We start from the raw sequence: 45808 nt of genomic DNA on the forward strand, positions 1-45808 counted from the left end.
TGGTTTTAATGTCAACCCCGCGAGACAGGGGTTCCTCGCGCCAGACGCGATTTCGGGCCACCGCGAGACTTTTTCACAGCTCACTTTCGATCGTGTACGGACCTGCGTCAGCACTTTATCCGTAGGTGTCCCCTGGCCCCTTGCTCCCGTGAACGCGCAGGCCACCGGGACGGACGCCGGTGTTGGGCCCGTGCACCTTGACCCGGCGGACCGTGCCGTCGCCTAACTCCTCGTTCAGTCGTCTGACCAGGGACGCCGCCAGCAGACGCACCTGGGTGGCCCAGGCGGTGGAGTCGGCGGCGACCAGCAGCTCGCCGTCCTCGAAAGTCTCCGGCTTGGTGTGCGAGGCGAGTTCGGGGCCGACGATCTCCCGCCAGCGGCCGAACACCCCGCCGACGGCGACCGACTGCTCCCAGCCGCGCTCGGCCAGCAGGTCGCGGATCGCGCCGCCGAACAGCTGGGGATCGGCGGAGTCGCGCCGCGCGCCGTTCTTGCGGCGCCGCGGTTCGCTGCGCGGCAGCTGGCCGCGGCGCAGCGCGTCGGCCTTGGCCTGAGCAAGTTTCTCCCTGGCCAGGGCGGCGCCCTTGGCCGCCGAGTTCTGCGGGGACTGGCCACCCGAGCCGAGGGGTTCAGACACGGGTCACGCTCCCTTCTGTCACGTCGAAACGCACGCCGATGAGCTCGCCGGGCACGTCGGCGGGGACGGCGGCGGTGATCAGGACCTGCTCCGCCGGGGCGACCATCTCGGCCAGCCGGCGGCGGCGCTGGGTGTCGAGTTCGGCGAACACGTCGTCCAGGATCAGCACGGGGTCGCCGCCGTCGGCGCGGAGCAGGTCGTAGGCGGCCAGGCGGAGGGCCAGCGCGAACGACCAGGATTCGCCGTGGCTGGCGTAGCCGCGAGCGGGCAGCTCGCCGAGGCGGAGCTGGAGGTCGTCGCGGTGCGGGCCGACGAGGGTGATGCCGCGCTCGAGCTCGGATTTGCGGGCTTCGGCGAGGGCGGCGAGCAGCTGGCCCGCCAGGTCGTCGCGGGTTGTCCCCAGGGCTGTGGACGAATATTCGAGCTGGGCGGCGTCGGAGGCCGGGGCGAGGGTGGCGTAGGCCTTCGCGGCGAGCGGGCGCAGCTCGTCCACAAGTTCGAGGCGGGCCGCCAGCAGCTCCGCGCCGTGGCGGACGAGATGGCTGTCCCAGACCTCCAGCGTGCTCTGGACGTCACCGGCGCCCGCTTCCGCGAATCCGCTCTCCTCGTCCTGCCTGCGGGCGCTACGACGCCTTCCAGGGCGCGCCAGAACCCCCGTGCGGAGCAGGGCGTTGCGCTGCTTGAGCACGCGGTCGTAGTCGGCCCTGACCCCGGCGAACCGGGGATGGCGGGCGACCAGCAGATCGTCCATGAACCTGCGCCGCTCGGCGGGGTCGCCCTTCACCAGGGCGAGGTCCTCGGGGGCGAACAGGACCGTTCTGAGGAGCCCCAGGGCATCCCGGGCGCGGGAGAGGGGGGAGCGGTTGATCCGGGCCCGGTTGGCCTTGCCGGGGTTGAGCTCCAGCTCGATCAGCGCGCGGCGGTCGTCCTTGACGATCATCGAGCGGATCACCGCCCGGGCGGCGCCGTGCCGGACCAGGGGGGCGTCGGTGGCCACCCGGTGGCTGGCGTGGCTGGCCACGTAGCCGAGCGCTTCGACGAGGTTCGTCTTGCCCTGCCCGTTCGGGCCGACGAACGCGGTCACGCCTGGGTCGAGCGCGAGCTCCACCCCGGGATAGGACCGGAAGTCGGTGAGCGAGAGATGGGCGACGTGCATGCCGCAACGCTAGCGGTCCCCACCGACATCTTGAGCGCGCTTGCCGCCGCCGCTCAGTTCTCGGCTTCCACCGGGGGCACGGTGTCCGCGCCGGGGGCGTCGGCGCCCAGTCCGGTCTGGCCTTCCACCGCGTTCACCGCGTGCCCGCCGAACTGGTTGCGCAGCGCCGCGATCATCTTCATCGCGGGCGAATCCTCCTGCCGGGAGGCGAACCTGGCGAACAGCGCCGCGGTGATCACCGGAAGCGGGACCGCGTGATCCACAGCCGCCTGCACCGTCCACCGGCCCTCGCCCGAGTCCTGTGCATAACCTTTCAGCTCCGACAGTTCCGGGTCTTCCTTGAGCGCCCGTACGAGCAGGTCCAGCAGCCAGGATCGGATCACCGTGCCGTGCCGCCAGCTGGCGAAGGCGCCCGGCACGTCGGTGACGATGTCGGTGGCCTCCAGCAGCTCCCAGCCTTCGGCGAAGGCCTGCATCATGCCGTACTCGATGCCGTTGTGGACCATCTTGGCGAAGTGGCCCGCGCCGATCCCGCCCGCGTGGACGAAGCCGTCCGCGCCCACCGGCTTGAGCGTCTCGAAGATCGGCCGCAACCGCTGGATGTCCTCGGCCGTGCCGCCCGCCATCAGCGCGTAGCCGTTCTCCAGGCCCCAGACGCCCCCGCTGACGCCGACGTCCACGAAGCCGATGTTCCGCGCGGCCAGTTCGGCGCCGTGCTTCTGGTCGTCCACATAGTGGGAGTTGCCGCCGTCGATGATGATGTCCCCGGGGGCGAGTAGCTCGCTCAGGTGGTTGATCGTCGCCTGGGTGGGGTCACCGGCCGGGACCATGATCCAGACCGCCCGGGGCGCCGCCAGCCGCTCCACGAGCTCCTTCAGGCTCCCGACGTCGCTGATCTTCGGATCGCGGTCGTATCCGACCACGTCATGGCCGCCGCGGCGGAGCCGCTCGGCCATGTTGCCGCCCATTTTCCCGAGCCCGATCAGGCCGATCTGCATCGAGGCCACCCCCCTCTTGGTTCATCGTGAGCGCCCTACCCGGCACGGGGGTAGATCATACGGTCCTGCCGCGAACGTCTGGGGGTTCGGGAGCGTCAGCTGCTCAAGCGGATGGGCATGATCAGGTAGCGGTAGTCCGCGATGGCTTTTTCATCCACAGGTTTTCCACCGGTGAGGATGGCGGGCTTCGTGGAGGTCGTGAAGTTCAGCCGGGCCACGTCCGAGTCGATCGCGCCCAGGCCCTCCAGCAGGAACTGGTGGTTGAAGGCGATGTTGATGTCGTCGCCCTCGAACTCCACCGGCAGGACCTCCACCGCCTGGGCCTCGTCGCCGCTGCCGGCTTCCAGGACGACCTCGGTGCCGCGGAAGGCGAGCCGTACCGGTGTGTTGCGCTCGGCGACCAGGGCCACCCGCTTGACCGCCTCCACGAAGGAGCTGGTCGCGATGTCGGCGTGGGCGGAGAACTCGGTGGGCAGTAGCGAGCGGTACTTGGGGAATTCGGGGTCGAGCAGGCGGGTGGTGGTGCGGCGGCCGGAACTGGAGAAGCCGATCATACCCTCGCCGGTGCCGCCGACCGAGCTGAGCGCGATCTCCACCTCGGCGCCGGTGATCAACGATTTGGCGGTGTCGGCCAGGGTGCGCCCGGGGATCATGGCGATCGCCTGGAAGTCCGGCTGGTCGGGCTGCCACTTCAGCTCGCGCACGGCCAGCCGGTAGCGGTCGGTGGCGGCCAGCGTGACCGTGTCGCCCTCGATCTCCATCCGGACGCCGGTGAGCATGGGCAGGGTGTCGTCCTTGCCCGCCGCGGTGGCCACCTGGGCGACGGCGGCCGCGAACACGTCGCTGCCGACCCGCCCGGCCGCGGGCGGCATGGCCGGCAGGGACGGGTAGTCCTCCACCGGCATGGTCAGCAGGGTGAAGCGCGCGCTTCCACAGGTGACGACCGCCTTGGCGCCCTCGACGACCAGGTCGACGGGTTGCGCGGGCAGCGCGCGGGTGATCTCGGCGAGCAGCTTGCCGGAGACCAGGACCACGCCCGGTTCGCCGGTCTGCAAATCGAGGGTTACCTCGGCGGAGACCTCGTAGTCGAAGCCGGAGAGCTTCAGCTGGTGGTCTTCCGTAACTTCCAATCGCATACCCGCGAGCACGGGCACGGAGGGGCGAGCGGGCAGGCTACGTGCCGTCCACGCGACCGCCTCGGCGAGCACGTCTCGGTCGACCCGGAACATCACGTGGATCAGCCTCCTGTGAATTTCATGGCTTGTTGCTGTCTGTGCGGTCGCATGTCCGGCGAACGCGGTTATCCCTCGCGGGAGTGGGCAGTACTCCCGTTGCGGATGTGCGGTCTGCTCGGCGGACGTAGCAGCGAACGCCCATCCTCGTCGCTCGCCCACAGGTGTCAACTCTCCCGCACCTTGGCGCTCCGCGAAGCCCTTCTGTTGCTCTTGATTTCCCTAGTGAGAGAGAACGTAGTCACATTCATAGGGGCTGTGGATATGTGGATGAACCCCTGTTTTCGCAGCTCAGCATGGCTGCCGTTGTCCACCGCACCTGTGGGTAAACGGTGGATGACGAAGCGTGGCCTGTGGGGAACTTTCGGTCGTCCACAGGCCATCCCCAGGAAAACGGTCCGTCATCCACTGGTTACTGGTGGTTGCCCACAGGTTTTCCCCAGGTTATCCACGGGAGACACGCCCATCCCGGTTGGTGATTTTTCCACTGTGCACAGAGCGTCCACAGACCATGCACAGGTTGTCCCCAAGTTATCCCCAACTTGTCCCCAGAGTTATCCACAGGGTGTGGGAAAAACGTCTCGCGAAAAGATCTTCAGAGGGTCGCTAACACGGCTCTGAGGTGTAGTGGCGGTGATCCACAGGAGATATCCACAGCCTGTGAATCAAGCTTGGCGACCGCGTTGCTTGATGCGGGTGGTGAGCTCGTTCACCTGGTTGTACATCGAGCGCCGTTCGGCCATCAGCGACCGGATCTTCCGCTCCGCGTGCATGACCGTGGTGTGATCCCGGCCGCCGAACTGCTGGCCGATCTTCGGCAGCGACAGGTCGGTCAGCTCCCTGGCCAGATACATGGCGATCTGCCGGGCCGTCACGAGCGCCCGCGACCGCGAGCCGCCGCACAGGTCCTCCAGCGAGACCCCGAAGTACTCGGCCGTCGTCGACATGATCAGCGCGATGGTGATCTCGGTGTCCGCGTCCTCGCTGATCAGATCCTTGAGCACGACCTCGGTCAGCTGGATGTCCACCGACTGCCGGTTCAGGCTGGCGAACGCGGTCACCCGGATCAGCGCGCCCTCCAGCTCGCGGATGTTGGTGGCGATCCGGCTGGCGATGTATTCGAGCACGTCCGGCGGCGCGGCCAGCCCTTCCTGGATGGCCTTCTTCCGCAGGATCGCGATCCGGGTCTCCAGCTCGGGCGGCTGCACGTCGGTGATCAGGCCCCACTCGAACCGGTTGCGCAGCCGATCCTCCAGCGTGACCAGCTGCTTGGGCGCGCGGTCACTGGAGATGACGATCTGCTTGGAGGAGTTGTGCAGGGTGTTGAAGGTGTGGAAAAACTCCTCCTGCGTCTGCTCCTTGCCCTCCAGGAACTGGATGTCGTCCACGAGCAGGATGTCCACCGCGCGGTAGCGGGCCCGGAAGCCGTCGGCCTTGTGGTCGCGGATGGAGTTGATGAAGTCATTGGTGAACTCCTCCGAGCTCACATACCGGACCCGGGCGCCGTCGTACAGGCTCTGCGCGTAGTGGCCGATCGCGTGCAGAAGGTGCGTCTTCCCCAGCCCCGAGTCACCGTAGATGAACAGCGGGTTGTACGCCTTCGCCGGCGCCTCCGCCACCGCCACCGCGGCCGCGTGCGCGAACCGGTTGCTGGCCCCAATGACAAAGGTGTCGAAGGTGTACTTGGCGTTCAACCGCGCCGGTTCCCCGCTGGTACGGCTCCCGCCGCGACTCTCCCACCGGTTCTGCACCGGCTCCGGCGTGGGCGGCTCCGTTACGAACTTGGGCGGCTCTGTCGGAATACCCCCGCCTTGCCCTCCCGGCGATGGGTACGGCTCCGCCGACGGCTGCGCGTGCGGCTGCTGGGCCTCCTGTGGACCATCCTGAGCGAACGAGAAACCCGGCTTGGCCTGTGGACCACCCTGTGGATAATCGGGGGACAACGCCGAACCGCCCGGCCGAAAGTCCTGGCCAAAGGCTGGTTGTGCCCCTCCCTGCTGGGGAAAACCGTTGTCCACCTGCTGGGGATATCCGGAGGGACGGGGGTAGTTCTGCCCAGGAGCCTGGGGATAACTTTCGCGCTGCTGCTGCCCGCCCTGCTGCTGGTTGGTCGAGTCGACCATGACCGCGATCCGGACCGGGCGGCCCAGCTCCTGCGAGAGCGCGTGCGCGATCAGCGGGCGAAGCCGTACTTCCAGGACTTCCTTCGCGAAATCATTGGGGGCGGCCAGCAGGATCGTGTCGTTGATCAGGCCCGATGGCGTGGTCATCTGCAGGAAGGCGCGCTGCTGCCCGGAAACACCCTCCTCGGTGAGGGTGGCAAGTGCGCGGGCCCATACCGCGTTGAGGTCGACACCGTCCACGGCTCGGCCCTCCTCCCTACGCGGCCCCCGCTCGCACGCCGCGATCCGTTATCCACACCCGCTTATGGCCGGGGTCGTTCCGGCGGCACCAGTCCCCGCTACTTGATCCACAGAGATCCACAGAGGATCCACAAGTTGTGCACAGGTCGTGCACAGCCTTCGGGATGGGGAGGAAGGTCTGAACGCCTGACAGTAGCGGTGTGCCCACCCGCGTTCAAGACATTGTCCACAGCCTAGTGGTTGCCGCGACCACAGGGTGTGGACGGCCGGACCACCGGTGGAAAACCAGGTCACGAGCCTGGGGAAAACTCCGCTGCACACTGGTATGGTCACGCTCTGCGCTGATGATCAGACTAATGAGGAATGCCCGCCGGTTTGACCATCGGGCGGATCCCCCGTAACGTGTTGCGGTCGGCTTATCCGTGACGGCTATTTCGCATGCCCTGCGATCGGTGAGCCGGAAATCGTGCACAGTACACGCCCGAGGACCGTCCCGGGTGTCACTCAAGCCTGGAGCCCACTCGTGAGCAAGCGTACTTACCAGCCGAACAACCGTCGCCGCGCGAAGACCCACGGCTTCCGGCTGCGCATGCGCACCCGGGCCGGCCGCGCCATCCTGGCCGCCCGTCGCCGCAAGGGCCGCGCCGAGCTGACCGTCTGATCCACCCGTCTGATCCACAACCTGATTCGCAGCCGAACTGAGGAAAGCCCGCCGCCCCGTGGCGGCGGGTCACCTTATATAAGGAAGTAGCCGGTGCTGCCGTCCGCTTACCGCATGCGGCGGGGTGACGAGTTCGCCGAGGCGATCCGTCGCGGGCGCCGCGCCGGACGTCCATCGCTGGTCGCCCATTTCCGCGCCGGTGAAGGGGATTCTCCCCCACTTGTCGGATTCGTCGTCAGCAAGGGCGTCGGCGGGGCAGTTGTGCGCAATCAGGTCAAGCGGCGGCTCAGACACCTGATGCGGGCACGTATACACCTACTTCCGAGAGGTAGCCTGCTGGTGGTACGCGCCAATCCTCCGGCCGCGTCCGCGCGCAGCGAACACTTGGCCGCCGATCTCGATGTCGCGCTCGAACGACTTCTCCGGCGGCCCTGAGATGGACGGTCATGACAGCCGAGCAGCCCGCACCAGCGACCTCGGGAACACCGGGCACCACGCCCGTCCCGATGTCGCCCGCTGCCCGGATTCTGGTGGCTCCGATAAGATTTTACCGGGCTTTCATCAGTCCCCTTTTCGGGCCACGCTGCCGATTCTTCCCCTCCTGCAGCGCATATGGTGTGGAGGCGATCGCCGTTCACGGGGCGTTGCGCGGGGTGTGGTTGACCATCAGGCGTATCGGCCGATGCCATCCCTTCCACCCCGGCGGGTTCGATCCCGTGCCCCCTCGACCCCACAACACGCAAGGGAGCTAGCTCGGTGGAGCTGTCCTGGCTGAATTGGCTGTATACGGCCATCGCTCAAGTGATCACGTGGATCCACACGGGCTACAGCACTGTCATTAGTCCCGACAGCGGCCTGAACTGGGCGCTGACCGTCATCACGCTCACCGTGCTGATGCGTATCCTGATCTTCCCGCTCTTCCTCAAGCAGATGCGCTCGTCGAAGAAGATGCAGGAACTGGCTCCCAAGATCCAGGACCTGCGCAAGCGGTACAAGAACGACAAGCAGCGCATGAACCAAGAGGTCATGCGCGTCTACCAGGAGGGCGGCGCCAACCCGCTCGGCGGCTGCCTGCCCATCGTGGCCCAGTTCCCGATCTTCATCTCGATGTTCACCGTGCTGAACGCGATGGCGCATGGGCAGCCCAAGTTCGGCATGTCGCAGGAACTGGTGAACAACGCCCGCGACGCGCACATCTTCGGCGCCCCCTTCCCGGCGACCTTCTTCACCAGCGCGGCCGACATCGCGAAGTACAACGCCGACCCGGTCGTCGCCAAGATCGTCCTGGTGGTCTTCGTCGCGATCAGCTCGCTGACGACCTTCCTGACGGTGCGGCAGAGCGTCACCCGCTCGATGGCGCAGATGCCGGACAATCCGATGGCGCAGCAGCAGAAGATCTTGATGTACATCTCTCCGCTGTTTGCCGTCTTTTCCCTCAACTTCCCGCTTGGGCTGATTCTTTACTGGGTTACCACCAACGTGTGGACGCTGGGTCAGCAACACTGGTTCTACAGCCGTAACCCGATGCCGCAGTTTGACGCCAAGGGCAACCTGATCCCGCCCAAGCCGCCGGCCAGCCTGCTCTCGCGGTTCCGGAAGACCAAGGAGACGGCCGAGGAGCCCGTGGCCCCGCCCGAGCCTAAGATCGTCCGGCAGCAGCCGACCCGCCAACCGCGGAGCAAGCGGACCGGCAGCAAGAAGTCGTGAATACCGAGCAACGTGAGAAGGAGTTCGGACGTGACCGAAGCTGAGGAGACCGTCAAGGCGGCTCCCGATGTCGCTGCCCTCGAACAGGAAGGTGAGATCGCGGCCGACTATGTCGAAGGCCTGCTCGACATCGCCGACCTGGACGGCGACATCGACATGGACGTCGAGGGCGACCGCGCGATGGTGTCGGTTGTCGGCCTCAAGGGTGGGGACCTGGTCGGCCCCTCCGGCGAGGTGCTGGAGGCGCTCCAGGAGCTGACCCGCCTGGCGGTGCACCGCCAGACCGGCGAGCGGTCCCGGCTCATGCTCGACGTCGCAGGCTACCGCGAGCGCCGCCGAGCCGAACTGACGAAGATCGGCACGGCCGCCGCGGAGGACGTCAAGGCCACCGGCGAGCCGAAGGCGCTCCAGCCGATGACCCCGTTCGAGCGGAAGGTCGTGCACGACGCGGTCGCGACCGTCGGCCTGCGCAGCGAGTCGGAAGGCGAGGAGCCCCGCCGCTTCGTCGTCATCCTCCCCGTCTGAGTCCCCCATCGAAAGCCGTCGATCTCATCGGGATCGACGGCTTTCCTGTTGTGTACGGCTTACGCGTCCCCAGATGCGCAAGCTTTCGGGATCAACGCACAACCGGGGGAATGCGGTGCCGTCTCCAATCGAAATGGGCTGCGCAGACCTCCCCGGCCAACGCACAACCCGGGGAACGCGGCGTGGGCGTGCCCAAGCCTCCGGGCCAATGCACAACCCAGGGAACGCGACGCCAGACCTGATCGGTGTGGGGCGTCCGCAAACGTCCCGGCCGCACTGGGGTGCTCGGCGGACCCGGATTCGCGTCACCCGATTGCATTGTTGTGGCCGTGCCTCGGTGGCCGTGCCGATGGCGCACGCCCTTCCCCGCATGCCTGGCCGGTGGTTTGCCGCCCGGCCGATACCCTACGAGAGATGACCGGAGAGATGAGCGAGCAACTTCCCCCTGCCCCCGATGTGGCCTACGAGGTTTTTCACGGTGCGGCGATGGCGCGGGCCGAGGCATTCGCCGGTCTGCTGGCGGGCCCCGGGGTGGTTCGAGGGCTGCTCGGACCCCGGGAGGTCCCCCGCATCTGGGATCGCCATCTGCTCAACTGCGCGGTGATCGCGGAAGCCGTTCCGCCGGACGTGCGCCTGGTCGACATCGGCTCCGGCGCCGGTCTGCCCGGCATCGTGCTGGCGATCGTCCGGCCGGACATCCAGGTGACCTTGCTCGAACCTCTGCTGCGCCGCACGGTCTTTCTGCACGAGTGCGTCGACGCGCTGGGGCTGGACAACATCGAAGTGCTGCGAGCCAGGGCCGAGGAGGTCGCCGGTGAGCGCGAGTTCGAGGTGGCAACCGCGCGGGCGGTGGCGCCGCTCGATCGGCTGCTGACCTGGGCGATGCCGCTGCTCGCACCGGGCGGCATGCTGCTGGCGATGAAGGGGGAGCGCGCAGCCGAGGAATTGCACGGCGCCGCGTCCCAATTGCGCGCCTCGGGGGCGCGAACGGCCGAGCTTGTCACGGTCGGGCACGGTAAAGTCGAGCCACCCGCAACTCTTGTCCGGGTTATCGCCGGGCCCAAGCCCAGTGTGGGACGTCGGCATGAGGGCGCGAGAGACGGTGATCTCAGAGGTCGGCATGAGGTCGCGAAGCGAGGTGCACGGCGCCGACGAAAGAGGTGACGGTCGTTCCTGGTGCGGTAACGGGCTTGGGATGGCCGAATGAGTTCGCGGACGGGCGATCGGGGCAGCTGTCGGGGGTCGGCTGGCCACTTTCTCCGTCTGCCGGATGTACCGGTGGACGCGTTGCCGGAGATGCTGTCGGAGGTGCTGTCCGATGGATTGCCGGATGCACCGCCGGATGAAAGGACGACCGTCATGTCCCAGCCCCCGCTTAACCCAGGTGATTCCCCGCTGGTTCGAGAGGCACTGAGTTCTGTGGTTTCACGTGAAACAACCGCACCCACTGCGGCACCTACGGCGGCGGCTGCGACGCCGGTCGGATATTCCGCTCGTCGTGAGGAGGGCTGGCCGCACCCGCCCAAATGCCGGGTGATGACGATTGCCAACCAGAAGGGCGGCGTTGGCAAGACGACGAGTGCCGTCAACCTGGCCGCGTCGCTGTCCATGCACGGATTGCGGGTGCTGGTCGTCGACTTGGACCCGCAGGGCAACGCGTCGACCGCCCTGGCGACCGAGCATCGCGCCGGAGTGCCGTCGATTTACCAGGTCCTGGTGGAGGATCTGCCGCTTGAATCGATCGTGACCGAGGTCCCCGACATGCCCGGCCTCTTCTGCGCGCCGGCGACCCTGGACCTGGCCGGCGCGGAGATCGAGCTGGTTCCGATGGTGGGCCGGGAGACGCGGCTCAAGCGGGCGTTCGCGGCCTTCGAGTCGAAGATGAACTTCGACTACATCCTGATCGACTGCCCGCCGTCGCTCGGCCTGCTCACGGTCAACGCGATGGCGGCGGCCCAGGAGGTGCTGATCCCGATCCAGTGCGAGTACTACGCGCTGGAAGGCCTGACCCAGCTCCTGCAGAACGTGGAACTCGTCCGGGCACACCTGAACCAGACGCTGACCGTGTCCACGATTCTGCTCACCATGTACGACGGCCGTACCCGCCTGGCCTCTCAGGTGGCCGAGGAGGTGCGCTCCCATTTCGGGGCCACCGTCCTCGACGCGGTCATTCCCCGGAGCGTACGCGTGTCCGAGGCGCCCAGCTATGGGCAGTCGGTCATGACATACGACCCCGGTTCGAGTGGGGCCATGGCCTATATGGAGGCGGCTCGCGAGATGGCCTATCGCGGAGCGGCGGTTGCCGACGCGTGAACCGGTAGCCTTGTTGATGGCCGCGCCTCCGGCACGGCGGGCGTGGCCGCTGGGGAGTCTGTGTCTTCCCTCGTCTCTCTGGTCGCTTCGCTCCCTGTGTTCCTCAGGCCAGACACAGGCGCGGCCAAGCCATAGGGTCGTGCGGTCCGGTCGGTAAGGAGCATCGTTGAGTCAGCAGCGTCGGGGACTCGGGAAGGGCCTGGGTGCCCTGATTCCCACCGGGCCGATCGTCGATCCGGGTGTCGCCGCGGGAAGTCCCGGGGGCCCTGGCGGGCCAGGCGGTCCTGGTGGTTCAGGTGGCCTGGGCGGTCCAGGGGGATCCGGGAGTTACGGGGGAAGTTCATCGGCGGGATCTCCCCCGGCCGACCACGACGAGCTGTCCGGGCTGCGGCCGGTCGCCGGGGCGTACTTCCAGGAGATCCCGCTCACCGCGATCGTGCCGAATCCGCGCCAGCCGCGTGAGGTGTTCGACGAAGATCGGCTGGACGAGCTGGCCGCGTCGATCAACGAGGTCGGGCTGCTGCAGCCGGTCGTGGTTCGGGCGTCCGGGGCCGGCACGTTCGAACTCATCATGGGGGAGCGGCGCTGGCGCGCTTCCCAGCTGGCCGGGCTCGACCAGATCCCCGCCATCGTCCGCAGCACGCAGGACGACGAGATGCTGCGCGAGGCGCTCATCGAGAACCTCCAGCGGGAGCAGCTCAACTCGCTGGAGGAGGCGGCGGCCTACCAGCAACTGCTGGACGACTTCGGGGCGACGCACGAGCAGCTGGCGAAGAAGGTGGGCCGATCCCGGTCGCACATCACCAACACGCTGCGACTGCTGAACCTGGCACCCGAGGTGCAGAAGCGCTTGGCGGCTGGGACGATCACGGCCGGGCACGCCCGAGCGCTCCTTCCCCTCGATGACCCGGCTGCGCAGGTACGCCTGGCCGACCGCATTGTGGCCGAAGGCATGACGGTCCGAACCGTTGAGGAGATCGTCTCCATCGGAGACGTCAAGTCCGGCCCCGCCCCCAGGAAGCCCCGCGCCAAGCAGCCCGCGGCCCCCGCCCTCCGGCACCTGGCGGATCGCCTGTCGGATCACTTCGAGACTCGGGTCAAAGTCGATTTAGGGCGCCGGAAGGGGCGGATCGTGGTGGAGTTCTCCACGATCGACGACCTTGAACGCATCATCAGCACGATGGCCCCCGACACCGCCAACCAGATGCGCTCCTTCGAGGAGTAGCCCACGAGCTCACCAGGAAACCACCATGGTTTCACGTGAAACAGCCCCCGATCCGATCCGGATCGGGGGTTTGGTTTTGTGCCGGGTTCGGGGCTCGCCTGATCGCGCCGTCGCCGCCGCCCCAGACGAGGATCGGCGGTCGCCCTCTCTCTGCGACGGTGAACGAGTCGATCTCGTGGATGTGACCGATCGGGCTGGTGGTGGCGAGCTGTGTCGGAAATGGTTCACGTGAAACGGCCCTTGATTGGTTGTATCAACGCCTCCCGGCCCCACCCGCCCAACATGGGTGGCCCCAGCCAGCCGATCATGGGATCAGGGACCAGCGAGTTCTGGCCTCGCCCCAGCTGCCCCTCGCCGACGCAGTTCCAAGCCCGCCGATCACTTGGAGATGAGGCCAAAACCCACGCGAACTTCGCGTCTACCGAGGATCCACAAGTGGAGCCAGAGTGCTTGGACGTGGGGCCAGCTGTCGCTGTCCAAATCACCTTGATCGGATCCGGATCTGGGGGTGCGTCTGTGGGGGTTCGTCAAGGGAAATCGGGCTGCGTTCGAGCGGGCTGGCAGGGCAGCATGACGGGATGCCGGATCTGCTGTGGGACGACGTCAGGAACTTCTTCGATCCTGACTTGATGGGTGCTTTGCCGGACGTGTGCGTGGCTGGCACCTCGGTCGATGATTGGCAGGCCGTGTTCGACCTGTTCCAGCCGCGTGGATGGACGTAGGAGTTCTCCGAGGGTGGCGTTGTTGGACCACTGCCGTCGGCGGCAGAGGTGCTGACGCGTCCGGTCGACTCCGAGGCGGTCGAACTGCGGGTCTGGCCGGTCGCGGATGTACTGGCGATCTTCCGGCCATACTCTGCCGACGAGATCGACTTCGACGTCGACCTCCGCGAGTTGCAGGGCCAGGCCGGGGTGGACGTCCTGTGCGACTTCCTGAGCGCGATCGGCCGTGGGCTGGGCAAGCCGGTGACCATGACCGCCGAAGGCGACTACGGGAACCCGGTGTTCGGGTTTGATCCTGCAGCAGACTGCGTGGTGTTGCTGGCGGATCCCCGGCTCAATTGACCGGCGTGGTCGGCCGAGAGTCGTAGACAGTGCTGTCGCGGAGCATGGCGAACGGGCTGTCGACCCGGCGTCGAGTTAGGCAGAGAGGGCTTGGGTGTGGTGTTTGCTCTGGCTGATCTGCCAATCGCAGTAGGCCCGAGAGGCCGGGTCGATGAGCGATGCGAACTCGGCCGGGAAGAACGCCCATCAGACCGGACAGGCTGGCGACACGGCATCCGGCGTCCCGGGCGACCACCAATGGCCGGGAGCCCTGTTGCGGGGTTGCGAGGAAGGTAACGAGGGGATCGGTTCTTTGCCGCACTCGATCGCCTGCGAGATGGACACCACCTTCGGTTGGCTGTGGTGCTCGTTCCTAAGGGCGCCTAGTTGCCCCAGCACATCCTCCGGCCGAAGCTTGCCGTCGTCGGTCTCGACGGCCATGAGCTTGGTCCCCAAGACGTGCTGGCGCGGGTCTCCGGACTCGACTGAGCCAGCGTGGTTTCACGTGAAACAGCGCCAGATCTGTGCGAGGTCGAGCCTTGGCTCTTTGCGCGGCTGGGCATGGGTGGCGACTGTTTCATGTGAAACATCGCAGATTCGACGAGCGCTGACTCAACAGGCCTCCCCCCGATGTTCGACCCTGTGGTCGTGTTTCACGTGAAACACGACCACAGGCGTCACGCCTTCGGTGTCAGTGCAAGCTCGGACGAATCCCTCGGCGCTCGGAGGCGGGGGCGATATGGCCGGTCGTCTAGGGAGCGGGGAAGCTCACCGTGAATCCGCTTCCGCAGTCCGTCGGCATCTCAACCAGGCCTCCGCGGGCGTTGCGGCCCTCCCGCCTCCTGCTCCTCGGCGGCGAGCCCGTTCGAGGAGGAGATTGTGATGTGGCGGAACTTCGTGGCCGCAGCCACGGGGGACATCGCCGAGTTCCGCGAGAACTGGGAGACGAGTCCGAGGCTGCGGCGAGGGTCTTCCAGGTCCGGTTATCGCCGCCCGCCGCCCGCCGCCCGGGGACAGCTCTCCAGTGGACGAGATCAAAGCGGAGACCGAAACCCTCCAGAGCCTGCCGGGACTGGCCCTCGTGCGGGAGCTGCGGGGGCGTCGGCCTTGAGGGCGGGGTGGGGGGAGCCACGGTGATCGCGGGAGCCGGGCGGGGCCCGGGGGAGAACAAAAGTGTGGGTGGGAGTGCCACGCGGATCAAGCTGTCGCTTCGTTGGGGGTGACCACGGTGATGGCGGGGTCGGGCGGAGCCCGAGGGAGAACGAAGGGTTGGGTGGGTGGGGGATCCCCGGCAGCCAAGACTCAGGGCTGGTGGCCAGAGGTGGTAGCCGGGGGTGTTCTGCGGGCGTGCATGTTTCACGTGAAACAGTTGTCGGCGATCGGCTTGGAACGGCTAGGCGTGTAATGCTTGGAGGTCGGTGATGAGGGCGTCGACGTCGTCGGGGGTTGTGTCGAATGAGGTGACGAGGCGGATGACGCCGGTTGGGCGGTCCCAGATTGAGAAGAGGTGGCGTTGGGCGAGTTCGACTAGGGCCTTCTCGGTGAGGATGGGGAAGACGGCGTTTGATTCGACTGGGTAGCGGAGGGTGAACTGGCTGGCGATGCCGTCCGCCAGGCGGTGGGCCATTGCGTTGGCGTGGGCTGCGTTTTGTCGCCAGAGGTCGTCTGTCAGTAGGGCGGTCAGCTGGACGGCGACGAAGCGCATCTTGGAGGCGAGTTGCATGCCCTGCTTCCGGAGGAAGAGCGCGCTCGCGTCGAATTCCGGCCGCAGGATGACCAACGCCTCCGCGCCGAGGGCGCCGTTCTTGGTACCGCCGAAGCTCAGCACGTCTACCCCGGCATCCGTGGTGAGCGCCCGCAACGAGCAGCCCGCCTCGGCGGCGGCATTGGCCAGACGTGCCCCGTCCATGTGCAGATAGAGCCCGTGCGCATGCGCGACCTCCGCCAGCGCGGCCACCTCATCCGCCGTGTAAAGCGTGCCGCACTCGGTCACCTGCGAGATGGACACCACCTTCGGTTGGCTGTGGTGCTCGTTCCCGAGGGCGCCCAGTTGCCCCAGCACATCCTCCGGCCGAAGCTTGCCGTCGTCGGTCTCGACGGCCAGGAGCTTGGTCCCCAAGACGCGCTCCGCCGCCCCCGCCTCGTGACCGTTGATGTGCGCGCTGGTCGGACAGATCACCCCGTCGAACGACCGCAGCATCAACCCGAGGCCCATCACGTTGGCCCCCGAGCCGTTGAACATCGCATACGCGGAGGCCTGCTCTCCGAAAGCGGCCCGGAAGGCGTCCTCCATCTCCCGGGTCCACCGATCAGCGCCGTACGCCACGGCGTCTCCCACGTTCGCCGCCGCGATGGCGGCCATCACCTCCGGATGCACGCCGGCGTGGTTGTCACTACCAAAACTCTTCCCATGAATCACCCGGCCAGCCTAGCCAGCCCGGCTTATGGCCGCCCCGCCGCGATCTCCAGCAGCCCCCGGCACAGCGCGCCGAGATCACGCCCGGCCGCCTCGGCCGCCATCGGCAGCAGCGAGGTCTCCGTCATGCCCGGAGCGACGTTCACCTCCAGGAAGTACGGCCGCCCGGAGCCGTCCACGATCAGGTCGGTCCGCGACACGTCCCGCAGGCCGAGGGCCGTATGCGCGGCCACGGCCGTCGCCAGGCACGCCTCGGTGGCCTCGGGGGAGAGCCGGGCCGGGGCGAAGAACTCGGTGTGCCCGGCGGTGTAGCGCGCCGCGTAGTCGTACACCCCGGCGTCCGGCACGATTTCCACCGGCGGCAGCGCCACCGGTCCCTCCCCCAGGTCGACGACCGACACGGCGACCTCGACGCCCTCGACGTACTTCTCGATGAGCGCGGTGTCGCCGTACGCGAAACAGCCGACCATCGCGGCCGGGAGCTCTTCGGCGGAGCGCACGATCGACGCGCCCAGGGCGGAACCGCCCCTGGACGGTTTCACGAAGAGCGGCAGTCCGAGGGAGGCGACGATCCGGGCCAGCACCGCCGACGCGCCCAGATCGTGGAAGGTCTCCTTGGGCAGCGCCACCGAATCAGGAGTGTTCAACCCCCACGAGCGCACCACGGCCTTCGCGGTCGGCTTGTCGAACGCCACCCGGCACGCGTCCGGCGCGGCCCCCACATACGGCACGTTGAGCAGCTCCAGCACCGAGCGGATCGCGCCGTCCTCCCCCGCGCCGCCGTGCAACGTCACGAACACCGCGTCCGGGGGATCGGCGAGCACGGAAGGAACCAGCGAGGAATCGGTGTCGCGGGTCTCCACGTCCACCCCCGCCGCGCGCAGCACCTCGGCGACCCGGCGTCCGGAACGGATGGAGACCTCCCGCTCGTACGACAGTCCGCCCGCCAACACCAGGACGTGTCCGAGATCGCTCATCTCCAGGCCTTTCCAGGATCGCTGTACGGCTAGCCCGAACAGGCTAGCCGTACCCGATCTCAGGCGAGGTCCGGACCCGGCGTGTCGACCCCGGCGTGGCCGGGTGCCCGGCCGGTGCCGAACATCTCGCGGGTGCGCAGTTCTTCCTCGATGACTCCGGCCAGCCGGCGCACGCCCTCGCGGATGCGGTCCGGCTTCGGATAGCAGTACGACAGGCGCATCTGGCGCTCGCCGCCACCGTCGGAGAAGAAGCCGGTGCCGGGCACGAACGCGACCCGCTTGTCCACCGCCTGCGGCAGCATCGCCTTGGAGTCGAGGCCTTCCGGCAGGGTCATCCATACGAAGAACCCGCCTGCGGGGCGGGTCCACGTGCAGCCCGGTGGCATGAGCACATCCAGCGAGCTGAGCAGGGCGTCGCGTCGCTCACGGTAGAGCTCGCGGAAGGTCTTGATCTGCTCGCGCCACGGCTGGGTGGCCAGGAATTGCCCGACCGCCAGCTGGGTGAAGGTGGAATGCGAGAGCACGGCCGACTCCATGGCCAGCACGAGCTTGTCCCGGACGGCGTGCGGGGCGAGCGCCCAGCCGACGCGGAATCCGGGGGCGAGGGTCTTGGAGAACGAGCCCAGGTAGACGACCCCGTCGGGATCGTCCGCTCGGAGGGCTCGCAGTGGTTCTCCGTCGAACCCGAGCAACCCGTATGGGTTGTCTTCGACGATCAGGATTCCGGCTCGCTGGCAGATCTCCAGCACCTGCCGCCGGCGCACCTCGTTGAGGGTCACACCTGCGGGGTTCTGGAAGGTGGGGATCGTGTAGAGGAACTTGATCCGGTTGCCTGCGGACTTGAGCGCGTAGATCGTCTGGGCGAGTGACTCCGGGATGAGGCCCTGGTCGTCCATCGCGATGTGCACGACCTTGGCCTGGTAGGCCGAGAACGTTCCCAGGGCGCCCACATACGAGGGCCCTTCGGCCAGCACGATGTCGCCTGGATCCACGAAGATCCGGGTGATGAGATCCAGTGCCTGCTGCGAACCCACGGTTACCACGACATCGTTGGCGCCTGCGTCGATGCCCTCTTCCCGCATCACTTCGCAGATCTGCTCCCGCAGCGCGGGGTCTCCCTGTCCTGAGCCGTACTGCAGGGCCTCTGGCCCCCGCTTGGCGATCAGGTCCGCGACCAGCTCTCCCACGACGTCCAGGGGCAGCGCGGTGACGTACGGCATGCCGCCGGCGAGCGAGACCACCTCGGGCCTCGACGCGACGGCGAACAGAGCTCGGATCTCGGAGGCGACCATCCCGGTAGCTCGTGCGGCATACCGATCGACATAAGCGTCAATGCGCGACCCATGCGCCGCGGGCGTCCGACCGTGATCCGTCTCGTACGTCACGGTCCACCTCCATTTCGTAGCCGGAAATCCAGACTAAGGCAGCCGGACGAACCGCACACACCCGGTCTCATCCCTTGAGTTCTTGCTTGCCGGGGATCTCCCCCCACCCTCCCTCAACCTCACCCCAAGACTCCGCCCCACCCCCTCACCCAAAACCCCACATCAGAGCTCCCCCGCCAACCCATGCCAGGATCTCCGCTCGCCGGCGGATGCCCTGCCCGAAGGCTCCCCTGTGGCTCTATCCCTGATTGCCGTGACTGTTCCCACCCGCCCAGCCCCTTGTTTCCCCTCGGGCTCCGCCCGCCCCCGTCATCGCCGTGGTTCCCACACGAAACGGCACCCACGGCGCCGTGGCCCTCCCACCGGCAAGAGACGCGGAAATCCGCTACGACCCCATGAGCTGACCAAGCCCCAAGGCCGTGACGACATTGGCGGAGTCCGAGGTCCGTGACCACATTGGCCAGGGCGGAATCCGAGGTCCGCGACGACCCGTGGCGGACGAAGTCCCAAACCCGCAACGCCATGGCGGACCTAAACCCGCAGCGACCGATGGCGGACGAAGTTCCAGGGCCGTGACGACATTGGCCAACTGGAATCTGAGGCTCGTGACGATGCGAACGGGTCGGCGAGCGAGAGGGGACGGGTGGGGCGGGAGATTCCCCGTACATGTTGCCAATGGGATTTGGGCCACCCTTGCGCCCGTAGTCATATGTCGCGGCCGAGCCTGCCGTGCCGGAGGTGTGGCCGTGAGCGCAGTACTATGCCAGCTTGGGGCCGCGCGGTTTCGCGGGCTTCCGGGTCACGACTCCTGGGTGGGGAATAGGGGTTTCACGTGTCGCGTCGGCTGGCCAGTATCACCTTGGACAACCTTGACGATCTGCCGCGGCGGTGTCGGCGTTGTGTGTTCTGGGAGCTTGATCCGGTCAGTGGGGAGCGGGCCGTGCAGGCGGGGGATCCGGGGCTGGAGAAGGAGGCGTGGATTTCGGCCACGCTGCTGGAGTGGGGGAGTTGCGGGAAGATCGCGTACGTGGACGGGGTGGCGGCGGGGTTCGTGCTCTACGCGCCGCCGTTGTACGTGCCGCGGTCGGTGGCGTTTCCGACGTCGCCGGTGAGTTCGGATGCGGTGTTGTTGATGACCGCGCACATCATTCCCGAGTTCTCGGGTGGTGGCCTGGGCCGGATGCTGGTGCAGGGAGTGGCGAAGGATCTCACTCGCAGGGGCGTACGGGCGATTGAGGCGTTTGGGGATTTGAAGTGGGAGCAACCAGGCTGTATGGCCCCGGCTGACTACCTACTTTCGGTGGGATTTAAGACGGTTCGTCCGCATTTGCGGTTTCCGCGGTTGCGGCTCGAACTCAAGACGGCCGTGTCGTGGCGTGAGGACGTCGAGGTGGCACTGGAAAGGCTGCTGGGGTCTATGAGTCCAGAGCGAGCCTTGCGCCCTGTCTGAGCCGTCTCAGGCGCTTCCAGGGGGCATTGGGTGGCTAATCCCGTACAAACGGAAAGCCTCCTCACCCGTGAGGAGGCTTTCCGTTGGCGGGGTTTAGATGATTCCGTCGAGTTCGCGGAGCAGCATCGCCTTCGGCTTGGCACCGATGATCTGCTTGACGACCTCGCCGCCCTTGTAGACGTTGAGGGTCGGGATCTGGAGCACGCCGTAGTCACGCGGGGTGGCCGGGTTCTCGTCGATGTTGAGCTTGACCACGGTCAGCTTGTCGGCGTGTTCGGCGGCGATCTCTTCCAGGATGGGGGCGACCTGGCGGCACGGCCCGCACCATTCGGCCCAGAAGTCCACGATGACGGGCTTGTCGCTCTTGAGGACCTCGGTGCCGAAGTCCGCGTCGGTCACGCTCTTGATGGCGCCCACTGTTGTCTCCCCTTCGTGATGGATCGGTGAATCAGTCGTCGAGTTCGGTCAGCCAGCGCTCGGCGTCCAGCGAGGCCGCGCAACCCGTGCCGGCGGCGGTGATGGCCTGGCGGTAGCTGTGGTCCACCACGTCGCCGCAGGCGAACACGCCGTCCAGGTTGGTCCTGGTGGTCGGCGAGGCGACCTGGATGTAGCCCTCCCCGTCCAGGTCGACCTGGCCCTTGACCAGCTCGACCCGGGGGTCGTGGCCGATCGCGATGAACAGGCCGGTGGCTTCCAGCTCGCTCTCCTGGCCGGTCTTGAGGTTGCGCAGGCGCACGCGGCTGACCTTCTTGTCCCCCAGCACGTCCACCACCTCGCTGTCCCAGACGAAACGGATCTTCTCGTTCGCGAACGCCCGGTCCTGCATGATCTTGCTGGCACGCAGCTCGTCACGGCGGTGCACCACAGTGACGGTGCGGGCGAACCGGGTCAGGAAGGTGGCCTCCTCCATCGCGGTGTCCCCACCGCCGACCACCACGATGTCCTGGTCGCGGAAGAAGAACCCGTCACAGGTGGCACACCAGGACACCCCGTGCCCGGACAGCCGCTTCTCGTTCTCCAGGCCCAGCTCGCGGTAACCGGAGCCGGTGGCCAGGATGACGGCCTTGGCGTAGAAGGTGTCGGTGTGGGTCTTGACCACCTTGGGGGTGGCGGCCAGGTCCACCTCGACCACGTCGTCGGCGACCAGTTCGGCGCCGAAGCGTTCGGCCTGCTTGCGCAGGTTGTCCATGAGGTCGGGCCCCATGATCCCGTCGGGGAAGCCGGGGAAGTTCTCCACATCGGTGGTGTTCATCAGCGCGCCCCCGGCCGTGACCGAGCCCTCGAACACGAGCGGCCGAAGATCGGCGCGGGCGGAGTAGACAGCCGCCGTATAACCGGCGGGTCCCGACCCGATGATGATCACGTTACGGACGTCGCTCAACGCTTCTCGCCTCTCTCTGATGTAGCCACCGGCGTCAACAGATCCTAGGCGTCCACGATTCCCGGTCCCGCATGAACGTCCCGCTGGAGGACGCCCATGCCGCCTCGGACGGTGCGCAGATCGTGCACATTCAAACGAATGGTCGTTTCTAACACGACCATTCGTCGGGGCGGCGGCACGCCGCGCATGACAAAGCCCCGCCGTAAAGCGGCGGGCTTCGAATGGAACATCAGTTCCAGGTGGCTAGGCCGTCTTGGCGGAGTTCGTGGCAGTTGTCGTCGACGACGACGACGCGGACCTTGTCGAGGCTCTGGTCTTCCCAGAACGCCATCACGGTGGCCTCGTTGCCGTTGTACAGGGCGCGGTCGACGGCGATCGGCGCGCGGTCCAGCTCGTTTGACTTGGCCTGGACGCAGGCGTCCAGCTGCTCGTCGTTGTTGGTTCCGGTGCCGGGTTCGGGGCCGAAGTAGCCCACCAGCGGGCCGGACAGTTCCCGGGACGTGTAGTTGTGGCCGCTTGCCCGAACCGTGTACGCCAGCGCCCGTTGCGGGCTCCGGTCGGGGGTGGACACGCTCGTGGTCGGCTCGGCCACGGTCCCGCTGGGGGATGAGAACAAGCTGGTGGCCAGGGTGGTCACACCGAAGACTCCAGCAGCGGCGGCGACCGCTCCCAGCGAGGTCAGCCAGGCGCGACGGCCGCGGGACGGCTTCCGCAACGGCGTCACGGTCGCCAGCACAGGCTCATCCGCCGGCACAGACACAGTCGTCAGTGCCGGCCTAACCGGAATATCCGAGATGCCGGACATGGTGGGAGCCGAGTGGGCGGGGATTGCGAACGGGTTGGGCTCGGCGGCCAGGGCGCGGTCGATGCGCATCGCGACCCCCAGCGGCATTGCCGGAACCGGGACCGTCGCGAGCATCTCCCGCACGGTGGCCAGGTCGGCGAGGCTCTCCCCGCAAGGGTCGCAGACAGCCAGATGCTGCCGGACCCGATGGGCGGTGGCGTCGTCGAGCAGTCCCTCCGCCAGCTCTGCGAGGATTTCCAGGTCGTAGTGCGTGTCACCCGTCACGAAGTTCTGCTCCCTTCGCGGATGAGACGCGACTCAGGTCGGTTCGGTTCCGTAGATGCGAAAGAATCGGGGCGAGTTTCGCACGACCTCGCGCACATCGGCTCTTCACGGTTCCCGCGGGCACCCCTAGGACGGATGCCGCGTCCTCTACTGAATATCCCATCATGTCCACCAGCACCAGGGCTGCGCGCTGGTCGGCGGGCAGCAGCTTGAGCGCGGCGGTGACTTCCATGGACACCTCGCGCTCGGCGGTCTGGTCGGGGCCGGGCGTGTCCCGCTCGGCGGCCTCGATCAGCTCGTCGTCGGCGACGGGGCGGACCGACTTCCGCCGCATCCGGTCCAGACAGGCATTGACCACGATTCGATGCAACCAGGTGGTGACCGCCGCGTCACCCCGGAAACTATCCGCTTTCCGATAAGCGGACATGAACGCATCCTGTACGGCATCCGCCGCCTCATCCGGATCGCCCAGCGTACGCAACGCGACCGCCCACATACGATCCCGATGCCGTTTCACGATCTCGCCGAACGCGTGCGGGTCGCCACCGATATGGCGGGTGAGCAGGTCGGCATCCGTCACCGCCGGCCGAGCGCCCACGGCGGTAGGCTGCTCGACCGGCGCCGGCTGTTCTGGTTGAGGGGTCACGTCGCCGATCCCAGGGTGTTCAGGTCCAAGATGCTGCCACAATACTTCCATCCAGCGGCAATAAGGCGCGTAAACCAGATCAAATGGCTTGGTCGCGCCGTGTTTGGACTGGCGAACGCAGGTCGCACAGCCATGTGATTACCCGGGGTTCTCCCACCCACCCAGCCCTCTGTTTTCCCTCGGGCTCCGCCTGACCCCGCCAGCAGCGTGGTCGCCCGAACGAAGCGGCAGCTTGATCAGCGTGGTTCTCCCACCCACCCAACCCTTTGGTTACCCCGGGCTCCGCCCGGCCCCGCCATCGCCCTTCCTCGGGCTTCGCCCGAGCCCGCCAGATCCGAAGGATCCGGCCACGTCGCAACTGCCAGATCCGAAGGTCCGGCCATGTCGCAACTAAGGGCCCGAAGAGAATTAACTTGCGTGCTCACCAAGGGTTCGCCGAGGTCAGTGGCTTGAAGATCTATGAGTTATCGCTCTGCGGGCCCTAATCCTCAGTTGCCGTGATCTCCAGATCCAGGACCATCCCGCGGAACCTGTTCTGATACGGCGGAAGTTCGGTGAACCACACCATCAGGTACCGGCTCGGCTCGCTCCCCGTGAGATCGAACGTCACCTTCCCCATCGCCTCCTTGGTGGACGCCGCCACCGTGAGCGCCTCTGGCGTGGGTTCGCCCCCCAGCTTGAGCTCGGCGGACCCCCCGGGCACATCCCCGAAGTCCACCATCACCTTGGTCAGCTTCGCGTCGCGCCCAAGATCGATGAGCAGCCCGACGCCCTTCTTCAAACCGCCGAACTTGGCGTCGTTGTAACTCTCGGTGTGCCAGTCCGTCCCGTACGACCCATCAATCGCCCGGGGCGCCAGCTCGTTGCGCTCCTCGCCGTCGCCGAGCGGGTCGAACCCGATCGCTCCGGCGGGGGTGAGGGCGACGGTCTTGGCCGGTTCCGCGCCGGGTGTCGTGGGGGCACCGCTGGCAGGGGTCTCGGATTCGGTGCCGAGGCTCTTGCCCAGGCTCCACGCGCCGACGCCGACCACGGCCATCACCAGCAGGGCCACCAGCGTGACCAGGAACCGGCTGAACATGCCGGGCGGGCGGCGTGGCGGCGCGGGGGGCGGGGGCACGGGGCGGGCGTGGAGCGTGTCCACCGCTTCGGCGCGCAGTTCCACCGATGGCGGCACGGTCGAGGCGGGCGCGGGCACGGGGCGGGGGACCTGGGACAGCGCTTCGGCCACCTCGGCGGGGGTGGCCAGCGGGGTGGGGCCGCGCTTGAGCCCCAGGATGCGCGCGGCGATCGTGTCCAGATATCCGGGGACTCCGGCGGTCACCTGGCGGGGTGTGCAGATCTTCCCGTCGTCGAGCGGCGCGGGCGGCAGGCCGCAATCGTCCTCGCCGGGCCAGTGGCCGGTGAGCGCCGCATACAGCAGACGGCCGAGCCCTTCGGCGTCGGCGTGTTCGGCTTCCTCGGGGGAGTCGGCCTCCCGGCCCAGGATGGCCGCGTCCACGCCCACCCCGAGCAGTTTGACCGTGCCGCCCTCGGTCCACATCAGCCGCCCGGGCGTCAGGTTGAGGTGGCACATGCCCGCTTCGTGCGCGTGGGCGAGGGCTTCGGCGGCTTCGGCGACCAGGACCGCGCCGCGCTCGGGTTCCATCGGCCCGGCGGCGAGCAGGTCGAGCAGGGACTCGCCGTGCACCCACTCGCTCACGACATACGCGGTGCCGTCCTCGTCGGCGGCGTCGAACACCTGGGTGAGCCGGGGGTCGGTCAACCGGCTCGCGGCGCGCGCGGCCAGGACCACCTCGGACTCGCGCGGAAACTCGCGACTGAAGGTGTGCACGGCGACCGGACGGGCCAGAATCTCGTCGATGGCCTTCCACAGGGTGGCCCCGCCGGATTCGCTCACCCGGTCTTCGAGCCGGAATCGATCGGCGAGACGGGTGCCGGGTTCTACGGCGGACATGCTCACCGGGCCGCCCCCGCACCAGGCCGGCGACGCGACGTGCATCCGCCCACGCTTTTGCCTCCGCTCACCGGTTTTACTTCTACCAGACCATGCTAGTGCCGCGCCGGGGCCACGCCACGCCCGCCGGGACCACACAACCGGGGTGGAGAAACCGTTTAGCGTCCTACCCGTCTCGTGACCATTCCAATGATGGAACTCACCTCGGTGATCCGGAGCCGGTGCGCCACCAGCAGGTAGACCAGGCCGCCGAGCCCGCCGCCGACCGCCAGCACCGCGGCCGAGCTGAGCGCGGTGATGTCGGCCACCCGTACGCTCCCCCACAGCACCAGCAGCGCGATCAGCGCCGCCGGGATGGCCGCCAGATACATCCGCAGCAGCCCGCCCGCCACGATCCGCCCGCTGAGCCCGCCGATCCGGCGGCTGGCCAGCAGCCAGGCCAGCGCGGCGCCCAGCACGTAGGTCACGGTGAACGCTCCGGCCAGGCCCATCACCACCAGCTCCGGCGGCAGCACGACATACAGCGTGATCCCGATCGCGGCGTTGATCAGCACGTTCACCCCGGCGACCAGCGCGGGGGTCCGGGTGTCGCCGAAGCTGTAGAACACCCGCAGCAGCAGCTGGAAGATCGAGAACGGCACCAGCGCGAGCCCGAACACCTGCAGCACGTGCCCGATGTAGATCGCCTGCTCGGTGGAGACCGCCCCTCGCCCGAAGATCAGCACGGTCACGGAGGGGCCGAGCACCATCAGCAGCAGCCCCGCCGGCACGATCACCGAGGAGACCATCCGCACCGCCGACGCGAACTCACCCCGGGCCGAGTCGTACTCCCCATCCCGGACGAACACGCTCAACCGCGGCAACATCGCCGTGATCACCGAAACCGCGATGATCCCGTACGGCAACTGGAACAGCTGGAACGCATACGAGTACGGCGTGAGCCCCCGCCCCGCGATCCCGTCCGCGAAGGCCGCGCTGCCCGCTCCGGTGGCCAGCCGCGTGGTCACCACGAAGCCGATCTGGTTGATCGCCACGAAGGTCAGCGTCCAGACCGCGAGCCGGCTCAGCTCCCCGAGCCCGGCCCGCCAGATGTCGAACCGCGGCCGGAACCGGAACCCGGCCCGCCCCAGCGCGATGACCAGCACGATCGCCTGCGCCACGATGCCCGCCGTGGTGCCCAGGCCGAGCAGCAGCAGCTCGCCGTCGGTCACTTTCGCCACGTCGTGCGTGCCGTGCCGCAGCAGGTACGCCACGCCGACGCCGATCACGACGACGTTGTTGAGCACCGGCGCCCACATCGGCGCGCCGAACCGGTCCCGGGTGTTCAGGATGGCCCCGGCCACCGCGCCCACGCCGAAGAAGGCGATCTGCGGCAGGATCAGCCGGGCCAGCGTGATCGCCGCGTCGATCCCGTCCGGCGCCAGGTCGTCGGCGTAGAGCAACACCAGCGGCCGGGCCAGCAGCACGCCCGCGACGGCGATCAGGGTGAGCGCGAGGGTGGCGGCGGTCAGCAGCCGCTGCTCGTAGGCCCGCCCGCCGTCCGCGTCCTGCTTGTGGTGGCGCAGGATGGCAGGCACGATGACGCTGCTGAGCACGCCGCCGATGAGCAGGTCGAACAGCACGAACGGGATCGTGTAGGCCACGTTGTACGCGTCGCCGAGAATGGTCACGCCGATGGCCGAGGCCAGAATGGCGGTCCGCAGGAAGCCGGTCAGGCGCGAGACCAGCGTCCCGGCCGCCATGATCGCGCTGGCGCGCAACAACCGGCTCATGTCACTCCTTGGTACGGCGGAACCACGAGGCTACTGGGGATCGCCCGCTAATGCTCGCCTGCCTTCGCCATCCCTTTGGTCGCCCGAAGGAAGCGGGAGCTTGACCCGGGTGGGCGAACCACGGCGCCGTGGTGCCGTTTCGTGTGGGGAACCACGGCGATGACGGGGGCGGGGCGGAGCCCCGAGGTAGATCAACGGGCTGGGCGGGTGGGAGTTTCACCGCAATCAATCGACACCAGCTCGAAGGGTTGAGGTCCGTAGCGGGTGGGCAGGGCGGACACTCCGGCCGACCGTGATAGCGGGCCTCTCGTGAGCCGCTGGTCAGCGGCCATCGCGGGCGCGGTGGTCTCTGGCACGGTCTTACGTCGGCCTACGTGTCCGCCCTGCCCACCCGCAGGGTGACGCGCCGTACTCCGCATCGGTCCTACCCCGCCGATGTTTACGCCTCCTGGGGTTCGCCGTGTTCGCGGACCGAGGCGGGTAACAGGGGTCGCTTCTTTGAGCGGCGGCGGAGGATGCGCATCACCACGGCCGCCATCATGATCGCGACAGCTGCCCCCACGATTACTAAAGCGATCCCGCCGTATCCGGTCGCCGACACGGTGAGTTTGGCGGCTTTGCCGTACACGCGGTCGTCGGGGGTGAGGAGTTGGACGTTGAGCGTGGCCTGGCCGCCGTCGCCGAGTACGGTGACGGGCACGTCGAAGGACTGGGTCTTGCCCTGGGGGACGGTCACGGCTTCGGTCTCGTAGACGCCCTCGGGGGAGCCGGAGCTCGCCTCTACGGCGAGTAGGGCGGGTTGGGCGGATTTCACGCGGATGGCGATCTTGACGTCCTCGCGCATTCCGTTGGTGACGGTGATGGGGATACGCCCGTTCTCGCCGGCGATCGAGCGGGGGTCGTCCGGCCGGGCGACCGACACCAGGGCGATCCGCGCGTCCACCGCCTGCTCGACTTTGGTGATGAACGCCGCCGCGTCTTTCTCGCCGCGCTGGCCGCGCCAGGAGGCCGAGGCCAGCCGTAGCACCGCCGCCTCGAAGACCCGCGCCCCGCTGGTGGGCACCTTGGTGGCGGTCTCCACCTTCCTGGCCAGCTTGCGGACGGTCGTCATGTACGCCTTGGACAGCTCGGCCTGGCGCGCCTGCGGCGGATAGACCAGATCGCCGCGCGGGGTCCTGCCTGGCTTCACCGAGTCGAGCGTGATCGGCCGGGTCCACGGCAGGGGCTTGAGCAGGTCGGCGACGAAGGCCGGGTCGGGGTTCCACATCCGGGCGGCGGGCGCGACGATCACGCTGGCCACCCGGTTCTGTGGCGCGGAGAGGCTGAGCATGGCGGTCTCGGCCAGGAACCGTTGCCGCGCGGCCAGTGCCGCCCCCGGCGCTTTGGTGTCGGTGCTCAGCAACTGACCCAGGACTGGATCGGCCAGTTGGGCGGTGACCTGGCCTTTGACCGTGTCCAGCGCCGCCGCGGGGACGGCGGTGGCGGCGTCGAGCGGGTTGACGGGCGGCAGCGCGGACCCGGTCAGCAGCACGGAACGGGTTCCGTTGACGGCGAGCTCGTCGAGGCCGTCCCGGTCGATCAGGCCGCCCGCCGGCCACACGGTGGTGGCCGGGATCTGCCGTTTGAGCAGCTGGCTGGCCACGGCGGAGCCCTGCGCCACGGCCTCCTCGGTCGTGTTGTCCAGCCCGTTGTGCACCAGCGCGGCCACATCCGGATCCCCGTACGGCGTGGCGATCACCGGGTTGTCGGCCAGGGCGGTGCGGACCCCGTTCAGCCAGGCGCCCGCATTGGGGTCGGCCGTCCTGTTCGCCCTGTCGCGGTCCCTGTGCGCCTGAGACAGCCGCTGGGCGTCGTCCAGCAGGGCAGGGTCGACGAACCAGGTGACGTTGCTGTCCACGGTCTCGGCGAGTTTGAGCACGTTGGCCAGGCGGCCGTCGCCGAGCAGGTCCTCGTCCATGAAGACGCCGTCGTCGGCCTGGTGCTGGCGGCCGATCAGGGGCAGCGCGACGGCGACCCTGGTCTTGCTGAGCTGGGTGCCGGCGGGGATGTAGGTCAGGAAGGTGCGCACGGCGGCCACCGGCGGCTCGTTCAGCCCGTGCGCGACCTCGATCGTCAGCGCGTACACCCCCGGCTGGGTCAGCCTCAGCTGGCCGGGGGCGAGGTCGAGGGTGAACGGGAGCTTGCCGGTGCCATCGAGGACAGCGCCCTGAATGCTGGTCTTGTAGCTGTTGGTGAAGTCGGCCTGGCCGGTGGCGTGGGCGTCCATGTCGGCCCGGGACCGGAGCGGGGTGCCCGAGCCATAGCGGACCCGGACGAAGACGGCGGCCTGCGGCGTGCCACTGACCACGCCGGAGATCGTGATCGGGGCGCGGGGGTCCGGCGACTCCGGGGTGATCTCCGTGAGCATCACCCCGTCCGCGGCCGCGGCGGAGGCGCGCGCGCTCGCCGGGTGTGCCAGACCTGGCGCGACGAGCCAGGCGGCGGTCAGAAGGGAAACCAGGCGACGCACGCCCTGAATGCTATAGGCCTGGGATATGTGGCCGTTGTTAACCGATGCGACCGTGACCGGTGAGATCCACGGGCTTGGCGTCCACAAGGGCGAACAGATGGATTGCGCGTAGTCGCAATACCGTGCTGCGTTCGCCGGTCGCGGTGTAGACGAACTCGTCGGGGTCGGTGCCGTCGATCAGCCGCTGGTCGATGAGCACGGTCAGCCGTTCCGGCAGCAGCAGCGGCCCGACCAGACCGGCGGCGTAGTCGGTGGCCGCGTTGACCAGGAAGGCCGAGGCCGGCTTGACCCGCTGCGCGCCCAGCAGTGCGCTCACCCCTGCGGGTTTGGGCGGCGTGGCGACGGACCCGATCACGGCCACCGGCTCCCGCACGCCGCGGACGGTGGCCTCGAAGACGCTGACCCCGACACAGGTACGCGCGGGGACTCCCAATACCTTGGGCAGGTCGTCGAAGCAAGTCAGCACACGCGGAAGCCGTACGATCTCATGGTGGATCTGATGGGCGAGGAGGCGGCGGTGGATCGCGAGGGCGTCCTGCATTGTCTGCGCTCCTTCATCGTGCCCCCGACAGATCTGCGACTGACCGTAACCTGGTGATCGCCATAGGTGTACTAGCCCAGAAGCACCTGTTCCGTAATCGAAGGACTACCCAGCTTGTCCCCTTCAAATCGTGTAGAGAGCGCTGTGAGCGACTTGTTCCGCCGGGTCGAGCCCGTCGCCGACGACCTCGGCGAGGTGTTCGCCAAGCGCGGCCACGAGCTTGCCCTGGTCGGCGGTCCGGTCCGTGACGTGCTGCTCGGCCGCGCAGGACACGACCTCGACCTGACCACCGACGCCCGCCCCGAGCAGGTGCTGGAGATCGTCAGGGACTGGGCCGACGCGTTCTGGACGATCGGCATCGAGTTCGGCACCGTGGGCGCGCGCAAGGGCGACTGGCAGCTGGAGATCACCACGTATCGCAGCGAGGCGTACGACCCGAAATCCCGCAAACCCGAGGTGCGGTACGGCGACACGCTCGAAGCCGACCTGGCCCGCCGGGACTTCGCGGTGAACGCGATGGCGGTCCGGCTGCCGAGCCACGAGTTCGTCGACCCCCACGGCGGCCTGCGCGACCTGGCTGGCCGCGTGCTGCGCACCCCGGGGACGCCCGAGCAGTCCTTCGGCGACGACCCGCTGCGGATGTTGCGAGCGGCGCGGTTCGCCTCGCAGCTGGGTTTCACGGTCGACGAGACCGCGATCGACGCGATGCGCGACATGGCGGAGCGCATCGAGATCGTCTCGGCCGAGCGCATCCAGACCGAGCTGGACAAGCTGATCTGCGGCCCGAACCCGCGCGCCGGGCTCACCCTGCTGGTGGAGACCGGTCTCGCGGCACATGTCCTGCCGGAGTTGCCGAAGCTCCGGCTGGAGATCGACGAGCACCACCGGCACAAGGACGTCTACGAGCACACCTTGATCGTGCTGGAGCAGGCGATCGCCCAGGAGGCCGCGGGTCCCGACCGGGTGCTGCGTTGGGCGGCGCTCCTGCACGACGTCGGCAAGCCGAAGACCCGCAAGAACGAACCGGGCGGCCGGGTCTCCTTCCACCACCATGAGGTGGTCGGCGCGCAGATGGCCAAACGACGCCTGAGCGAGCTGAAGTTCCCCAAGGAGGTCACCAACGACGTGGCCCGCCTGGTCGAGCTGCACCTGCGTTTCCACGGCTACGGCGAGGGCGAGTGGACCGACAGCGCGGTCCGGCGGTATGTGCGCGACGCCGACCATCTGCTCGACCGGCTGCACAAGCTCACCCGGGCCGACTGCACGACCCGCAACAAGCGCAAGGCGGCGGCGCTGTCGCGCACCTACGACGAGCTGGAGGAGCGGATCGCCCGGCTGGCCGAGGAGGAGGAGATCGCCAAGATCCGCCCGGAGCTGGACGGGAACGAGATCCAGGAGATCCTCGGCATCCCGCCGGGGCCGCTGGTCGGACGGGCGTACAAGTTCATGATGGACATCCGCATGGACGAGGGCATGATCGGCAAGGAAGCCGCCAAGGAGCGGCTCCTGGCTTGGGCGGCCGCCAATGGATGATCTCCTGAAGCTGGATCGGGAGCACGTCTGGCACCCCTACACCGCGTTCCCGCCCGCTGTTCCGGTGCACGCCGTCGCCCGGGCGAACGGGGTACGGCTCACGCTCGCCGACGGCCGCGAACTCGTGGACGGCATGTCGTCCTGGTGGGCGGCGATTCATGGTTATCGCCACCCCCGGCTGGATCAGGCGATCAGGACCCAGCTGGACGACATGGCGCACGTCATGTTCGGCGGGCTGACCCACGAGCCCGCGGTACGGCTGGCGGTCAGGCTCACCGAGATGACCGGGCTGGATCGGGTGTTCCTGGCCGACTCCGGCTCGGTGGCGGTCGAGGTCGCGATCAAGATGGCGATCCAGGCGACCGGACGGACCAGGCTGTTCACGGTCCGGGGCGGCTATCACGGGGACACCTTCGAGTGCATGTCGGTGTGCGATCCGGTGAACGGCATGCATCACCTGTTCACCGGGGCGCTGGCGCAGCACGTGTTCGCGCCGCCGCCCCCGCTGGGTTACGAGGCGGCTCCGGACGAGGGTTACCTCACCGAGGTGGCCGATCTCCTGGAACGGCACGCGCACGAACTGGCCGCGATCATCCTGGAGCCGGTGGTGCAGGGCGCGGGCGGCATGCGCTTCTACCACCCCACCTATCTCCGGAAATTTCGGGAAATGGCCGATGCGCATGGGCTGTTGCTGATCGCCGATGAGATCGCGACCGGGTTCGGGCGGACCGGCGAGCTGTTCGGCTGCGACCACGCCGGGATCCGGCCGGACATCATGTGCGTGGGCAAGGCGCTGACCGGCGGGTACCTATCGCTGGCCGCGACCTTGTGCACCGCCGAGGTGGCCGATCGCATCGGACTGCTCATGCACGGCCCGACCTACATGGGCAATCCGCTGGCCACCGCCGTCGCGGGCGCGTCCCTGGACCTGCTGGCCGAACGCCCCTGGCGGGCGGAGGTGAAGGGCATCGAGGCAGCCCTGATCGAGGGCCTCGCGCCGGCGGCGCCGTACGCGAAGGACGTGCGGGTACTCGGCGCGATCGGCGTGATCGAAGCTCACGAACCCGTGGACATCCAGAAAATTCAGGACATCGTTATGGAGCACGGGGTCTGGTTGCGGCCGTTCGGGCGGCTGATCTACACGATGCCGCCCTACGCCTGCGAGCCCGGCGACCTCACCATGATCACGGACGCCATGGTGGCCGCCGCCCGCACGCTCACGTCGCCGTGACCGGCTGGCGCGCGATGGCGCGGTAGGCGAGCGCGGACACGCCGTACAGCACGCAGATCAGGGAGAGCACCCCGACCGAGCGCCCGTTCGGCGGCAGCAGCAGCGCGGCGATCGAGACCCCGACCACGAACATGCCGTTGAACAGGAAGTCGTAGATCGAGAAGATCCGGCCCAGGTAGGCGTCCTCGATGTCGCGCTGCACCACGGTGTCGGTGCAGATCTTGATGCTCTGCCCGGTGATCCCCAGCACGAACCCGGCCACCAGGAAGCCCGGCTCCCAGAACGGCACGCACAGCACGAACTCCAGCGCGCCCGCGGCCACCAGCATCATCGGGATCCACGTCTCGATCCGGAACCGCTGGGTGGCCCACGGCGTGATCAGCGCCGCCGCGAAATATCCCACCCCGGAGGTGGCCACCACACCGGTGATCTGCGCTAACCCGGCTTCCGGATTGTCGGTGAAGTAGTAGCGGTAAAGCAGCAGCACCAGGCCCATGGACATGCCGTAGAGCAGCCGGTGCGCCGCCATGCTGCCGAGCGCGGAGGAGGGCCCGCGCCGGTGCAGCACGTGCCTGGCGCCGTCGCGCAGCCCGGTGACCACGTTCCGCAGCGCTTCCTTGGTCTGCGGCCGATCCGGGTCGTACGCCGGGCCGAGCAGGTCCCTGGCCATGGTGGCGGCGATCAGCGCGCTGGAGCCGAACATCAGCCCGGAGATCACCAGGATGCCGGCGGTGCCGCCGTACCCCGCGCCGAAGGCGAGCCTGAGCAGGAAGCCCGCGCCCGCGCCCACGAACGTGGCCACCGTGCCCGATGTCGGCGTGACCGCGTTGGCCATCATCAGCCGGTCGGCGGGCACCACGTGCGGCAGCGAGGCCCCGAGCGCCGCCAGGAAGAACCGGTTGACCCCGAGCACCCCGAAGGAGGCCGCGTAGAACACCCAGTCGGGCGCGTGCACGGCCACCGCCGCCGCGGCCCCGAACAGGAACACCCCGCGCACCAGGGGTCCGATCACCAGGATCTGCCGCCGCGACCAGCGATCGATGAACACGCCCGCGAACGGCCCGATGATCGAGTACGGCAGCAGCAGCACCGCGAACGCCGCGGCCACATCCGCCACCGAGGTCTGCTTCTCGGGGCTGAAGAACGCGTATCCCGCTACGGCGAACTGGAAGATCCCGTCCGAGAACTGCGAGACGAGGCGGGTGCCGAACAACCGCCGGAAGTCCCGGCCTTGGAGCACGACGCGCAGATCCGAGAGATAGGACACCCGGATAGCCTAGTGCCGCAAGCAGAACAGGACATCAGGGTCATCCCGGATACAGGCCCGCCCACCTGTCATGATCTCGTACGCTCGATCGCGTGACCCCAGACGAACATGTCGTGCTGGTCGACGGCGAGGGAAACCCGATCGGCACCGCCCCCAAGTCCACGGTTCACGGCGCTCACACCCCGCTCCACCTGGCGTTCTCCAGCTACGTCTTCGATGGTGAGGGCAGCGTGCTGCTCACCAGGAGGGCCGCGCACAAGATCACCTGGCCTGGGGTGCTGACCAACTCCTGCTGCGGCCATCCCCTGCCCGGGGAACCGCTGCCGGCCGCCGTCATCCGCCGCCTCTCCTTCGAGCTGGGGATCACCGTGGAATCGGTGGACCTGCTGCTCCCGACCTTCTCCTACCGGGCGATCATGGACAACGGCACGGTCGAACACGAGCTCTGCCCGGTCTACCGGGCGCTCGCGGCCGGACGCGCCGAGCCGAACCCGGAGGAGGTGGGTTCGGTGGAGTGGGCGCCCTGGAAGGAGTTCGCCGACCGGGTCCTCAGCGGCGAGCTGGAGATCTCCCCGTGGGCGACCGAGCAGGTGCCCCTGCTGGCCGCGCTCGGCCCCGACCCCCTCCGCTGGCCCATCGCCGATCCCGCCCGGCTGCCCCGAGCGGCCCAACTATGAAGGAACGCCCCGGGCGCGATGCCCGGGGCGTTCCATATATCTCACGCGACTACGAGAGCCGCGCTGAGGGGAGAATGGCCAAGCCCGCCGATCCGCAGGATCGGCCATAAACACAGCTAGCGTTCGACCTCGCCGCGGATGAACTTCTCCACGTAGTCCCTGGCCTCGTCGTCGGAGTACTGCTCCGGCGGCGACTTCATGAAGTACGAGGATGCGGAGAGGATCGGCCCGCCGATGCCCCGGTCGAGGGCGATCTTGGCGGCCCGGAGCGCGTCGATGATCACACCCGCCGAGTTGGGCGAGTCCCACACCTCCAGCTTGTACTCCAGGTTCAGCGGAGTGTCGCCGAAGGAACGGCCTTCCAGTCGCACGTACGCCCACTTGCGGTCGTCCAGCCACGGCACGTGGTCGGACGGGCCGATGTGCACGTCGGCGCGGCGCATCTCGTGCGGGATCTGCGAGGTCACCGACTGGGTCTTGGAGATCTTCTTGGACTGGAGGCGCTTGCGCTCCAGCATGTTCATGAAGTCCATGTTGCCGCCGAAGTTGAGCTGGTACGTGCGCAGCAGCTCCACCCCGCGGTCCTCGAACAGCTTGGCCATCACCCGGTGCGTGATCGTCGCGCCCACCTGGGACTTGATGTCGTCGCCGACGATCGGCACGCCCGCGTCGGTGAACTTCTGCGCCCAGACCGGGTCGGAGGCGATGAACACCGGCAGCGCGTTGACGAACGCCACCTTCGCGTCGATCGCGCACTGCGCGTAGAACCGGTCGGCCTCCTCGGACCCCACCGGCAGGTAGGACACCAGCACGTCCACCCGGGCGTCCTTGAGCACCTGGACCACGTCCACCGGGCGCTCGTCGGACTCCTCGATGATCTCGCGGTAGTACTCGCCGAGCCCGTCGAAGGTGTGACCGCGCTGCACGGTCACCCCCACCGGCGGCACGTCACAGATCTTGATGGTGTTGTTCTCCGAAGCCACGATGGCCTCGGACAGGTCTCGCCCGACCTTCTTGGCGTCCACGTCGAAGGCCGCCACGAACTCCACGTCGCCGACGTGGTAGTCGCCGAACCGCACGTGCATCAGGCCCGGCACCCGGGTCGCCGGATCGGCGTCCCGGTAGTAGTGAACTCCCTGCACCAGCGACGCGGCACAGTTCCCCACACCAACGATGGCCACACGCACCGAACCCATCGCTCTCGCTCCTTCGCTACTGAGAATCGGGATCTTCATCCCGATCTACTTGGTTTTGTACGGCTTGCGCCCGTTCTGTGTTGATCAGCTCGTTCAACCAGCGGACCTCGCGCTCGACCGATTCCAAGCCGTGCTTCTGCAGCTCCAGCGTGTAACTGTCGAGACGTTCCCGGGTCCGGGCGAGGGCGGTGCGAACCGCGTCCAAGCGCTCTTCCAGGCGGCTTCGACGGCCTTCGAGAATGCGCAGCCGCACTTCTGCCTCCGTGTGACGGAAGAAGGCGAAGTGGATGCCGAAGCTCTCGTCCTCCCATGCGGAGGGGCCGGCCTGGGTCAGCAGTTCCTGGAGGCGTTCCTTGCCCTCGGCGGTGAGCTTGTAAACGATCTTGGATCGGCGGCCGAGCACCACGTCTTCCGGCGGCTCCTCCTCAACGATCAGACCCTCGGTGAGCAGGCCTTTCAGACAGGGGTAAAGCGAGCCGTACGAGAATGCGCGGAACATGCCGAGCAGCGTGTTGAGCCTCTTGCGGAGCTCGTAGCCGTGCAGGGGAGTCTCGTGGAGCGAGCCCAGGACGGCGAGTTCCAGCACGTTGCCACGGGGCCCGGTCACGGAAACCACCTCCCTGTGTGTCTGACCGATGTATCGAACTGATACATCACGAGGATACGTCGGCCCGTCATATGGCGCAACAAGTCCCACCTAGCCCTCCGTTCTCTCGGGCTCCGCCCGCTCCGGTCGCCCGGCTGCGGCCGCAGCTTGACCCGGGTGGTTCTCCCACCCACCCATCCCTTTGTTTCCCTCGGGCTCCGCCCGTCCCCCGGCAACACCGTGGTCACACGAACGACACGGCAGCTTGATCCGCGCGGCTCTCCCACCCACCCAGCCCCTTGTTTCCCTCGGGCTCCGCCCGCCCCCCGCCAACACCGTGGTCACACGAACGACACGGCAGTTTGATCCGGGCGGCTCTCCCACCCCTTTTGTCTTTCCTCGGGCTCCGCCCCGGTCATCTCGGTGGTCGCTTGGATGAAGCGGCAGCTTGATCCGGGTGGGAGAACCACGGTGACGGCGGGGGCGGGGCGGAGCCCCGAGGTAGATGAAAGGGCTGGGTGGGTGGGAGAACCACGGTCACGTCGGGGGCCGGGCTTGTCTCTGGCAAGGCCGACTCGGTCATAGGTTCGGCATGGATTGGTAAAGGGTCGTAATCTGGGGCATGTGTGGTCACAGCGGGCGGTCGTGGATTACGGCCTCGCGAAGCGGGCGGCGATTCAGTCGATCCGCTCTGGTCACATGGAGTCACGGGACGTCTGCGACGCTCACCCCTATCTGCTTCGGGCCGCTCGGACGCTGGGGGAACCCACCGACTACAGCTGCCCGATATGCGAGCGTCAGAACGTCACGCACGTCACTTATGTGTATGGGGACGAACTAGGGCGTTCCGCAGGCCGCGTAAAGGCTTCGTCAGACCTTGTTGAGATGGCCCGTGAATACGAGGAATTCAGGGTCTACGTCGTCGAGGTCTGTCAAGGTTGTGGCTGGAACCACCTGGCGGTCTCGTTCCTTCTCGGAACAGGTGACCCCCCTGCGCGGGGCGGGCTTCCAGGTTGAGTACGCACGTGAGCACGCCGCCAAGGAAGCCGCCGAACCCCCGCCCGCCTGCCGAGTAGACGTTGACGAGCAACCCCAACGACCGATCGAGGACGCGTGAGTAACAGCAGCAGCTATGGCCCGGAGTCGGCCGACAGCCCCCGCGAGGGCGTCGGCGGGGCCCCTCGCCCTGGGCGGCGCCGTCGTTCTCCCGGCGAACCCCCCGCCGCCTCGTGGGGCGAGCCTCCCGCACCTACTGGGATCCCCCAGACAGGCGCACACCTGAGCGGTACGCCACGGCGTGGCGAGGCCGCCTTCGAAGACACCGCCGCCATGGGGGCCGTCCCCCCCGGTCGGCATCTCTCGGCCGTACCGCCCCCCGAGCAGCGTCCCCCGGCGTCCCCCGGGCAGCGGCCCGCGCCCCCGGCTGGGCGGGGATATGAGCGGGAGCGGGGGGGCAATGTGCCGTACCCGACGGGACCGGCCGATCGCACCCAGGCCTTGCGCCCACCGGGCGCCCCGGCCGGCTATCCCGGTTCGGCTGGTCCTGGGGGTCGCGGGGCTACTGGTAGTTATCCCGGCCCCGGTGGTCAGCCTGGTCGCCCAGGTGGTCAGCCCGGTGACCGTACTCAGGCGATCGGCGCGCCCCCCGGCCTGCGCGCGGACGCGGCCGAGACCCAGGCGATGCCGCCCGGGCGCCGCCGTCGCGCGTCCGGCCCTCGGCCCGGTGGCCCTGGCGGTCCAGGGGGTCCCGGCGGCCCGGGTGGTCCAGGTGGTCCGGGGGATTTCGATGATCACAAGAAGCCGCGTCGTCGGGGCTGGAAGCGTTTCCTGCCCAACTGGAAGATCGTGGTCATCGGGGTCACGGTGCTCACCGCGGGTCTGTTCGGGATGATCGCCGTCGCGTACGCCAACACCCCCGTGCCCACGGTCGAGCAGGCCGAGGCGCTCGCGCAGGGCAGCGTGCTCTACTACAACGACGGCAAGACGAAGATCGCCCACCTTGGCACCAAGCGCACGATCGTCAGCATCGACAAGGTCCCCGCGCACGTCCAGGACGCGGTCATCGCGATCGAGAACAGGAGCTTCCGCGAGGACTCCGGCATCTCCATCTCGGCCATGGCGCGTTCGGTCTGGATGACCGCGACCGGCCAGCAGCTCCAGGGCGCCTCCACCATCACCCAGCAGATGGCCCGTAACTACTACGACGGCCTGAGCCAGGAGGTCTCGCTCAAGCGCAAGGTCAAGGAGATCTTCGTCGCGGTCAAGATCAACAAGGAGATGGACAAGAACGAGATCCTCATCAACTACTTAAACACCATCAACTTCGGTCGCGCGTACGGCATCGAGGCGGCCGCTCAGGCGTACTTCGGCAAGTCCGCCGCGAAGCTCACCGAGGTCGAAGGCGCCTACCTGGCCGCGCGCATCCAGACGCCGAGCTGGGAGGCCACCGCGCCGGAGCTGAAGGCCCGCTTCACCGACGTCATCAACGCGATGGCGTCCTACAACGCCGAGAAGTACGGCAAGCTGCCCGCCACCGCCAAGTTCCCGAAGACCAAGCCGGACAAGGACGTCGACGAGCTGGGCGGGCTCAAGGGCTACATGGTCATTCAGGTCCTGGAGGAGCTCAAGACCCGCGGCATGACGCCCGACATGGTGCGCAGCGGCGGCTACAAGATCGTGACCACCTTCGACCGGCGGCTCATGCTGGCCGCCAAGAAGGCCGTGACCAACGTCACCTCAGGAATGTCGAAGGAGTTCCACACCGGCCTGGCCGCGGTCAACCCCAAGAACGGCCGGGTGGTCGCCTTCTACGGCGGCAACGACTACGTGACCGACCCGTGGAACGAGCCCTGGGACTCCAAGAAGCAGGCGGCGTCCGCCTTCAAGCCGTACGTGCTGGCCGCCTGGCTGGAATCCGGGTTCAGCCTCAACAGCTGGGTTCCCGGCAACCAGACCTTCCCGAAGCAGCTCGACGGCACCACGCCGATCACGAACAGCCACAAGGAGAAGGACGCGATCGACGTGGTCCGGGCCACCTCGGCCTCGATCAACACGGCGTACGCCTCGATGGCCTATGCGGTTCCCGGCCAGCTGGACACGGTCAAGGCGATCGCCGTCGACGCCGGCCTCGACGAGAAGCGCATGAGCGACGACATCGACGAGCACAAGTACCTGTTCTCCATCGGCACGGCCCCGGTCACCGCCGTCGAACAGGCCGCCGGCTACTCGATCTTCGCCAATGCCGGCAAGCACGTCGACGCGCACACAGTGATCGAGGTCTCCGTGCTCAAGGACGGCAAGCGCAGCGTCGTCCTCGGCGAGAAGAAGCCGGTCAAGCAGGTCATCTCCCCCGAAGCCGCCGCCGACTCGATCGTCGCCCTCAAGGCCGTGATCACCGGCGGCACCGCCTCCGGCAACGGCAACATCGGCCGCCCCGCCGGCGGCAAGACCGGCACCAACACCGGCGAGGAAGACGCCTGGTTCGTCGGCTTCACCCCGCAACTGTCCACGGCTGTCGGCATGTACCGCGAACAGTGCAAGACCAAGAGCGGCAAAGTCGTCCAGCCCCGGCACTCCAACTGCCCCAAGAAGACCTCCGCCGTCGAAGTCGGCCTGGGCTTCCAGGGCGCCGACGCCCCCACCCGAATCTGGCGCGACTTCATGATCGAGGCCCACCGCAACTGGGAAGTCCAGGACTTCCCCCCCAAGGCCGGCACCGGCGCTCCCGAGAACATCGTTCCGAGTCCGTCTCCCACTCCCACGCCGGAGGTGGAGGGCGACTTCCCGCAGGACTTCCCGGACGATGGCGTCGAGTGTTTCCCCGGTGGGGACGGGTGTGACGTCGACATTCCCGAGGACGACGGCAGTGTCGACCCGTTCACGGCTCCCGCGGCTCCGGCTACGGCTCCGCTGCCTGTGCCTACGGCGGCGAATCGCCGGGAGTAGGTGACGAGGTAGGTGACATCCTCGCCCGGTGGTCTTTTGGGACCAGCGGGCGTTGGTGTTTTGTGGGCGGTGGTGGAGTGGAGCCTGGCGAGTTGTGGCGGTTGACGGGTGACCAGACCTTGTTCGTCACGATGAAGGCGGCCAGGGCCAGGAAGCAGGTCTGGGCCAGTCTGGGGCGGCGGGGGGATGGAGCGTGGGCGCTGGGTGGGCCGCTGGACTCGGGTTGGTTGTATGCCGAAGCCGCTCGCGCTGGAGGCATCGGCATCACCTGCCCGTCTGCCGCACCACCATGCCGTAGCTCTCGAAGAGCTCGTGTCCAACGAGGTAAATGTTCTGATGGTCCAGAAAGAGAGCCACGCGCTCAGCCAAGGGCTCCATTAAAAGCCCCGCCAGTCCCGGAGCTCGCCACGCTGGCCGTGACCGGTCCGATCACGTTCTGGTGGAAGATCAGTTTTCATACGGCGGTGGCGGCCGGGAGCGTGGTGATGCTCGCCTGGCTGCTGCCACCTGCCCCGGTGTACGCGGTCGGGGCCGCGCTGGTGATGGTGATCGCCTGGTCCCGGGTGACGCTCGGGGACCACACGCCCGCCCAGACAGCCGCGGGGGTGCTCGCAGGCGGTGCGGCGACATGGACCATATTGGGCGCTCTGGTTTAGGACTCCTGACAACATCCGCCAGTTGCGCATCAATGAGCTCATATCAACCCCTCTCCGCAGGTCGGAAGGCTGCGGCCGCGAGGTCGGGCCCGTTGACCTGCATGTGGAACCTTGCAAATCTTCACCGGAGGCCTTCGTTGTCAGCAGATCGGCCCTGCTCAACGGCCATACCGCCGGGGGATGAAAAGGGTTCAAGGATCGGCTCGTCGTCATCGAGCGATCAGCGGGCAACATGGAGAAGCCCATGGCCGTCGTGCGCGATGACGTTGCCGAACTGAATCGCCACGATGGCCGCTCTCCGCGCTCTCGTTCGATGCCGATTCCTCAACCCAGCCCTGATCACCGGCAACCAGCTTGCGCCACATCTCAGGCGTCGGCCACTGGTCGGCGGCCGACGCGTAGGTTCCCCTCCTTGGGACCGTGTACGCCCATCCCGCCTCCCGCAACATCCGTACCGAGCGGTGCGCGGTGGTCTTGGCGGCTTCGTACCGCCGCTGAAGAGCGGCCTCGCTGGGAATCAGCCGGTTCGGCGCGATCTTCCCCGCACGAATCCGTCAGTATTCGACTACGGGCACCTCTACGTGACCCGTCCACCCGGCACACTGATCAGCAGCGCCGCCACCGACTTCGTCGAGGTCTCCCGGCTGCTCGGAGCAAGCCAGACTCCCATCATGCATGCCGGACTGTTGCGCATCAGCGCCCAGCTCTCGGCAATCCTGGCAATGGAGTTCAGCGACATCGGCGAACCCAGCGCCTCTCCAATCCCGACCAGGGATCCCCGCTCTGGACCTTTCCCGAACGGGGCCAGGCATACCTCGGCGCTCATCGGCGACACCGCCGACGCGTCGCACGCGGTGGATCAGGCTCTCCCCCGCTACCCGGCGACGTTCCGCGCAGACATCACCGATATCAAGCTGAATTCAGGCGCTCGCTCTCGTACACGATCGCGATATCACCACGAGCCTCACGCCAGACCGCCCACCAGACAGGCGGCCACCAGGTGAACCGGCCCCGAATCCGGCCCGTGTATGGCCCGCGAATGCTGAGATACGGCGACCTCCAGTGGTGAACAGCGAGACACACATACCGTCGCGAAACAGGCAAACCCGTAGGTCGGACCAGGTATCGGCAGATCAGACAGGGACCGACCGGCCGTCCCCCGAACAGCTTGTCTCCATGAGTGGGAGAACCACCTCATCGAATGACATGTCCGGCTTGGGGCCTGCGGTGATTCGGAGGGTGGACACGTGGGGGATTCTGAGGGTGGAGGTCGCCAACGGGGGTGAGGGGGTGGTCAAATACCGGCATGACTCGGACCTCTAGTGCCCCGGGACCGTTGGCGTCGGTCGCGTTCCGCGCCGTGCCGTACGTTCCGCTTGGTGCGTTCGCGGTGTTGGGCGCGTTCCTCGCGTACTTCTGGAAGTCGGCGTGCCGGTTCGGGGGGGCGTGGAACACGGGGGTCGAGCAGTACAGCAACTTCTGTTATACCGACATTTATCCGCTCTGGTTCGCCCGCCAGCTGAGCGACGGACGGATCCCGTACATCGACAATCCCGACGTCGAGTATCCCGTCGGCATTGGCGCGATCATGGAGTTCGCCCGCCGCCTGTCCTTCGGCGACGGCGTGACGTTCTACGACATCACGGTCATCCTCATGGGCGCCAGCCTGGTGGTCGGCGTCCTGCTGATGGCCGCCCTGGCCGGTCCCACCCGCCGCTGGGACGCCCTCTGGTACGCGATCGGCCCCGGCGTCGTGCTCTGCGCGTACATCAACTGGGACCTCGCGGCCGGCGCGCTCGCGCTCGGCGGCCTGCTGGCCTGGGCCCGAGAGAAGCAGTACCTCGCCGGCATCCTCCTCGCCCTCGCCGTAGCCACCAAGTTCTACCCCTTGATGTTCCTCGGCGCCCTGTTCCTGCTCACCGTCCGCACCGGCAAGTGGCTCGCGTTCGGAAAGACACTCGGCGCCGCCGTCGCCACCTGGCTCCTGGTCAACGTCCCGATCATGCTGATCAGCTTCGCCGGATGGAGCAAGTTCTACGTCTTCAGCAGCGAGCGCGGAGTCGACTGGGGTGGGCTCTGGTTCTTTTTCCAGAAGTACCAGTGGGGCTTCCTGGCCAACGCCGACACGCTGAACGAGATGGCCATGGGCACCCTCGCGCTCCTGCTGCTCGGCATCGCCGTCCTCACCGTGTCCGCCCCCCGCCGCCCCAGACTGGCCCAGATCTGCTTCCTGGCCCTGGCCGCCTTCATGGTGACGAACAAGGTCTGGTCACCCCAATACGTCCTCTGGCTGGTCCCCCTCGCCGTCCTCGCCCGCCCGAAGTGGCCCGCCCTCGCGATCTGGCAAGTCACCGAGGTCTGGTACTTCTTCGCGATCTGGCTCTATTTCGTCGGCATGGACCCCGCCCACACCGCCGAAGGCATCAGCGACGGCCCGTACTTCCTGGCGGTCTGGGCCCGCGCCCTAGCCGTGATAGCCCTGATGGCCCTCGTCGTCTGGGACATCCTCCGCCCCGAACGCGACCTCGTCCGCCAGAACGACATAGACGACCAATCCGGCGGCGTCTTCGACCACGCCCCCGACCGCTTCGTCCTGTTCCGCCGCCCCCCAGCCCCAGTGAACTGAATCTTTCACCGGATCTGAAGGACCGCGTCCTGGTACGGCCCGACGGCCGGTCTTGGCGGCTGCAGGGCGAGGTTCCCCGCGCGGGCGGCCAGCGCGAACCGGTCGCGGGCGGCCACGGCGGGGCCCGTGATTCGGGCGAAAGGGTGACGCCGAGGTCGGCTGCGGCGTGTGCGGGACCGAGCAGGACGGCGACGGCGTCGTTGAGTTGCCCGCGGTGACCATCTTTGACGCCGATGCCGGTTTCCTGGAGGAGTCGTTGATGTTTCTCGTCGCTCCCGACCTGAGGTCTGCTCGGACGGATGATCGCCCGCTAACCTGCGTCTGACGGATTGTTCGGGATGACGGTTTTTTCGGGGAAGGTCAGGTAATCGTGCGATATGCACTGCCGGTCTGGGTGATCACCCGAACCGTCCTGTTCCTGGCCGCGACCCAGGTCATCCCGGTCGGCCACGAGGGCTCCTTCGACAACGACGTCCGCTTGTACGGCGACTGGGCGACCATCCTGCTGAGCGGCGAGTTCCCCGCAGGCGATGAAAAATGGCAGTATCCCCCGTTCGCTGCTCTGCCCATGCTGGCCCCCCACCTGCTCCCCTGGAGCTACCAGATCTCGTTCTACGTGATCGCGATCCTCTGCGACCTCGCCATCCTGCTGCTCGTCAACCGATTCGCGACCCGCTCCGGCACCGGCCCCGCCGCGATCTGGGCTTGGACAATCGGCGCCGCGATGCTCGGACCCGTACTCATCTCGCGATACGACCTGATGGTCACCCTTGTCGCGGTCGCCGCCCTCACCGTCTCCCGTGACGCCCTCATCCGCGGCATGCTCATCGGCGTCGGCCTGTCCATCAAGGTATGGCCGATCGCCCTCCTGGTCGGTCTCCGTCGCTGGCGCGAGCTCCTCACCGGCACCGGCGCCGCACTCGGCGCCACGATCGTGGCCTGCGGAGCCGCCGCCCTGGTCATGCCGCACGCGCTCGACTTCCTCACCAACCAGCAGGAACGCGGCCTCCAGGTCGAGTCCCTGGCCGGCACGCCGTTCGTGCTCGGCCGCGTACTCGGCTGGTGGGGCGGTTTCACCAGCTACCAGCACGGCGCGATGGAACTCGTCGGCGACGGCATCGAAACCGCCACCCGGATCAGCGTGATCGCCACCCCCGTGGCGTTACTGCTCCTGTTCGTCTGGTGGCTACGCGCCACCCCCACCGAGACGACCTACTACGACGCCGCCTTCACCACCGTGCTCTTCCTGGTCCTGACCAGCCGCGTCCTGTCCCCCCAGTACCTGATCTGGCTGATCGGCATCGCCGCCGTCGCGTTCGCGGTCCGCGAGTCCAGCCAGCGCCCCGCCGCCTGGCTGCTCCTGACGGCCATGCTGCTGACCGGGATCATGTACCCCTGGGTCGAGCAGGACTACAGCTGGACCGGCCAACTCCCCGGCACCCTGGTCCTGGTCACCCGCAACCTGATCCTGCTCGCCGCCGCGATCGTCTCATTCGTAGCCCTCTGGCGAAGCACCCGCCCCGCCCTGGCGAGACCGGAACCTGTACCCGCTATTTAAGCTCGCGAATCCAGAGAGTTTATCCACAGGCTGTGGGAAACTTCCGGAGGCCATCGTGACGATATGCAAGGCGAACGGCCTGGGTGTGGTTCGGGTGGTCCGGATCACGGGACCTTGTGCGGACGGCCTGGTCACAGGCGTAATGCGGGCAGCTCAGGCCGCGGGTGTTGTGTGGATGATCCCGGTCACAGACATCGTGTGGATGGTTCGGGTCACGGGCGTTGTGCGGACGGTCTGGCCTACAGATGTGGTGTGGATGGTCCAGGTCACGCTTGGCAGTGCAGTCGCTACCCACGTCGAAGGCCGAGGATCGGACGGCTGGTCCGGATCCTCCGGTTCGCCCGAATCAGTGGATTCCTCCTCCTCGGGCTCCCCGGCTGGTTCGCCAGGATCCTCTAGCTGAACTCGCGAGCGGCTACGAATCACGGGACCCTCCCGAGGATGCTCCGGCCTTCAGGCCGGGGAGGAATCGGGAGCGGGAGGGCCGCCGAGGCCCGAGCGTGCCCTGACCGGTCAGTCACTGTGATCAGCTTCTTTCTGGGGGGTGTAGCCGTAGCCGTCCGCCCGCTGGAG

Annotated in this window: 40 protein-coding genes; 20 read left to right on the forward strand and 20 right to left on the reverse strand. The window is 67.7% G+C overall.

Annotated elements, in window-relative coordinates:
* Nucleotides 1–115 precede the first annotated feature (115 nt).
* From ABGB08_RS12290 to dnaA, 5 genes are all read right to left on the reverse strand, one after another.
* Nucleotides 116–637: a DciA family protein gene (locus ABGB08_RS12290; RefSeq protein WP_347589500.1), complete on the reverse strand. Its 522-nt coding sequence runs from the start codon at nt 635–637 to the stop codon at nt 116–118.
* Nucleotides 630–1793, reverse strand: a complete 1164-nt coding sequence (gene recF, locus ABGB08_RS12295; RefSeq protein ID WP_347589502.1) for a DNA replication/repair protein RecF — start codon at nt 1791–1793, stop codon at nt 630–632. Before recF ends, ABGB08_RS12290 begins: the two co-directional genes overlap by 8 nt.
* 53 nt (nt 1794–1846) lie before the next feature.
* Nucleotides 1847–2791, reverse strand: a complete 945-nt coding sequence (gnd, locus tag ABGB08_RS12300) for a phosphogluconate dehydrogenase (NAD(+)-dependent, decarboxylating) (RefSeq protein WP_347589504.1) — start codon at nt 2789–2791, stop codon at nt 1847–1849.
* Nucleotides 2792–2886: 95 nt separating this feature from the next.
* On the reverse strand, nt 2887–4023 hold the full coding sequence (gene dnaN, locus ABGB08_RS12305) for a DNA polymerase III subunit beta (RefSeq protein WP_155349626.1): 1137 nt from the start codon (nt 4021–4023) through the stop codon (nt 2887–2889).
* Nucleotides 4024–4688: 665 nt separating this feature from the next.
* Nucleotides 4689–6386, reverse strand: a complete 1698-nt coding sequence (gene dnaA, locus ABGB08_RS12310) for a chromosomal replication initiator protein DnaA (RefSeq protein ID WP_347589506.1) — start codon at nt 6384–6386, stop codon at nt 4689–4691.
* 523 nt (nt 6387–6909) lie between these two features.
* Here dnaA and rpmH point away from each other — a divergent pair.
* From rpmH to ABGB08_RS12360, 10 genes are all read left to right on the forward strand, one after another.
* Nucleotides 6910–7047, forward strand: coding sequence for a 50S ribosomal protein L34 (gene rpmH, locus ABGB08_RS12315; RefSeq protein WP_015772801.1), 138 nt, complete (start codon nt 6910–6912; stop codon nt 7045–7047).
* A gap of 93 nt (nt 7048–7140) precedes the next feature.
* Nucleotides 7141–7482: a ribonuclease P protein component gene (rnpA, locus tag ABGB08_RS12320; RefSeq protein ID WP_155353558.1), complete on the forward strand. Its 342-nt coding sequence runs from the start codon at nt 7141–7143 to the stop codon at nt 7480–7482.
* A gap of 71 nt (nt 7483–7553) precedes the next feature.
* Nucleotides 7554–7799, forward strand: a complete 246-nt coding sequence (gene yidD, locus ABGB08_RS12325; RefSeq protein WP_155349658.1) for a membrane protein insertion efficiency factor YidD — start codon at nt 7554–7556, stop codon at nt 7797–7799.
* Between the two features lie 4 nt (nt 7800–7803).
* Nucleotides 7804–8754, forward strand: a complete 951-nt coding sequence (yidC, locus tag ABGB08_RS12330; RefSeq protein WP_347589510.1) for a membrane protein insertase YidC — start codon at nt 7804–7806, stop codon at nt 8752–8754.
* A gap of 30 nt (nt 8755–8784) precedes the next feature.
* Complete coding sequence (locus ABGB08_RS12335; RefSeq protein WP_155349630.1) at nt 8785–9279, forward strand: R3H domain-containing nucleic acid-binding protein; 495 nt, start codon at nt 8785–8787, stop codon at nt 9277–9279.
* Between the two features lie 414 nt (nt 9280–9693).
* The gene (gene rsmG / locus ABGB08_RS12340; RefSeq protein WP_347589512.1) at nt 9694–10443 is read left to right on the forward strand and encodes a 16S rRNA (guanine(527)-N(7))-methyltransferase RsmG; all 750 of its coding nucleotides are present in this window, start codon (nt 9694–9696) and stop codon (nt 10441–10443) included.
* Between the two features lie 372 nt (nt 10444–10815).
* Nucleotides 10816–11592 carry a ParA family protein gene (locus ABGB08_RS12345; protein ID WP_155353556.1) on the forward strand — a complete coding sequence of 259 codons (777 nt, stop codon included), beginning with the start codon at nt 10816–10818 and terminating at the stop codon, nt 11590–11592.
* A gap of 166 nt (nt 11593–11758) precedes the next feature.
* A complete protein-coding gene (locus ABGB08_RS12350) occupies nt 11759–12817 on the forward strand; it encodes a ParB/RepB/Spo0J family partition protein (protein WP_347589514.1) in 1059 nt (352 codons plus the stop codon).
* Between the two features lie 578 nt (nt 12818–13395).
* Nucleotides 13396–13539, forward strand: coding sequence for a hypothetical protein (locus ABGB08_RS12355; RefSeq protein WP_347589516.1), 144 nt, complete (start codon nt 13396–13398; stop codon nt 13537–13539).
* A 48-nt stretch (nt 13540–13587) separates the two neighbouring features.
* Nucleotides 13588–13881, forward strand: coding sequence for a hypothetical protein (locus ABGB08_RS12360; RefSeq protein WP_347589518.1), 294 nt, complete (start codon nt 13588–13590; stop codon nt 13879–13881).
* Nucleotides 13882–15253: 1372 nt separating this feature from the next.
* Here the strand turns inward: ABGB08_RS12360 and ABGB08_RS12365 are convergent.
* The 3 genes from ABGB08_RS12365 to ABGB08_RS12375 are packed head-to-tail and all read right to left on the reverse strand — an operon-like array spanning nt 15254 to nt 18545.
* On the reverse strand, nt 15254–16279 hold the full coding sequence (locus tag ABGB08_RS12365) for a beta-eliminating lyase-related protein (RefSeq protein WP_347589520.1): 1026 nt from the start codon (nt 16277–16279) through the stop codon (nt 15254–15256).
* 23 nt (nt 16280–16302) lie between these two features.
* Nucleotides 16303–17253, reverse strand: a complete 951-nt coding sequence (locus ABGB08_RS12370) for a D-alanine--D-alanine ligase (protein ID WP_155349634.1) — start codon at nt 17251–17253, stop codon at nt 16303–16305.
* 59 nt (nt 17254–17312) lie between these two features.
* On the reverse strand, nt 17313–18545 hold the full coding sequence (locus tag ABGB08_RS12375; protein ID WP_155353702.1) for a PLP-dependent aminotransferase family protein: 1233 nt from the start codon (nt 18543–18545) through the stop codon (nt 17313–17315).
* A 925-nt stretch (nt 18546–19470) separates the two neighbouring features.
* Between ABGB08_RS12375 and ABGB08_RS12380 the strand changes: the two genes are divergently transcribed.
* Nucleotides 19471–20088, forward strand: a complete 618-nt coding sequence (locus ABGB08_RS12380; RefSeq protein WP_347589522.1) for a GNAT family N-acetyltransferase — start codon at nt 19471–19473, stop codon at nt 20086–20088.
* A 93-nt stretch (nt 20089–20181) separates the two neighbouring features.
* Here the strand turns inward: ABGB08_RS12380 and trxA are convergent, their stop codons facing one another.
* The 8 genes from trxA to ABGB08_RS12420 all read right to left on the reverse strand — a co-directional run bounded on the left by trxA (nt 20182) and on the right by ABGB08_RS12420 (nt 29960).
* Nucleotides 20182–20505 carry a thioredoxin gene (gene trxA / locus ABGB08_RS12385; protein ID WP_155349636.1) on the reverse strand — a complete coding sequence of 108 codons (324 nt, stop codon included), beginning with the start codon at nt 20503–20505 and terminating at the stop codon, nt 20182–20184.
* Nucleotides 20506–20536: 31 nt separating this feature from the next.
* Nucleotides 20537–21469, reverse strand: a complete 933-nt coding sequence (trxB, locus tag ABGB08_RS12390) for a thioredoxin-disulfide reductase (RefSeq protein ID WP_347589525.1) — start codon at nt 21467–21469, stop codon at nt 20537–20539.
* Between the two features lie 229 nt (nt 21470–21698).
* Nucleotides 21699–22538: a zf-HC2 domain-containing protein gene (locus tag ABGB08_RS12395; RefSeq protein WP_347589527.1), complete on the reverse strand. Its 840-nt coding sequence runs from the start codon at nt 22536–22538 to the stop codon at nt 21699–21701.
* The gene (gene sigM / locus ABGB08_RS12400; RefSeq protein ID WP_155353551.1) at nt 22528–23136 is read right to left on the reverse strand and encodes an RNA polymerase sigma factor SigM; all 609 of its coding nucleotides are present in this window, start codon (nt 23134–23136) and stop codon (nt 22528–22530) included. The genes ABGB08_RS12395 and sigM overlap by 11 nt, the downstream gene beginning before the upstream one ends.
* Before the next feature lie 529 nt (nt 23137–23665).
* A complete protein-coding gene (locus tag ABGB08_RS12405) occupies nt 23666–25183 on the reverse strand; it encodes a protein kinase family protein (protein WP_347589529.1) in 1518 nt (505 codons plus the stop codon).
* 113 nt (nt 25184–25296) lie between these two features.
* Nucleotides 25297–26910: a murein biosynthesis integral membrane protein MurJ gene (gene murJ, locus ABGB08_RS12410; protein ID WP_347589531.1), complete on the reverse strand. Its 1614-nt coding sequence runs from the start codon at nt 26908–26910 to the stop codon at nt 25297–25299.
* A 439-nt stretch (nt 26911–27349) separates the two neighbouring features.
* Nucleotides 27350–29419, reverse strand: a complete 2070-nt coding sequence (locus tag ABGB08_RS12415; protein WP_347589533.1) for a hypothetical protein — start codon at nt 29417–29419, stop codon at nt 27350–27352.
* 37 nt (nt 29420–29456) lie between these two features.
* Nucleotides 29457–29960, reverse strand: coding sequence for a YbaK/EbsC family protein (locus ABGB08_RS12420; RefSeq protein WP_347589535.1), 504 nt, complete (start codon nt 29958–29960; stop codon nt 29457–29459).
* Nucleotides 29961–30074: 114 nt separating this feature from the next.
* On the opposite strand from ABGB08_RS12420, the gene ABGB08_RS12425 reads away from it, so the two are divergent.
* Together ABGB08_RS12425 and ABGB08_RS12430 are read left to right on the forward strand one after the other, a co-directional pair.
* Nucleotides 30075–31493: a CCA tRNA nucleotidyltransferase gene (locus tag ABGB08_RS12425; protein ID WP_347589537.1), complete on the forward strand. Its 1419-nt coding sequence runs from the start codon at nt 30075–30077 to the stop codon at nt 31491–31493.
* Entirely contained in the window at nt 31486–32724 is a 1239-nt protein-coding gene (locus ABGB08_RS12430) for an adenosylmethionine--8-amino-7-oxononanoate transaminase (protein ID WP_347589539.1), read from the forward strand. The genes ABGB08_RS12425 and ABGB08_RS12430 overlap by 8 nt, the downstream gene beginning before the upstream one ends.
* Here the strand turns inward: ABGB08_RS12430 and ABGB08_RS12435 are convergent.
* Nucleotides 32711–33991, reverse strand: coding sequence for an MFS transporter (locus ABGB08_RS12435; protein ID WP_347589541.1), 1281 nt, complete (start codon nt 33989–33991; stop codon nt 32711–32713). The genes ABGB08_RS12430 and ABGB08_RS12435 overlap by 14 nt on opposite strands.
* Before the next feature lie 92 nt (nt 33992–34083).
* Here ABGB08_RS12435 and idi point away from each other — a divergent pair, with 92 nt between their 5' ends.
* On the forward strand, nt 34084–34668 hold the full coding sequence (gene idi / locus ABGB08_RS12440) for an isopentenyl-diphosphate Delta-isomerase (RefSeq protein ID WP_347589543.1): 585 nt from the start codon (nt 34084–34086) through the stop codon (nt 34666–34668).
* A 116-nt stretch (nt 34669–34784) separates the two neighbouring features.
* Here idi and ABGB08_RS12445 read toward each other — a convergent pair whose 3' ends face one another.
* Nucleotides 34785–35864 carry an inositol-3-phosphate synthase gene (locus ABGB08_RS12445; RefSeq protein WP_155349648.1) on the reverse strand — a complete coding sequence of 360 codons (1080 nt, stop codon included), beginning with the start codon at nt 35862–35864 and terminating at the stop codon, nt 34785–34787.
* 16 nt (nt 35865–35880) lie between these two features.
* The gene (locus tag ABGB08_RS12450; protein ID WP_347589545.1) at nt 35881–36471 is read right to left on the reverse strand and encodes a PadR family transcriptional regulator; all 591 of its coding nucleotides are present in this window, start codon (nt 36469–36471) and stop codon (nt 35881–35883) included.
* A gap of 624 nt (nt 36472–37095) precedes the next feature.
* On the opposite strand from ABGB08_RS12450, the gene ABGB08_RS12455 reads away from it, so the two are divergent.
* The 4 genes from ABGB08_RS12455 to ABGB08_RS12470 all read left to right on the forward strand — a co-directional run bounded on the left by ABGB08_RS12455 (nt 37096) and on the right by ABGB08_RS12470 (nt 41051).
* A complete protein-coding gene (locus ABGB08_RS12455) occupies nt 37096–37467 on the forward strand; it encodes a DUF5318 family protein (RefSeq protein WP_347589547.1) in 372 nt (123 codons plus the stop codon).
* Nucleotides 37433–37567, forward strand: coding sequence for a hypothetical protein (locus ABGB08_RS12460; protein ID WP_281356255.1), 135 nt, complete (start codon nt 37433–37435; stop codon nt 37565–37567). The genes ABGB08_RS12455 and ABGB08_RS12460 overlap by 35 nt, the downstream gene beginning before the upstream one ends.
* Before the next feature lie 728 nt (nt 37568–38295).
* Nucleotides 38296–40395: a transglycosylase domain-containing protein gene (locus ABGB08_RS12465; protein ID WP_347589549.1), complete on the forward strand. Its 2100-nt coding sequence runs from the start codon at nt 38296–38298 to the stop codon at nt 40393–40395.
* Between the two features lie 416 nt (nt 40396–40811).
* Nucleotides 40812–41051 carry a phosphatase PAP2 family protein gene (locus ABGB08_RS12470; RefSeq protein WP_347589551.1) on the forward strand — a complete coding sequence of 80 codons (240 nt, stop codon included), beginning with the start codon at nt 40812–40814 and terminating at the stop codon, nt 41049–41051.
* Between the two features lie 577 nt (nt 41052–41628).
* On the opposite strand, the gene ABGB08_RS12475 is transcribed toward ABGB08_RS12470, so the two are convergent.
* On the reverse strand, nt 41629–41877 hold the full coding sequence (locus ABGB08_RS12475) for a hypothetical protein (RefSeq protein WP_347589553.1): 249 nt from the start codon (nt 41875–41877) through the stop codon (nt 41629–41631).
* Between the two features lie 480 nt (nt 41878–42357).
* Here ABGB08_RS12475 and ABGB08_RS12480 point away from each other — a divergent pair, with 480 nt between their 5' ends.
* Entirely contained in the window at nt 42358–43677 is a 1320-nt protein-coding gene (locus ABGB08_RS12480) for a glycosyltransferase 87 family protein (protein WP_347589555.1), read from the forward strand.
* A gap of 370 nt (nt 43678–44047) precedes the next feature.
* Nucleotides 44048–45235: a glycosyltransferase 87 family protein gene (locus ABGB08_RS12485; RefSeq protein WP_347589557.1), complete on the forward strand. Its 1188-nt coding sequence runs from the start codon at nt 44048–44050 to the stop codon at nt 45233–45235.
* The last annotated feature ends 573 nt before the right edge of the window (nt 45236–45808 follow it).

Source organism: Acrocarpospora sp. B8E8 (assembly GCF_039871605.1).
Taxonomy (GTDB): domain Bacteria; phylum Actinomycetota; class Actinomycetes; order Streptosporangiales; family Streptosporangiaceae; genus Acrocarpospora; species Acrocarpospora macrocephala.

Excerpts from the sequence above, each read along its gene's own strand:
- recF (WP_347589502.1), bottom strand. The coding sequence starts at position 1,793 with ATGCACGTCGCCCATCTCTCGCTCACCGACTTCCGGTCCTATCCCGGG.
- gnd (WP_347589504.1), bottom strand. The coding sequence starts at position 2,791 with ATGCAGATCGGCCTGATCGGGCTCGGGAAAATGGGCGGCAACATGGCC.
- yidD (WP_155349658.1), top strand. The coding sequence starts at position 7,554 with ATGTCGCCCGCTGCCCGGATTCTGGTGGCTCCGATAAGATTTTACCGG.
- rsmG (WP_347589512.1), top strand. The coding sequence starts at position 9,694 with ATGACCGGAGAGATGAGCGAGCAACTTCCCCCTGCCCCCGATGTGGCC.
- ABGB08_RS12345 (WP_155353556.1), top strand. The coding sequence starts at position 10,816 with ATGACGATTGCCAACCAGAAGGGCGGCGTTGGCAAGACGACGAGTGCC.
- ABGB08_RS12355 (WP_347589516.1), top strand. The coding sequence starts at position 13,396 with ATGCCGGATCTGCTGTGGGACGACGTCAGGAACTTCTTCGATCCTGAC.
- ABGB08_RS12370 (WP_155349634.1), bottom strand. The coding sequence starts at position 17,253 with ATGAGCGATCTCGGACACGTCCTGGTGTTGGCGGGCGGACTGTCGTAC.
- ABGB08_RS12375 (WP_155353702.1), bottom strand. The coding sequence starts at position 18,545 with ATGGTCGCCTCCGAGATCCGAGCTCTGTTCGCCGTCGCGTCGAGGCCC.
- ABGB08_RS12405 (WP_347589529.1), bottom strand. The coding sequence starts at position 25,183 with ATGCACGTCGCGTCGCCGGCCTGGTGCGGGGGCGGCCCGGTGAGCATG.
- murJ (WP_347589531.1), bottom strand. The coding sequence starts at position 26,910 with ATGAGCCGGTTGTTGCGCGCCAGCGCGATCATGGCGGCCGGGACGCTG.
- ABGB08_RS12420 (WP_347589535.1), bottom strand. The coding sequence starts at position 29,960 with ATGCAGGACGCCCTCGCGATCCACCGCCGCCTCCTCGCCCATCAGATC.
- ABGB08_RS12430 (WP_347589539.1), top strand. The coding sequence starts at position 31,486 with ATGGATGATCTCCTGAAGCTGGATCGGGAGCACGTCTGGCACCCCTAC.
- ABGB08_RS12445 (WP_155349648.1), bottom strand. The coding sequence starts at position 35,864 with ATGGGTTCGGTGCGTGTGGCCATCGTTGGTGTGGGGAACTGTGCCGCG.
- ABGB08_RS12475 (WP_347589553.1), bottom strand. The coding sequence starts at position 41,877 with ATGAGCGCCGAGGTATGCCTGGCCCCGTTCGGGAAAGGTCCAGAGCGG.
- ABGB08_RS12480 (WP_347589555.1), top strand. The coding sequence starts at position 42,358 with ATGACTCGGACCTCTAGTGCCCCGGGACCGTTGGCGTCGGTCGCGTTC.